This window comes from Bacillus cereus group sp. BfR-BA-01347 (genome assembly GCF_022663835.1).
Lineage (GTDB): Bacteria > Bacillota > Bacilli > Bacillales > Bacillaceae_G > Bacillus_A > Bacillus_A thuringiensis_K.
Genome location: NZ_JAKUGG010000027.1, coordinates 1 through 57,671, shown reverse-complemented (window position 1 = coordinate 57,671; position 57,671 = coordinate 1). Strand labels below are relative to the sequence as shown.

Genomic DNA, 57,671 nt, shown 5'->3' with positions numbered 1-57,671 from the left:
AGGAACTAGACATCGTGCTGCAATGGGAGTTAGTGAAGTTACTGATAGTATTACAGTAGTTGTGTCTGAAGAAACTGGTCAAATTTCTTTAACGAAAAATGGTAAGTTGCATCGTGATTTGAAGACAGAACAGCTGAAGGATATGTTATTAGCTGAATTTAGTGGAAACGAAAAAACGACTTCTTCGTCTTTATGGAATTGGAGGAGAAAGCGTCATGGATAAGTTAATGGAGAATCATTGGTTTTTAAAAGGGATCTCATTACTATTGGCGTGTATGCTTTTTATGTCAGCGACGTTAACTGAAAAAAATACGACATCAGGTATATTACCTTTTGCAAATGATACGAAAGAAACATTAACTAATTATGCTATTAATCTTAAGTATGATGAGGAGAAATATATTGTAAGTGGTATTCCAGCAGAGGGCGTTAAGGTGAAATTAGAAGGCCCAAAAGCATCAGTTGCTACAGCAAAAGCAAAAAAACAATTTGATATACCGATTGATTTGCGAGATAGTCCAAAAGGAACTTATGAGATTTCTTTAAAAACGAACGGGCTTCCAGATGATGTGAAAGGAACAGTTCAGCCATCAACAATTAAAGTTACTCTGCATGAAAAGGCGAGAAAATATGTTCATGTAGATCTGAAATTATCAAATGAGGATCAGATGCCAGCGGGGGCTACACTAGAAAAATCAAGCCTTAAACCGGATACTGTTGAGGTAGTTGGGACGAAAGAAGAAATTGAAAGTATTTCATCTGCCAAAGCGTATGTTGATTTAAAAGGTGTTAATAAAACTGTTACAAAAACGCCCGAAGTTACATTATACAATAAAGAAGGAAAACGTTTAAATGTAAGAACAAGTCCATCTAAGATTAGTGTAACGTTGAATGTGGCAATGCAAACTACAGCCAATAATACTGAAAAAACTGTTCCTGTAACGTATACGAAGAAGGGGAGTTTAGCAGAAGGATTGGCAGTTACAAATATCAGTGTTGAGCCGAGAGAAGTAACGATAGCAGGTCCAAAAGATATTTTGGATAATATACAATCGCTAGAGGGGGTCGAAGTAGATCTTAGTCAATTGACAGAGTCTACAACATTCGATGCCTCTGTTTTATTACCCAAGGGTGTAACAAGTGCAAAACCGAATCAAGTGAAGGTTTCGGTGGGAGTGCAAAAAACAAAACAAACGAAAACAAAAACGATTGATGGTATCCCAATCCAGAAAAATGGACTTTCTAAAGATGTTACTGCTCAGCTACTTTCGCCGCAAGATGGAAAGATAAGTGTTGATATTTCAGGAGAAGCAAGTATAGTAGATAAAATAACAGCTGCTCAAATAACAGCGGTAATTAATCTGCAAAATGTATCTCCAGGAACGAAAGATATTTCCATTCAAGTGAGTGGTCCTGGTAATATTTCAATAGAACCAAAACAAAAAAGTGCTAAAGTTACTATTGTGAAGAAAGAAAAACCAGATAAAGAAGTACAGGGTAACGGTCAACAACCGGATTCAAACACCGATCAAGAAAATCAAAATGAGAAACCAAAAAATCCTGAACCTGATTCAGAAAAAGAACAGGAAAAGAATCAAAACCAAAATCAAAATCAAGATAAAGAAACGAGTCAAGAACCAACAGTAGATAATCACAATCAAAAAGAGCAAGAAAAAGGAGCGAATCATAATGGGTAAATATTTTGGTACAGATGGAGTACGCGGAGTTGCAAATAAGGAGTTAACACCTGAATTAGCTTTCAAAATTGGACGTTTTGGTGGTTATGTATTAACAAAAGATACAGATCGTCCAAAAGTAATCATCGGTCGTGATACACGTGTATCTGGCCATATGTTAGAAGGAGCTTTAGTAGCAGGGCTATTATCAACTGGAGCAGAAGTAATGCGCCTTGGCGTTATTTCTACACCGGGCGTTGCTTATTTAACAAAAGCACTAGACGCACAAGCGGGTGTTATGATTTCTGCATCTCATAATCCAGTACAAGATAACGGTATTAAATTCTTTGGTTCAGACGGCTTTAAATTAACAGATGAGCAAGAAGCTGAGATTGAAGCTTTATTAGACAAAGAAGTTGATGAACTACCACGTCCGACAGGTACTAATCTTGGACAAGTGAGCGATTACTTTGAAGGTGGACAAAAATATTTACAGTACATTAAACAAACTGTTGAAGAAGATTTCTCCGGCCTACATATCGCTTTAGATTGTGCACATGGTGCAACTTCTTCTCTAGCTCCATACTTATTTGCAGACCTAGAAGCTGATATTTCAACAATGGGAACTTCTCCAAATGGTATGAATATTAATGAAGGTGTAGGATCTACACATCCAGAAGGCTTAGCTGAATTGGTAAAAGAAAAAGGAGCGGATATCGGACTTGCTTTTGATGGCGATGGCGACCGTTTAATTGCTGTAGACGAAAAAGGAAACATCGTTGACGGTGATCAAATTATGTTCATTTGTGCGAAGTATATGAAAGAAACTGGTCAATTAAAACATAATACAGTTGTTTCAACTGTTATGAGTAACTTAGGTTTCTACAAAGCACTTGAAGCAAATAATATTACAAGTGATAAAACAGCAGTTGGTGACCGCTACGTAATGGAAGAAATGAAGCGCGGAGGTTACAACTTAGGTGGAGAACAATCAGGCCATATTATCTTACTTGATTACATTACAACTGGTGATGGAATGTTAAGTGCACTTCAACTTGTAAACATCATGAAAATGACGAAAAAGCCATTATCTGAGCTTGCAGGAGAAATGACGAAATTCCCACAATTGCTAGTAAACGTTCGTGTAACAGATAAAAAATTAGCATTAGAAAACGAAAAAATTAAAGAAATTATTCGTGTTGTAGAGGAAGAAATGAACGGTGATGGCCGTATTCTTGTTCGTCCATCTGGAACAGAGCCACTTATTCGTGTAATGGCAGAAGCACCAACACAAGAAGTTTGTGATGCATATGTACATCGCATTGTAGAAGTTGTGAAAGCTGAAGTTGGCGCTGAATAATTAGCTGAATTTATATGAAAAAGGAGCACAAAAAGTGTTCCTTTTTCATATGTTTTATAGACAATGAAAAAAATTTCATTGACGGTTTATCCATGTTTGTTATAAGATGGTCTTGTTCTTTTTCTCAAAGGAAATATTGTAAATTATAAAAGCGCCAGAACTACAAATAGTGTAGTTGACGAGGTGGGGTTTATCGAGATTTCGGCGGATGACTCCCGGTTGTTCATCACAACCGCAAGCTTTTACTTAAATCATTAAGGTGACTTAGTGGACAAAGGTGAAAGTGTGATGAGAGAAGAGGAACGGATGAAAACTAGCTGTATAAGTATATACGGACTTAAACCCAATCGAGAGGAAGGTGAAAGCCGTTACAAGCTTACAGGGCTAGCAATATGTAATCCGTTTTTTAGTATAAATAAAAATGGTATCGGACTATGTCGTTACATGTTCGCAGAGCAGTGTAAGCATTTGTAACGGCGACTAAACATGTGTGGAATCGTAGGATTTATTGGAGAGCAAGATGCAAAGGAAATTTTATTAAAAGGTTTAGAAAAGCTAGAATATCGTGGATATGATTCAGCAGGTATTGCGGTACAAGCAGAGAACGGTGTTGTTGTATACAAAGAAAAAGGCCGTATCGCAAAACTTCGTGAAATCGTAGATGAGAACGTAGCAGCAAGCGTAGGTATCGGACACACACGCTGGGCTACACACGGTGTTCCAAGTAAAGTAAACGCGCATCCGCATCAAAGTACATCAAAACGCTTTACATTAGTTCATAACGGTGTAATTGAAAACTATGAATTAGTGAAAAAGGAATATTTACAAGATGTAACGTTCGTAAGTGAAACAGATACAGAGGTTATCGTACAGCTTATGGAACAACAAGTGAGCACAGGATTAAGTGTAGAAGAAGCGTTCCGTAATACACTATCTCTTTTACATGGCTCTTATGCAATCGGATTACTTGATGCTGAAAATCCAAACATGATTTATGTTGCTAAAAACAAAAGCCCGCTATTAGTAGGTGTTGGTGACAACTTTAATGTTGTGGCAAGCGACGCTATGGCGATGTTACAAGTTACAGATCAATTTATTGAGTTAATGGATAAAGAAATCGTAATTGTAACGAAAGAAAGTATTACAATTAAAAACTTACAAGGTGAAACGATTGAACGTGCACCGTTTACAGCGGAATTAGACGCAAGTGATATTGAAAAGGGAACATATCCTCATTTCATGCTTAAAGAAATCGATGAGCAACCACTTGTAATCCGTAATATAATTCAAAAGTATCAAGATGAAAATGGCGAAATTGAATTAAATCAAGACATCCGCAATGCGATTTTAGATAGCGATCGTATTTACATCATTGCATGTGGAACGAGTTATCATGCAGGTCTTGTTGGAAAACAATTTATCGAGAAGTTTGCAAAAATGCCAGTTGAAGTACACGTGGCAAGTGAATTCTCTTATAACATGCCATTATTAACAGAAAGACCATTCTTCATTTACATTTCACAAAGTGGTGAAACAGCTGATAGCCGTGCAGTACTTGTGCAAACAAATGAAATGGGCCATAAAGCCTTAACAATTACAAACGTGCCTGGTTCTACACTTTCTCGTGAAGCTGATTATACACTTCCGTTATACGCTGGACCAGAAATTGCAGTTGCATCAACGAAAGCTTACACAGCACAGCTTGCAGTACTTTCAATTTTAGCAGCTGATATTGCTAAAGCAAAAGGTGAAGTTCTTGATTTCGATTTAACACACGAACTAGGACTTGTAGCAAATGCAATGATAGAACTTTGTGATCAAAAAGAAGAAATGGACGCATTAGCAAAACAATTTTTAGCAACAACGCGTAACTGTTTCTTCATCGGACGTAGCGTAGACTTCTACGTAGGATTAGAAGGCGCGTTAAAACTAAAAGAAATCTCTTACATCCAAGCAGAAGGATTCGCTGGAGGAGAGTTAAAACACGGTACAATCGCTTTAATTGAAAATGGTACACCAGTTATTGCACTTGCTACACAAGAGCACGTAAACCTTGGAATTCGTGGTAACGTGAAAGAAGTAGTAGCACGCGGAGCTAACCCATGTATCATCTCAATGAAAGGCTTAGAAATGGAAGGTGACAGCTTCGTATTACCAGCTGTACACGAAGCACTAGCACCGCTAGTAGCAGTTATTCCATTACAACTTATCTCATACTACGCAGCACTTCACCGCGAGTGTGACGTTGATAAGCCACGTAACTTAGCTAAGTCTGTTACTGTTGAGTAGGACGTTGGTAGGTTAATAAATATAGTATGCGTTTGAAATAAATTTTGATAGTTTATAAAAAAGTCTGATCGTTTATAATAAATTAAAACTAAGAAAAAAACTCTGTAAAAATCATTTTACAGAGTTTTTTTTAGTTATTTATTGTTTTACATAACAAATTGTTACTTGTTCGTCTATGTGGAAAATCTGTAATGCTTTACCATCTAAATTTTTAACCTCATATGATGAATAAATAGGTCTTTCCAATTTCACTTCTTGACCATTTTGAGTTCCTTTTTCCACCATTAGCGTTAACTGATGGGAAGAAACGTCTGCTTGGTATGTTCCTGTTAAGTAATTATCTTTATTTGGATAAGAACCATTTGCATATGTTTCAAATGTCTTATCTGCTTTTAGGACTAACGTAGTTTTGACTCCGTCTCCGTAATCAATACCCCAATTACCTACAAGCTCTGTACCGTCTTTATAGTTGTTCTGTACATTCTTAAACTTAGCGGAATCCTCGTCTGGTGTATCAATTTTTCCTTTGAATATACCAGTTTTATCTTGGGTACTGTATGTTTTAACTGTATTACCACTAGATAAACTCGGTGAGTTAGAAGAACTAGTACCACTTGTTGTAGAAGTAGTTGTTGAACCACCCGTAGCTTCCGCTTTTAACTTATCAAATACAGGTTTCCAAATGCGTTTTGCTTCATCTAATTTATTGTTTGCTTTATCTATGATTGCATCATCCGTATCTTTAAGTGTTTTAGAGTAATCAAATAACTTCGATACTTCTTTGAAAGACTCTTTTAACTTTTGAACAGCTTTTACAATTTCCTTATGGTCTTCCTTGTATTTTCCTGGTGCATCTATACGCTCTATTTTATTAAATACTTTATCTAAGTCTTTAATACTATCTCGTACCTCTTCATTTGACTTACTTCCCTTTTTATTATCCCTTACAGAAGCATCATAGTAATCTAGACGTCTTAATAAGTCTTCTTCAATGTCTACCATAAGTTGTGGGTAATCCTCAGGTAAAACCATAATCATCTTAACATCTTTACTTTCTTCTTTCGAGTTAGTTGATTTTTCCTTTGTTTCAGATGATTTACTTTCTGACTTAGTTGAACTTGTTCCTTCTGTCGTAGTTTCTTTACTTTCTTGTTTACCAGATTCAGCATTTGTTTTTTCTTTTTCTCCAAATAAACTAGTTACACTACAAGCTGACATAGAAACTACTAATCCGGATGCTAGTAAAATTTTACCTGTACTCTTTTTGAAATTCTTCATATGATTTTTCAATTCTCCCTCTAAAAACATAAAATAGATGTGCTTTAGCCCCTTTAAAACTAAAAAACATACCCCTTCTATATTTATTTTATAATACCTTTCTATGTGTAATATTTTACAATTAATTACAGATGCAGTCAAAGTTTATCTTAGTTTAACGATGTTCATAAAAAAGATGCGAAGCTTTATTCCTTCAAGTAAAGATTCTAAGTGAGTTTTGATTAAAATTTTTTTATAAAAATCTCATACTTAGTTAAAAAGAGTAATTCTATTTTGATCAATCGTTTTTTCAAAATGGATTTTTTTGTTGTTAAATAAAGATTTGTGACTTCATTTTTATCAAATTTTATTCCAAACCAACATATAGTTATAGCTTTAAAATAAACTTACAAATTTGTATCTAAAAGGGGTGTTTTTGTGTCGAAAAAGAACATCTAGAATTGGTAAGCGGATAGAACCCTATAGATTAAAGTTTTACTTTATCGAATTCACTTTTATTTATCTGAATTTTCCATTATCATTTTAAGTATTCGTGAACAATTTCCTTTATTACGACAAAAAGAGACGAGAGATTTATGGACATTTCAAGGGGGTATATTGATTAAAGTGAATGAAAAAACATATTTAAGTATAGAAGAGATTATTTCATTACCAACCTTATCAAGTACAAACATAAGTGATGATGGTAAAAACGTAGCATTTGTTAAGAAGACGGCTGATTGGAAAGAAAATACATATAGGAATCATGTATGGATATATGAAAAAGATAAGAAGCAGAGTTACCCATTATCAAATGGGGATATAGATAGTACACACCCATTATGGTCTCCAGATGCTAGGTGTATCGCATATCTTAGTCCAGTTGGTGATGGGAAAAATCAGATATTTGTTAAGTCACTAGATGGTTATAGAGAGGTTCAAATTACTGATGAGAAAGAAGGAGTCAGTACATTCAAATGGGGTCCTACTGGCAAGGGTCTTTATTATGTTACGCAGTCAAAAGAATGTGAGGAGATAAAGAAACGTAAGGACCTATATGGAGATTTTCAACATATAGGTAAGGAACACCAGAATAATTGTTTATATTACATTGAAATAGAAAAGGTGATACAAAGTGATACAGATGAACACGAGAACAGAGTTGTTTATCAATTAACGGATGGTAAGGATTTTCATATCCATGAATTTGATATTTCAAATGATGGTAAAAAGGTTGTATTTATGGCGACACCAAGCTCAAATATGGAAGATTATATAAATGGAGATCTATACATACTCCATATTAAAGCTGGAGAGCTACAAAAGCTGAATGTGAATAAGTTGTTGGGAGGGAGTGTTTGCTTTTCTCCTGACGGCAGTAAAATATGTTACACAGCAAGCATAAGAGAGAAGGATTACTATAGAAACCATATACAAGATAGTACGTTAGAGATATATGATATAAATACCGGAGAGCTAATTCAACTTTTAACAGATTTTGATAGTACGGTTATGCCATTACAGTGGACAGCTAAAGGGGTTTTAATTAGGTGGCAGAATAAAACGAATTATCTTATTGGATTGCTAGCCGAAGATGGCACTGTGGAAATATTAAGCGAAAAAGTAGATGGCTTTATAATGGATGCTTCTATAACAAAGGATGGCAAACATATATCCTACAATAAGGCAATAACAAATGAAACCTTTGAAATCTATTTAGACGATAAAAAAATAACGAATGAAAATAGCTTTTTCAAAGGGAAACTTAGAAGTAACAGGGAAATCATCTCATGGAAAAGTAGCGATGATCTTGAAATAGAAGGTGTTTTATCAACGCCAGTAGAGTTTGACACTAATAAAAAATATCCTTTATTAGTAGTAATTCACGGCGGTCCGGCTTGGGCATCTTTTCCGATATTTTCAGACTGCTTCAATGAGAAATATCCGATTGAACAGTTTATTGAAAAAGGCTTTATCGTTTTAGAACCAAATTACAGAGGAAGTTCAGGTTATGGTAATGAATTTTTAAAAGCTAACTATAGAAAACAGGGGATTGCTGACTACGATGATGTTATATCTGGAGTGGATGAACTAGTAGAAAAAGGGATGGTAGACAAGGATAGGGTAGGAGTTATGGGATGGAGCAACGGTGGATATGTATCAGCTTTCTGTTCTACATTTAGTAGTCGATTTAAAGCTATTTCAGTTGGCGGTGGAATCACTAACTGGAGTACCCATTATGTAAATACAGATATACCTTACTTTATTAGAATGTATTTAGGAAATACTCCATGGAATGATCCAGAGATATATACGAAGACATCACCTATGACGTATATTAAATCAGCTTGTACGCCTACCTTAATTCAACATGGGGAAAAGGATGCAAGAATTCCAATTACAAATGCATATGATCTATATCAAGGATTAATGGATATGGAAGTTGATACAGAATTAATTATATTTAAAGGAATGGCATATAGTTCTGACCAACCAGGAGTTCATGTAGCTATTATGAAGCAGAACTTGATGTGGTTTTCACACTATATTCTTGGAGAGAGTATGGAGGGTTTTAGGACTTTGTAATGGGTGTTTGTACAAGACATAAGGTTGAAACGGTCTTCATATTGAGATGATTTATTATAAAATATATACTTAAACTACTATCAGTACATACATTAGGGAGGACTAATATGACAGGGAATAAAAATGACTTACTAGTAGAAAAACGTGAAGAGTTATTGAAAGTATTGCAAGTTCGTTTTGAGAAAAACATGAACCGCCATGAAGGTCTTGAATGGGCTAAAGTTGAAGCGAAGATAGAAGGTAATGCTGAAAAATTATGGTCACTTAACGAAATGGAAGTAACTGGCGGTGAGCCGGATGTTGTCGGTTATGATGAAGAAAAGGACGAATATACTTTCTATGATTGTTCAAAGGAGAGTCCTAAAGGTCGCAGAAGTCTTTGTTATGATCTTGAAGCGTTAGAATCAAGAAAAAAACATAAACCAGAAAATAACGTTATTGATGTTGCCAATGCTATGGGCATTGAACTATTAACGGAAGAACAATATCGGGAATTGCAACAACTTGGCGATTTTGACATGAAATCATCAAGTTGGGTACAAACACCTTCAGATATTAGAGAACTCGGTGGTGCTCTATTTTGCGATTATCGTTTTGGACATGTTTTCGTGTACCACAATGGAGCAGACTCTTACTATGCTGCCAGAGGTTTTCGTGGCTCGTTAAAAGTTTAAATTAGGATAAATAAGAAAAAGAGCCTATATTCAGGCTCTTTTTCTTATTTATATTTTAAAAGTAAACTGTTACTACGCAGTTTTACTTAATTTATATGTTCCGTGGTTGTTTTTACGGAAAAGTTTAGGGAAAACAGAGCCATCTAATCCAATACGTCCAGCGTTCTGCCCTGCAACTAAAATGAACATAGTCAAAATAAGCAGGTTTGGGTTTACACTAACAGTTCCACTTAATAAAAATGAAAGATTCATTATGATTCCGAAAAATGCAGCTGTTTTTGTTAGTCCGCCTAAAATTAAACCTAGACCTACTAAAATTTCTCCCCATTGAACTAAAAAGCTAAATAGGTCTGCGTTTGGAAGGACAAAATGTTGAAGAAAATCTGCCCACCAACTTTGTACTGCAGGGTGGTCACCAGATGCTTGAGCAATAGCACCCTTTAGAAAGCCACTTGCGTCAAAAGATTGTCCGAAGACTTTGCCTATCCCAGCAGCGAGCCATGTATATCCTATGTAAAGCCGTAAAAGTAATAATATGAAAGTAGCACGTTTATCAGTTCTTAAAAAATTGATAACCATTGAAATCCCTCCAATATTGTATTTACAAGTTTATTATATATCCATTGTGAAAAAATTCACAATGGATATAATGTGAACAAGGATAGGCTGTGAGTAATTGTTTTATTTTTTGTAACATTTTATCTGTTTTGGTAAACTAAGAATAGAGATATATGGAGAGGAGACAACGACTCAATATGTGGATGAACTTGTAATGATTAGAAACTACTAGATAGATGAATTTTTCTCTCATAAGCGAGGGTTTATTTAGTTATCTGTAAATCATTCAAGGAATGCATATTTGGCTTGTATATCCTTTTTGTAAGGATAGATACCTATTTTATGTATCTGTCTTTTTTGTGGGAAAGTTTATATCTCTTATATAAAATATGCGTCCTTTAAATTTGGAGGAGTATATGATAAACCAATTAAAAAATAAGGTAGCAGTTATTACAGGGGTAAGTCGTCTAGATGGTATAGGCGCAGCGATTTGTAAAGAATTAGCTGAATCAGGATACGATATATTTTTTACGTATTGGACAGCTTACGATAAAGAGATGCCTTGGGGCATTGATGAAAATGAACAAATACAATTAGAAGAAGAGCTATTACAAAAAGGTGTTAGAGTATCGAGTATGGAGTTAGATTTAACTCAGAATGATGCACCGAGAGAGCTTATAAATAGAGTTACTGAACAAATTGGATACCCTCATATATTAATTAATAATGCAGCGTATTCTACGAATAATGATTTCTTTAATTTGACTGCTGAAGAATTGGATAGGCATTATATGGTGAATATTCGTGCGACTACATTGCTCAGTAGTCAATTTTCCCGGGGATTTGATAAGAAATCTGGTGGTAGAATTGTGAATATGACTTCGGGGCAATTTCAAGGTCCTATGGCAGGAGAACTAGCTTATGCGACAACGAAGGGAGCTATTGATGCTCTTACTAGTACGTTGTCAGCAGAGGTAGCTCATTTAGGAATAACAGTGAATGCAATTAATCCAGGACCAACCGATACAGGATGGATGACTGAAGAGATAAAACAAGGGTTAAAGCCGATGTTTCCTTTTGGCAGAATTGGTGAGCCAAGGGATGCAGCTAGACTCATTAAATTTTTAGTAAGTGAAGAAGCTGAGTGGATTACTGGGCAAGTTATTCATTCAGAAGGTGGATTTAAAAGATAAAAAGAAGGTATCTCACCTTGGTGAGATACCTTCTTTTTTAATCTTTCTTCAGTCTTCGTGCAACACCATTCCCTAAAGATTGTAATCCTTGAACGAGGATAATTAAAATAAAGACCGTTGCATACATTACTTCAGGCTCGTAGCGTAAATGTCCGAAGCGGTATGCTAAATCCCCTAATCCGCCAGCCCCTACAAGGCCAGCCATTGCTGTTGCGCCAATTAAGCCAATTGTTGCAATTGTTAATCCAAGTACAAGGGAGGGACGAGCTTCTTTCACCATGACGTGCCAAATGATTTTTATAGTAGAGACTCCCATCGCTTGGTAGGCTTCAATGACACCGCGATCGACTTCTAGTAAAGCTGTCTCCATTAAACGTGCGATATAAGGGGCTGTGAAGACGACAAGCGGTACGATAACACCTTGCACGCCAATGGATGTTCCCATTAGAAACTTTGTAAAAGGCAAGATAAAGAATAATAGAATGATAAATGGAAGAGAGCGAATAACATTAATAACCGTATTAAGAATAGGATAGATGATTTTATTTTCACGCTGCCCACCAGGTCTCGTTAAAACAAGTGTGACGCCAAGTGGCAGTGCAATAAGGATCGAGATGAGTAATGAAATAGATGTCATTTGAAAGGTTTGGATTGTGGCTTCCCATATGACTTTACCCCATTCATCCAAAAAGGACTTGTTTCCCATAATCTGTTCTACCTCCTTCTACGATGATTCCTTGCTCTTGTAAAAATGATAAAGCACGGTGGATTTCATTTTGTTCCCCTTGCATATGAACGACTAGTTTCCCATATGCTTCATGTTTTAACTGCGTAATATTACCGGATAAAATATTCGGATACACTTGGAAACGTTTTGTGGCAACGGCTAAGGCAGGTTCCCCTGAAGTAGTGCCAATAAATGAAAGTGTTACAATTTCTCCAGTACGTTGTAGTTCTTTCTGTACCTCTTCTGGAATTTTCGCTGCAAATGCGCTATTTACAAATTTCTTCGTTGTTACATGTTGTGGGTTTGTGAAAATATCTTTTACAGTTCCACTTTCGACTACAGATCCATGTTCCATAACAGCAACGCGGTCACATATACGCTGGATGACATTCATTTCATGTGTAATGAGTAAAATCGTAATTCCGATTTCTTCGTTAATCTTTAATAGCAAATCAAGGATAGAATCGGTTGTTTCTGGATCTAATGCGCTCGTTGCTTCATCACTTAATAACACTTCAGGTTCATGTGATAGCGCACGAGCAATTGCAACACGCTGTTTTTGACCACCAGAAAGTTCGCTTGGATACGCATCTTTTCGATTAAAAAGATCGACAATGCGTAAATACTTTTCTACTCTTTTTTCAATTTCTGCTTTTGGAATGCCAGCAAGCCGTAACGGTAATGCGATATTTTCATAAACGGTAACAGTTTTAAGTAAATTGAATCCTTGAAAGATCATTCCGATTTTTTGTCTCGCTTTTGCTAGTTCTTTTGTCGATAACGTTGTTAAGTCTTGTTCGTTTACAATGATATTTCCTGTCGTTGGTTTTTCTAATAAATTTACACATCGAATCAATGTACTTTTACCAGCGCCACTATACCCAATGATTCCAAATACCTCGCCTTTTTCTACTTTAAGGGAAGTAGACTTAAGAGCCTCAACATTCCCTTTTTTTGTTGTAAATACTTTGGATATGTTTTGTAATTCAATCATTATCGTCAGCTCCTACCAAGATGGTAAAACTGAACCATCAAATTTTTTCTCGATAAACTCTTTTACTTCTTTAGATTGATAAGCTTTCTTTAATTTATTTACAACGGCATCATCTTTATTTTCAGTACGAACAACAACCCAGTTCACATATGGTGAATCTTTTCCTTCGCGGAAAATAGAATCTTTCGCTGGACTTAATTTTGCACCTAATGCAAAGTTTGTGTTAATTGCAGCTGCTTTCACTTCACTTAGTTGCGTTGGTAATTGAGATGCCTCTAATTCGACAATCTTTAATTTTTTTGGATTTTCAATTACATCTTTTGCAGTCGCTTTTTCTGTAGCCTTTGGATCAACTTTTAAAACCCCTGCTTTTTCAAATAATTTTAAAGCTCGAAGTTCATTTGTTGGGTCATTTGGTACAGCAATTGCGTCGCCCTCTTTTAAATCTTTTACATCTTTTACATCTTTAGAATATACGCCCATAGGGAATGTTACTGTTGAAAATACTTCAGTTAATTTCATATTGCGTTCAGCTTTAAATACATCTAAATAAGATTTCGTTTGGTAGCTATTTACATCAAGGCTTTTTTCATCTAATGATACGTTTGGCGCTACATAATCATTAAATACTTTTATATCAATTTCGAGACCATCTTTTGCTGCAACTTCTTTTACCTTTTCAAAAATTTGTTCATGTGGTCCACCTGTTACACCGACAGTAATCTTTTTCTCGTCTAATGCTTTTACCTCTTTATTTGAACTCACGCTACATGCGCCTAATAACAATACTGCTCCGCTTACAATGCTTAATAATACCTTTTTCATCTATAAATCCCCCTTCATATACGTTCCAAAATAAAAAGCACCTCCCAAAAATAAGAGAGGTGCCGAATAGACGAAATAGATTCCTCTCTTATCTTCCAAAACGAAAAATCGTTTTGCAGGAATTAGCACCTTAGCTTATACGTCATAAGCTCGGTTGCCGGGCATCATCGGGCCAGTCCCTCCGCCACTCTTGATAAGAGTATGTGTATGTAGTTTTGAATATGGTACTAATAGTAAATCGTACAAAAAGAATTGTCAATAATATTTTCAGAATATATTTTATTTTAAGGTAATCGAAACGTTTCCCTTTTTATGTCCTTTTTCTACATATATATGAGCTTCAGCAATTTCTTCTAATCGGTAAGTTTATGAGCTTCAGCAATTTCTTCTAATCGGTAAGTTCTATCAATAACAGGTTTTAGCTTTTCTGTTTCAGCTAGTTGTTTTAGCAGGTTCATATCTTCTTTACTGACCTTTGCCATCATTCCGTTCACAGATACATATTTTCCATTAGGCATTAATGCATCTGTACAAAGAGACTTTTTATATTTTCCAACTGCATCAAATATAATATCGTAGTGCTCGCCCTGCTTAGTAAAATCTTCTTTCATATAATCAATTACGTTGTCTGCCCCTAATGTTGTTACTAAATCGAAATTCGAACTACTACAAATGGCTGTGACAGTCGCCCCGAAGTATTTAGCAAGTTGTATGGCAGCTGTCCCTACTGACCCAGAGGCGCCGTATATAAGTACTCGTTGCCCTTTTTTTATCTGTCCTTTTCTAAGGAAGTGTAATGCTGAAGTTCCGCCAAAAGGAATAACGGCAGCTTCTTCATATGTCACATTGGTAGGTTTTAATGCTATTAATCCACTTTCATGCACGCATGTGTATTCCGCATAACCACCAAGGTTTAGTTCTGTTAATGCAAAAACTTGATCTCCCTTTTTAAATTGTGTTACATCTGTTCCAATGTCTTCGATTTCACCGGATAACTCTACGCCAAGTATAGGTTTTCTCGGTTTTCTGAAACCTAATATGATCCACATAGGAATCCAAAATAAGGGGGGGCTATTAAAGCCACGTATTCTACAATCTCCAGTCGATACACTTGTTGCGTGAATTTTAACTAATACTTCATTTTTTTTAGGTTTAGGCTTTTCTACATTTTGAAGCTGGAGAACATTAGGTGGTCCATACTTTGTGCAAATAATAGCTTTCATAATGACCTCCTGAAATGAGTTGTTATTATTTACAACATATTTAAAGTTTTTCTCAAACATGTTGCTATATAGAAAATAAATTTAAAGAGGAATATTAAGAATTATATGGATTTCATAGGAAAAGAGATGATATTATTTTTGGGGAGGAGGGGATGTTATGAAAAAATTTATTTTAATTTCAAGTTTAGTACTTGCAGTCGGTCTAGGAGTAGGGTGTAGTAATGAGAAAACAAAAAAGACTGATGAACCGAAAAAAGAAGTTGTGCAGAAAGAAAAGGAATTAACAGCGAAGGATGTTTTTAATAAAGCGAATGAAGCTTTTAAAAACGAAGAAAATGTAACGATGACATATGATGTGGGAATAAAGGCTGAAGGAACAGAGATGAATGTAATAAAGGCTAAAATGCAACTAGAGCCGAAGAAAAAAAATTCTCGTTCTGAAATGAATGTTTCTGGTACAGAGGTTGTTGTTTATGATGTGGGTGGCAAAATTGCTGGTCAGTTAAAAAATCCTAATACGGGTGAAATTATGTCTGTACCAGAGGAACAATTAAATGCTAACGGAATGAACGCGACTCAAGGAATGGTAGATAATTTAGAGATTCCATCGGAAATTTTAAATAAAGTGAAGATGGAGAAAAGTGGAGATAATTATAAGCTGAAGTTTGCATTAAAAGGGCAAGAGACAGAGAGTATGCTAGCTAGTATGGATGAAAAGCAGAAACAAATGCTACAAGGCCAAAATGCAAAGATAGAAGAAATAGATGGGGAATATATTATTACAAAAGAATTTAAATATGAATCAGCAAAGATAGATATGGTTATGAGTAGCAATGGTGAGGATAAAGCGCACATTATTACGGATGCAAAGTTTACATCGTATGATAAATTTGATCCAATACAATTGCCAGCAGCAAAGTAATCACTGTCAAGAGAGGTACCTGAAAGAACGGGTATCTCTTTTTGTTGCTAATAAGGAGAGTGTCCTTTGAAAAAAAGAAAGATAGCAGTGGTCATTGTCGCATATACGGTTTTGCTTGCAACGTCTGTACATACGTATAAAAAACAAATTGATCATCCTATTATGAGTGATGTAGGTAAATTGCTTCCGATAAAAATAAAACGTGTTGAAAGTGCTACGGAAGAGCACTCGTTAATAAAATTAGTGCGAGATGCAAAAGTTTCAGGAGAGAAAATTTCCATTGCAGGCATGCAACATAGCCAAGGAGGACAGACATATTATCCGAATGGCACGATGCTCGATATGAAAGGATATAATAAAATATTAGAATTTGATCCAGAGAAGAAGCGGATTACAGTGCAAAGTGGTGTCACCTGGAATGATATTCAGAAGAAAATAAATCCTTATGGCCTTGCGGTACAGGTCATGCAGTCTCAAAATATTTTTACTGTTGGCGGTTCATTAAGTGTAAATGTACACGGGCGTGATATTCGTCATGAGGCACTGATTGATACAGTAGATTCATTTAGATTGTTAATGGCAGATGGCACGGTACGTAATGTAAGTAGAGAAGAAAATGCAGAGTTATTTCCATATGTCATTGGGGGTTACGGTTTATTTGGAGTTATTTTAGATGTGACGCTGAAGTTAACAGATGATGAATTATATGAAATGCACACGAGAATGATAGATTATAAAGAATACGTATCTTATTTCAAAGAGAAAGTGAAAAGAGATGAGAATGTTCGTATGCACTTAGCGCGTATTTCTGTTGCTCCAAATTCATTTTTAAAAGAGATGTATGTGACAGATTATACTTTGGCACAAAATCAAAATATGAGAGAAGAGTACAGTGAATTAAAGGAAGAAAATATTATAGCTGTACCGAAATTTTTACTTGGGTTATCACGTTATAGTGATTGGGGAAAGAATACATTTTGGGATATACAAAGAGGTTATTTTGAACGTACAGATGGAAAGTATGAGACGCGTAATAATGTTATGAGATCAGATAGTGCTTTTATGGAATATGAAAATCCAAATAGGACCGAAGTGTTACAAGAATACTTTGTGCCTATAGATGCTTTCACAGAGTATATAGATGATCTACGTAACGTATTAAATGAAGAAGAGTTTAATTTACTCAACATTACGATTCGTTACGTGGAAAAGAATGAAAATGCAGTTTTGTCCTATGCGAAAGATGATATGTTTGCGCTGGTTCTTTTGATTAACCAGGGACGCTCAGAGAGTGAGATAAAGAAAACAGAGGATGTCATTCGCAAGATGATTGATGTTACTTTAAAGCATAACGGTAGTTACTATTTGCCGTATTATTCTTATCCAACGAAAGAGCAGTTAAAGAGGGCATATCCTCGTATTGAAGAATTTCTCAAGAAAAAGAAGGAAGTAGATTCAGAAGAGAGATTTGTGAATTTATTTTATAGGGAGTATACGAAATGACATATAGAAGATTTGTGGCCTCGCAAAGTATCATCATGATGGCAGGAAGTATGGTATTTCCTTTTTATATATTATTGCTTCGAAACGTTGGAAATAGCTTCTCGCAATTTGGCTGGGCGTATGGCTTATTTGCTTTAACATCAGCACTTGTATATCCACTAGTGGGGAAGGTATCTGATCAAGTAGGTGATAAAAAATTATTAATCATATACGCTTGGTCCATGGCAATCTTAATGCTTTGCTTTCCAATTGCCACGGAAGTTTGGCATGTGTATATTCTTCAAATTGTAATGGGCGTTTTAGGTGCTGTGCAGCGTAATACTGAGAAGACTTCGTTAGCACGAAAGGTTGCGCAGGAAAAGGCTGGTTATGAGATTGGAAAATACCATGTGTGGACATCCATTGGCGGAGCAGTAGCGGTTATTGCCACGGGATATTTAGTAGATTTCTTTACGATTGGTACAATTTTTTATATTGCATCTATTCTATATGTAGTGAGCGGGATTGTATTAAGTAGTAAAAAAATATAAATATTCCTATTTTCACCTTAATACCCTTTATTTGTTATACTAAAAGGGAATACAAAAGAAAAGGGGACAGTGCCTTTGATGAAATTTGTAGTTTTAGCTATTCTTACTTTGTTTTTGATTCCATGGACAAGAAGTAGTAGTAAGCTTCGAGCAGTGGATAAGAAGGGAGATAAGAAGATTGTAAAGGGTAAGAAATCATCTATTTTAGTTATTCCTGTTTTATTTTGGATAGGTATTGCAATCTATGAATACTTTTGGCTAATTGATGATCGAGTAGATTCGATTCTTACTCATTATTCTGTTGCAGTAGCAATTTTAATTGGGCTTGTTTTATTTTCACAAGATCAAATAGGGAAATTAGAAGGTACATTAAAAGGACTTCTAATGTTTATTTTACTCGCAGGTTACGGCTACTTTGGTTATTTGCACGATATAGTAATCTCGCAAAAGAAATATGATTCTGTTGTTAAGGTAGAGAAAGATATTTCAGAGCCATTTACTGAAAATGACCAGCCGTTTACAGTGCCGCCAAAGACAGCGGAGAATAAGATGAAAAAAGTATTTGGTGATATTCCAAAAGTAGCTTATTTTGAGCTAGGAGAATTAACGCCACAAATGGTAAACGGCGAGGCTTTATATGTAGCGCCGATTGAAGTTTCAGGATTTTTTAAAGCGCGTAAAGCTGAGACAATTCCAGGGTACGTAACGATGTCAGGTACGAATCCTGATGCGGAAGCGAAACTGCACCTCGGTTATAAAATGAAATATGTGCCAAGCATGTTTTTTGGTAATAATTTAGAGCGTGTGGTAAGGCAAGCAGAACCAAATTTAATCTTTAAAGGAAAACCTAAATTTGAGGTTGATGATAAAGGAAAACCATATTATACAATGACGTATGGTGAATTTATTTCAGGAAGATCTGGATTTGAGGTAGAAGGTGTTGTCGTAGTAGATGCACAAACAGGTGAAGTGAAAAGATATGATAAAGGAAAGGCACCTAAATTTGTTGATGGTGTATTAAATCATGAGACTGCATCTACGTTAAATACGTACTTTGGTAAATATATTCACGGATTTTGGAATACGAAATTCTCACAAACAGATATGAAAATTCCGACTGAGTGGGGAACGAAAGAAGGCGTGACCCCGATTTTTGGTAAAGATGGAACACTGTATTATTTTACAGACTTTACTTCTCCAAAAGAAGGAGTAGATTCAGCTCTAGGCTATTCATTAGTAGATGCACGCACAGGCAAGCTATATTACTATAATGGAAAAGAAGTAAAGGGGATTATGGATGGTTCAGCAGCTACAGAAGTAGTAGATAATTCCTTTAAGAGAGAGAAATGGCATGGGACAATGCCTGTCATTTATAACGTATACGGTAAACCAGCTTGGATTATTCCGGTTGTTGATGACGGAGGCCTAGTACGTGCGCATACAGTTGTATATGCTGCTAATGCAAAAATATTTGCAACAGGTTCTTCGCAGAAAGAAGCGCTTGAGAATTATAAAAACGTAATGAGCGGTAATGGTGATACATTTAGACCAACCTCAACAGGAAAAGAAGCGCAAAAAGAAGGTATTGTACAACGTGTATATAAAGAAAAATCAGGTGAAAATACAATCGTGTACGTACTTTTAGAGAATGAACAAAAGGTATTTATGATACCAGTGAAGAAATTCCCATATGCTATGTTTACAGAAGTAGGAGACCCAATTCAAATTACATATTTAGATACGGGAGAGACGATGGCCTCAGTATCTAAATTTACGAATAGCAATGTGAAAAAGTAAAGCGATAGAATTTCTATCGCTTTTTTTACATTATGAAAGAGGAAAATGCAATGTACTTGACGTATGTTTATGATGTAACTATAATTGTTACGATTCGGTGTGTATAGGAAAGGGTGAATTGAAAAAGTGAATGAAGTTAATCACGAAATATATAAACCTGTAAAGGCAAACAGGTTATGGATGATTCTTGTATTAGGAACACTTACGGCGATTGGGCCATTATCTATTGATATGTATTTGCCTTCATTACCGAAGTTAACGGATGACTTGCAAACAGGTGCATCCCTTGCGCAACTTACATTGACAGCTTGTTTACTTGGGCTTTCAGTAGGACAATTATTTGTCGGTTCGATTAGTGATATTTACGGAAGGCGCAAACCTCTTATTATTGCACTTATTATTTATGTAGCTTCTTCTTTACTTTGTGCTGTTGCGCCATCTATTTGGACATTAGTGTTATTGCGCTTCCTACAAGGAGCTTCAGGATCAGCCGGAATTGTTATATCACGTGCAATGGTAAGAGATATGTACTCAGGTTCTGAAATGACGAAGTTTTTCTCACTGCTTATGTTAGTAAACGGAGCAGCACCTATTTTGGCACCAATTATTGGAGGGCAATTGTTACAGTTTACAACGTGGCGCGGTGTCTTCATCGTCCTTGGGGCAATTAGCGTATTCATGTTAATCTCAGCTACTTTCGTATTGCGCGAAACATTACCTCCTGAAGAAAGAGAAACGGGTGGTTTGTCAGGGACTTTGGCGACGTACGGGAAATTGTTAAAGGACCGTCTGTTTATGGGATATGCATTGTCACAAGGATTAGTAACAGCGGCAATGTTTGCATACATTTCGGGCTCACCATTTGTGTTGCAGAACATATACGGAGCATCACCACAGCAATTTAGTTTATTTTTTGCGATTAACGGCATCGGTATTATTATTGCTAGTCAGGTAACGGGTCGTTTAGCGGGGAAAGTAAATGAGAAGACATTATTTGTTACGGGTATTATTATCGCAGCTGTTGGTGGTCTATCTTTACTACTGACAATTGTATTAGGAATAGGTTTAATTGGTGTTTTATGTTCGTTATTCCTTGTCGTATCAAGTGTCGGGGTTGTATCAACAACTGGGTTCTCATTAGCGATGAGAAATCAGAAGCAAGCTGCAGGAACAGCATCAGCTTTATTAGGTTTATTACAGTTTATTTCAGGGGCTCTTGTTGCTCCGCTAGTAGGTATCGGTGGAAGTAATACAGCATTACCGATGGGTGTTGTTATTGCGCTTTGTGAAGTAGGAGCAGTGTTATGTTATCTATTTATGGCTAGAAGAAGTGAGAAGCAGTTTGAACTGCAGCAAAAACAAAATCTAGAGGCTTAACAAAAAAGAACTGATTCAAAGGGAATGTTTGGATCAGTTCTTTTTTTCATTTCTTTGAAATACCTCATACAGTTTTGTAAGGTGATGTAGTAAAGCATTGCAAAAGTTATTTGTATAAAGTGACGATACTGTGACAAACATGTTGGTATATATATTACGATGTCGTCTTAAGTGTAAAAAGTAGGATGTTCTCGGTATAATAACAAGTGGAGATAAAAGAAACTATAATGAGTAATAGTTGTAGATAAAAGGAGAAGAAGAGATGAAGAAGGTTTTGGGTATTGCCGTAATGGGAGGAATGCTCCTTCTAGCAGGATGTAATGGAAATAAAGATACGAAAGAACTGAAAGAAAAGGTAGAGCAATCTACAGAACAAACAGAAGAGATGAAAGAATACCGTGCAGTACATGAAAAATACGATTTGAAAATGAATAAAGAAATTAATAAAGCACTGCAGTTATTTGAAGTAGCAAAAGAAAAGGGCGGTAAGGAAATAACGACTGCTACATATAAAGAAGATGTGCAAAAGGTAACAACGAGCATGTTAGAAGATATTGATCATATACGTAAAGAAATTCGTGTGCCGAAGTCGAAAGAGCAAGAACATGAAGTATATATTGGTTTCTTGAATGAATCGGAGCAAGCGATGAAAAAATTACAGAAGTTAGCTAAAGAAGAAGATTCATCGTTGATTCGTGATATAGAAATTAATTTTGCAACAGCATCGACATACTATAAACGTTTTCAAGCAGAAACGAAAAAATAACCTTGCCTGTGCAAGGTTATTTTATTTCTCTTTTGTATTCTTTTTTCGTTCCATCAGAGAAGACAACTTCTAAATCGAATTTTTGATAGTCTTTATCAAGTTTGAACACGTTCACTACTTGATCGATTACTTCTTGGTCAGGAGTGTCTTTATCAAATTTTAATTCTTGTAGAAGTGGGCTTAATTTTGTAATAGCCTCGTCACCTGTAAACTTTGCATTTGTTTTATGATCTTCAAGCTTTGCTTCCATTTTCTTATCAGCCGCTACATTTTTATAATCAGCTTCGTAGTCTTTCTTCGTATCTTCATAGTCTGCATCTAAACTAAATTCATTAAAGTTTAATTTTAAATCTGCAGGAGCCTCATTTTTTGCTTCTTCAGTCGTCTTTTTATTAGAAGTTGTGTCTTCTTTTGCAGGAGCTTTACATCCTGTTAATGCAGGTACTAGCATAAGAGCTAATAAAACTGATAGTAGAATTCTCATTATAAATTCCTCCTTATGTAAATTCGTTCTATACAAGTTTTTCCCAAAAACATGTAATTATGTATGTGTTGAAAATAAATTATTATTCTGCAGTCACAAGGGCTAATCCGCAATTTAAATCAAAAACGATTTGTATGTATATGGTAAATTGAAGTTGTGAGGGAGGGACTAAAATGCATGAAGAATATAAAGAGATAATAAAAAAATCAATTGAATATATAGAGAATCACTTACATGAGGAGCTTACAACAGAAAGAGTGGCATCTCACAGTGCAGTATCGATGTACCATTTTCATCGCATCTTTCAAAGATATGTTGGGATGAGTGTAACGGATTATATTCGAAAGAGAAGGTTAACTCATGCTGCACAAGTTTTAGTGTCAACGGAGAGAGCTGTTATTGATATTGCAGTGCAATACGGTTTTTCCTCACAAGAGGCATTTACGAGAGCTTTTAAAAGAATGTTTCACTTGCCACCAAAGAAATATCGAAAGTACTTCCAGTCATTTTATATAGAAAGAGAGGGTGTTTCAATGCAAAAAGGTATACCAAAAGGATGGATCTTAAGTGGAAGTCATCCTGCTGAATATGAGATGGGTTTAGATTATGAAGTTGTCCATCAAGGAAAAGTATCTGCATACATAAAAGCAAAAGAGAATGTTACGCACGGAGGATTTTCGACATTAATGCAAATGTTCAGAGCGGATAAATATGTAGGGAAGAGATTACGTTTTACAGCATTTGTTAAGAGTGAAAGCGTAAGAGATTGGGCAGGATTGTGGATGCGAGTAGATGGAAAAGATACAGAACCGCTCGCTATGGATAATATGCAAAATCGCCCCATTAAAAATACGAATAACTGGCAATCGTACTCGGTTGTATTAGATATACAAGAAGGAGCGCTTGGTATTGCATTTGGTGTTTTATTATCAGGGGAAGGTTGTGTGTGGCTAGATAGTATTCGATTTGATGAAGTAGATGAAAAAATTCCTTCAACAGATTTGGCAGAGAACTTTTATGAAACACTTTTAGAAGAACCGGTGAATCTACAATTTGAAGAAGTAGAAAAATAAAAACAAGGAGAAAAGATATGTTCAAATATGTAAAACTAATAAGTATTAGTATAGTAATATCGTCTTGTATTATGGGAATTAATTATTTAGTTAGCTATCTTTGGTCAGGGCATATACCTTCTTTGACGTGGAGAACATATTTAATGTTTGTGTTTATATTTATGATGAGTTTTGGTTCAATGCAAAAAGAAGGAAAAGAGGATTATTGAAAATAGTCTTCTTCGCATTTCTTTCATTAACACAAATGTTTCTAACTGTGTTTGGAAACGCAGGTATGATTTTTAATATTATCTCGCTATCACTACAACTTGTAAGTTCGGGTGTAATTGTACCGCATGAAATGCTTTCTAAAACATATCAAACAATGGGTGAAGTATTTCCCGCAACATATGCAGCAAATGGCTATTATACAATAATATTTGGGGGAGTTAGTCTAGAGAAAAATATTATTTCATTATTAGTCATTATATTAGTTACGCAATTGGTAGCGGTAATTACTGTATCTATAAAAGGAATAGTAAAGAGAAGAAGTCATGTAGTTAAAGAAGTATAAAATAAAAAGGTATCCTGTGATTGGATACCTTTTTATTTTATTATTTTGCAACTTCTGTCCACTTGTAGTTAAATTCACCGCCGAAGTCAGTTGTTACAAGCCCTTTAATGAAAGAGCGTTGTAGGTAAGAACGACCTTGTTGGTATAAAGGAGCGACAGCACCGTCTTGTAATAGAATTTTTTCAGCTTGCTTCATTGCTTCAAAGCGTGCTTTTTCATCGCCAGCTAAATCTGTTTTCACTTTATGAATTAGCTCATCGTACTCTTTGTTAGAGTATTTATCGAAGTTATAAGCACTATCTGTTGTAAATAAATCTAAGAATGTAATTGGATCAGCGAAGTCAGGGCCCCACCCGTCAATACCAATTTCATAGTCACCACTTAATAGTAGTTTCAACTGTTGTTTGCGTGGTTGCGGTTTTAAATTCACTGTTAATCCATCTAAGTTTTTTTCTAATTCACCTTTTAAATATTCACCAGTCTTTTTAGCTAAAGCATTATCACTTGTTAATAGTTCGATTGTTACTTTGTCAGTACCAAGTTCTTGTTTTGCTTTTTTCCAATTTTCTTTCGCTGTTTTCACATCATCCTTGACTAGATTTCCATTTTCTTTACGGAAGTCATTGCCTTCTGGGCTCTTTGCAAATTTCGCAGGAACCATTCCTTCAGCTGGAACAGCGCCGTTATTTAAGATTGTTTCTACGTAAGCTTTTTTATTCATTGCGCCGTTAATAGCAAGGCGTGCATGTTGATTTTTTAATGTTTCATTTTTCTGATTTAGTCGTAAAAATTGAATGCCGACTTCAGCGCGTTCCTTGAAGTTTGGATCGCTTTTATATTTATCAACAAACTCTGCAGTTAAAGCAACACGATCAATTTGTCCTGAATCATATAAGTTCACTTCTGTAGACTTATCTTTAACGACATTGAAGTTGATTTCTTCTAATTTTACAGTTTTAGCATCCCAATAGTTAGGGTTTTTCTTCAGTTGGAAGCTTTGTTCATGTTTCCAGTTCTCTAATGTGAAAGCACCGTTGTAAATTAAATGATTTGTTTCTAAACCATATTTATCGCCTTGAGACTTTAAGTACTCTTCATTAATTGGTAAGAATGTTGAGAATGTCGTTAAGCTTAAGAAGTAGGGAACAGGACGGTCTAGTTGTACTTCTAACGTTTTGTCATCAACAGCTTTGACCCCTAGTTGATCAATTGGCAATTGTTTTTGGTTTATTTGTTTCGCATTCTTTATATCGAAGAATAAGAATGCGTATTCAGCTGCTGTATTAGGATTTACAGCACGTTGCCAAGCGAAGGCAAAGTCCTTTGCTGTAACAGGAGTACCGTTTGACCATTTTGAATCACGCAGATGGAATGTATATTTTGTTTTATCGGGACTAATGTCAACCGACTCAGCGACGCCAGGAACCGGTTTATTATCTTCTCCCATTGCATATAACCCTTCAAAAACATTGCGCATTACGTTCATGGATTCCCCATCCGTTGCTTTTGCAACATCCATTGTTGGAATTTCTGAAGCGAATGATAAGTTAATTGCCTGTTTATCAGGTGCTTTATCGTTTGCTTTCGCTCCGCTTGCATTATCTTTATTTCCCCCGCAAGCAGTTAGTAATAGACTTGCCCCTAAAACAGATGCAACAACAGGTACAACTTTTTTCTTCATTGTTCGTTCCTCCCTAAATGTGTTGTTCGTAACGTCATAATGTCCGTGTCTTGAAGTGGCTATAGAAGGAGATAAAACCTATTATAAATATTTGTTTATAGGTAATCATGTGTTCTATATGTATATACATGTTGAACTATAATCTATCGTTATGTGTTTCAACGTAGTAGACATTATATTTTGATGGTGAAATATTTTGTTTATTTGATTATTTAGAATATTATCACTGGAAAGAACTATATGTCAATAGTAAAAATAGATTGTTAATTTCTTAGAATAATATATTAAAAAAGCAGATTCTCATGTGTGAGAGAACCTATTTTTAATATATTTTGCTAAAAAAACAATTGGTGTGGGCTAATAATAAGTGGGGATGAAGAACCCCCCACTTATTAAAGTTTCACTTTATTTTTCAATTTTTGCCCACTTGAAGTTTAATTGACCTGCAAAGTCTACTTGCACAATTCCTTTCACATAAGAACGTTCTAAATAAGATTCGCCTTTTTGGTAAAGAGGAGCGATAACAGAGTCTTTAAATAATATTTTCTCGGATGCTAGTAATGCTTCCCAGCGAGCTTTTTCATCACCAGCTAAAGTTGTTTTCACTTTTGCTATTGTTTCATCGAATTCCTTATTAGAGTAATGATCTAAGTTATAAGGGTTATTCGTTGTAAATAGCTCAAGGAATGTAATTGGATCCGCAAAGTCAGGGCTCCAGCCATCAATTCCGATTTCGTAGTCACCTTTTAATAAAAGCGAAACTTGTTGCTTACGCGGTTGCGGTTTTATATTTACTGTTAATCCATCTAGATTCTTTTCTAGTTGTCCTTTTAAGAATTCACCAGTTTTCTTATCAAGGTCAGCATCACTCGTTAATAATTCTAATGTTATCTTTTCCGAACCAAGCTCTTGTTTAGCTTTTTTCCATAACTCTTGTGCAGATTTTGTATCAACTTTTGTTAAATCGCCGTTTGCAGTACGGAAGTCTTTTCCTTCAGGTCCTTTTGCAAAGTTTTTTGGAACGAGGCCAAATGTTGGTGTAGATCCATCATTTAATAACGTATTTACAAAGGATTTTCTATCAATTGTTTGATCAATTGCTTGGCGTGCAGAAACGTTTTGAAGCACTTTGTTTTGTTGATTCATACGTAAAAATTGTACGCCTACGTTTGGACGTTCTTTAAAGTTAGCATCCTTTTTATATTTATCGACGAAGTCAGATGTTAGTTTTATACGATCTAATTGTTTTGACTCGAATAAATTTACTTCTGTTGATTTTTCTTTTACGACGTTAAAATTGATTTCTTCTAGTTTGACAGTATCTTTATCCCAATAGGTAGGGTTTTTCTTGAATTTAAAGCTTTGTTCGTGCTTCCAATCGCTTAGTGTAAAAGCTCCGTTGTACAAGATTGTATTATCTTCTAAAGCGTACTTATCACCTTGTGCTTTAAAGAATTCCTCGTTAATTGGTAGAAATGTTGGGAACGCTGTTAAGCTAATAAAATACGGAACAGGACGCTCCAATTCTACCTCAAACGTATGGTCATCAACTGCTTTTACACCAAGTTGGTCGGCTGGAAGTTCTTTGTTGTTAATTTTTGTTGCGTTTTTAATATCAAAGAATAGAAATGCATATTCAGAGGCTGTTGCTGGATCTACGGCTCTTTGCCAAGCGAACACAAAATCTTTAGCTGTAACAGGAGTGCCGTTTGACCATTTTGAATCTCGCAAATGGAATGTGTATTTCGTTTTATCGCCACTTACTTCATGAGATTTTGCAACACCAGGAACAGGTTTGTTACCTTCACCAAGATTATACAAACCTTCAAATACGTTTCTCATTACTTGACCAGAATCAGTATCTGTAGCACGAGCCGTATCCATTGTTCGTATTTCAGTAGGTGAAGATAAGTTTAAAACCTGTTTACTAGGTGCCTCGTCTTTTGCATTTGCTCCGCTTGCTTCGTTTTTATAACTACCGCAACCAGTTAATAAAATACTTACTCCTACAACTGATGCAATACCGGGTACAAACTTCTTTTTCATTTGATTTTCCTCCTAAATAATTAAGTTTGGATGATGATGAGGGAAATGAAAAATAAAAAATCCCTCTTTTCATATTGAGAAAGAGGGATTTTTACGTACAAGTTATGCACCCGTATATAAACGAAGTCCCTCATTCTATCTTTCAAGCATAAAGCTTGCAGGAAGTGGCACAGTATTCAAAATGAACCTGTTGCCGAGGTTTCAAAGGGCCAGTCCCTCCACCTCTCTTGATACAATGAGTAAACGAATAAATTTTATTAATTTTTGTGTTTCTTTGATAATTCAAAATCTTACACCTTGAATAATGAAGTGTCAACTGAATGGAATATAGTTTAAATTTTCAGTTTTCTTAAATAAAAAGACCACTGCATATGGCAGTGGTTTTTCTACTAGAAGTTAAAGTTATCTGGATCTGGACCAACGCGACGATCTTCATTTAAAGCTTGAATTGCTTTCATATCATCAGCACTTAATTCAAAGTCGAAGATGTTTGCATTTTCAATAATGCGATGTTCTTTAATTGATTTAGGAATTGTTACAACTTTGTTTTGTAAATCCCAGCGTAAAATAATTTGCGCAGTTGATTTATTATATTTTGTCGCAATTTCTTGTAACGTTGGATTATCTAGTAGTTGTCCTTGCATTAATGGTGACCAAGCTTCAAGCTGGATATTATGTTCTTTACAGAATGCATGTAACTCTTCTTGTGCTAAACGTGGGTGGTATTCCACTTGGTTGACCATTGGCTTAATTTCAGCAATTTCAAATACGTCTTGTAAGTGGTGAATGTGGAAATTACTCACACCGATAGCGCGAACACGACCATCTTTATAAAGTTTTTCTAATGCTTTCCATGATTCAGTATATTTCCCTTTTACAGGCCAATGTACTAAATATAAATCTAAATATTCTAGACCTAATTTCTCTAATGTAGTTTCAAATGCTTGAAGTGTTGTTTCATATCCTTGATCGCTATTCCATACTTTTGAGGTAATAAATAATTCTTCACGTGAAACACCGGATTCACGAATCGCTTGTCCAACGCCTTCTTCATTTTGATAGATTGCTGCAGTATCGATGCTGCGGTAGCCATTTTTAATTGCTGCTTTTACAGAATCAATTACTTCTGAACCATCTTCTACTTTAAAAACACCTAAACCAAACCAAGGCATTTTTACACCGTTATGTAATGTTGTATAGTCTTTTAAACTTGTTAAAATCATATTATTTCCCCCTAGCTTTTTTGTTTGTTGCTTCTACTGCTTTTTGAATTGCCTCTGAAAAATTATACTCGTATAAAGTTTTGAGACCCTCAGCTGTGGAACCACCTGGCGTTGTTACTTGTTCGCGGAGGTTAGCTGGATTTTGCGTTTGTTCGAGCATAGAAGCAGAGCCAGAAATCATTTGAATGACAAGATGTTTTGCGGTTTCTTCATCGACTCCATAACTTTTTGTTGCTTCAATTAAGCTTTCAGCAAAGTAATAAAGGAAGGCTGGTGCACTTCCAGTAACTGCAGTAAGCTGATGAACTTCTTCCTCAGTACAAAGTTGCGAAGTACCAATACCTTTTAAAAGTAGTTGCAGGGTTTCTTGATGTATCTCGTTTACTGATTGTCCCATTGTATATAAGGAGATAGACTTTCCAATTTCAGCAGCTGTATTAGGCATAATCCAAGCAACAGGCGTGCCTTTTGGGAGTCTAGCTTCTAAATAAGATGGTCCAATGCCAGCTGCTACTGTTACGACTAGTTGATTTGATAGTAACGGAGATAGCTCAGCTAATAACTCTTCATGAGCAGAAGGTGGCATTGCTAAAACAACCGTATCAACAGATGTAACATGCTGCTTCCAATCTGTTGTAGTAGACACATCATATCGCCCTTGTAATTGCTTTAGCTTTTCTACGTTGCTTCGGTTAGAAACGATAATTTCTTCGATGTATTCTTTGCTTGTTTTAAGTAATCCGGAAAATATAGCTTCTGCCATACGACCAGCACCAATAAATAAAATTCGATGTTTAGTTAGCATATCCTTTATTCCTTTCTAGTAGAGATATGTTATAAAAACGATATCATCTTTAAGAGAATTTTGTAAAAAGAAAAGACTTACCGTAGATGGAATGGATAATGAGAAGGCGGAAATTCATGGTAAAGGAAGGAGCTATTCCTTATATTGGTTTATACATCATGCTAATATTAACTGTTATTAATCTCTTTATATGTGTAGCTGGTTTGCTAGAGTGGAAGAGCAATTATAAGGGACAAGAACATAAAAATAACTATATCTAGAAAATAATTAGAATTGAAAAACCCCTGAAGCATATATGCTTCAGGGGTTTACTAATAGAATATAAGATTATGCTTTTGTCATACCAAGTAATACAGCGCCGCCGATAATTAAAACACTACCTAGTGCAATAAAGATCAATTGACGTTTTGTTTTCTTTTCACCTAAGAATACAATCGCACCGAATGTTGAGATAACGATTCCAGTTTGAGATAATGGGAAGCTTGTTGCTACTCCAACACGTGGTAATGAAAGAAGTAAGAATAAGTTTCCAGTTCCCCATAGTAAACCAGACAAAGCATTACGGATTGCATATTTGTTAAATGGTTTATGTTTAGACGTCAGTACAACCGCACCAACAAACATACCAACTGCTTGTGGTAAGATAGCAGACCAACCATCAATATTATACCAACGAATAATTATTACATATACAAGATAGCCGAAAGTAGAAACAATTAAAGTAAGAAGTCCTTTTTTCAATTGTCCAGGTGGCTGAGCATTTTCTTTATCATCTAATGATGTGAATACAACACCAACTACGATTAATAGGATTGCAATCGTTCCCAGAATGATTGTTGTCGTAGTAGTCCACTCACGGAAAGCGATAACCCCAAAGATAGAAGTTGCAACAAGTTGCATACCAGTAGAAATCGTTACAGTAGTTGAAACACCTAGTTTTTCAACTGTTTTTAATTGGTTTACTTGTCCTAAAGCCCAGAATAAACCTGAGATAAAACCAACAATTAAGATTGTCATTGTTAAAGCTGGTTGAGTAAATACATACATAATTGTTGCGAAGAATAGAGCACCGATTGTCATACCTACCGTTTGGCTATATGCACCACCGCCCATTTTTACGCTTACTAATAAGATGTTTCCCCATGCAATTGCAGGAAGAAGCGCTAATAAAATGTCCATTACAAGACTCCCTTCGGTTTGCTATACCAATATAGTTACATATCGTTCTAACGATCGGTAATGCACCACTAATAGAGTAGAAGATTACCGATCGCTAAAACAGGATGAAGAATTCACGATATAAATGCGTTTTCATTTCTTCATTTTTTGAAACACCTCCATATAATAACAGGAAATTGCCTATTTTAGAAAGTGAATTCAAATAAAATGTCTATTTTAATAAGAGGTAAAATTCAGTTATTTCCCATTGGTATATTTTATTTCCTAAGAAATAAAGAAGCAGCTTTGACAAAAGCTGCTTTAAGAGTTAGTGATTCTTTTATTAATAAGTTGAATACATAGTAGAAATACGAGTGACATACCGATAGTAATAACTACAAGTGTCCAGGCGAGTTGCATATTACTTGCATCAATAGCCATGTAAATTGCAGTTGGGATTGTCTGTGTTTTACCAGGAATGTTCCCGGCAAACATAAGTGTAGCACCAAACTCTCCGAGTGCGCGGACAAAGCTCAAAATCATCCCGCTTAGTAATGCGGGAAATGCGAGTGGAAGTGTAACGTGTAGAAAAACTTGATATTCACTTGCGCCAAGGTCACGAGCACTTTCTTCAATTTGTACATTTGCGATAGAAAACCCTGTTTTCGCTGATTGGTACATAAGCGGAAATGCAACAACTGTAGAAGCGATGATCGCAGCAGTAGATGTGAACATAATAGACTGCTGAAATAATGATTCAATCCACTTTCCGATCGGGCTGTTGTTTCCAAAGATGATAATGAGAAAGAAGCCGATAACAGTTGGTGGAAGTACCATTGGTAATAAAAATATGGTTTCTAATAGTACTTTATATCGACATGAGGAGCGAGCTAGTGCTCGCCCGACAATTGTCCCTAAAATTGTAACGAGAATAGTGGCACACGCAGCTACTCTTAAAGATAGAAAGACAGGCGATAAAATAGCATCAATGCTCATAGTAATTACGACAGGACTGTAAATCCATATTTCTTAAAGATAGATTGTGCATCTTTTGACTGCAAATACTCATAAAATGAGGTCGCCTCTTTCTTATGTTTAGATTCCTTTATAACACCTAAAGGATAGTGGATTGGCTCATGAGAAGTAGCTGCTGCTGTCTCACCAATCTTTACTTTATCCGAAATGAGAGCATCTGTTTTGTATACGATACCAGCATCGACATTCCCTGTTTCTACATATGTTAACACTTGGCGAACATCTTTTGTAAATACGACTTTATTTTGAACATCATTCCAAAGGTTTTCGTGTGTTAGAGAAGCCTTTGCATATTTGCCAGCAGGTACAGATTCAGGTGTACCAAGTGCAATTTTTTTGATTTTCTCATCTTTTAAATCTTGAAATTTTGTAAGAGAACTATCTTTAGGGATGACTAGAACTAGTTCATTTCCAAGAAGATTTTTCCCTTCTTTTTCATTAATGAATCCTTTTTTTACAAGGGTTTGGAATTTATCTTCTGCTGCTGAGAAGAATAAATCAGCAGGTGCACCTTGTTCAATTTGTTGTTGAAGTGCTCCAGAAGCACCGAAGTTAAAAGAAAGTTTGATATTTGGCTCTTTTTCTTTATATTGTTTTTCGATTTCTTTTAATGCATCTTGTAAGCTTGCAGCAGCTGAGATAGTCAGTTCAACTGTTTTATCCTCTTTAGCAGCTGAATTTGTATGCTTTTCCCCACTTGTACAAGCAGCGCTAAATATAAGAAGGAAAGAAAGTATAAGTGCCCCGATGGAACGTAATATAAATTTATTCATAAAAAAATACCCTTTCATTTTGATACATCTAATTATAACTAAATATAACTAAATATAACTAGTTATAATTGAATATAATTTGAACATATATCTATTTTTTAAAAATAGGAGAAATATTCTTTTCTTTGTTACAATGAAAGGAGAAAGTGAGGAATCGTCTATGGATCATCATTCCTACACAACGGAAGAAGTAGCAAAGCGATTAAAAGTATCGAAATTAACTGTATACGACTTAATTAAAAAAGGAGAACTTCCTTCTTATAGAGTTGGTAGACAGATGCGCATTGATGCAGCAGATTTAGATCAATATATAAAGCAAATGAAAACAGGAAAGGTACAAGTTAATCCTGTAAAAAACGATGGTAGTAGTAACTTGAACACGTGTATTATTAGTGGTCAAGAACTAACGTTAGATATGTTAGCTAAACGTATAGAAAATCGTTTGCCAAGTTCTAATGTTTTAAGAGCGTATCAAGGTAGCTTAACAAGTTTGGTGAAAATGTATCAAGGAGAAGGAAGTATCGTTAGTTTGCATTTGTTTGATGGTGAAACGGGTACATATAATATTCCTTACGTAAAACGCATTTTAATAGGACAGCCATGTATTATGATTAATTTATTGTCCAGAAATGTGGGATTTTATGTCCGAAAAGGAAATCCGAAGAGAATAAAGACATGGGCTGACATATCCGGGTCCACTATAAAGTTTGTGAATCGAGAAAAGGGTTCTGGTATTAGAGTGTTAGTGGATGAACAATTACGAATCCAAAAATTAAATAAAGCTGATATTAGTGGATATGAATGGGAAGAATCGAATCATCTTGGTGTTGCCACGCAAGTTGCAAATGGAAAAGCTGATGTAGGAGTAGGTTCAGAAAAGTTTTCGCAAATTGTAAATGTGGACTTTATTCCGATCATGAAAGAACAGTATGATTTAGTAATTTTGAAGAATAAAGAAAATGAAGAGCTGATTGAAGTTGTGAAAGACATTCTGCAATCGGAAGAATTTCATAATGAATTAAATGCGATTGGAGGATATGATATTACGAAAACGGGTCAAATTATATATGAAATAAAGTGAAACTTTAATCAGTGGGGGGGTTCTTCATCACCCACTGATTATTAGCCCTCACCAATCGGACTTTAATGGGCAGCCTGATCCCCACCTAACTTCTTTGCTTTCGCTGAATTTCGAGGTGGGGGTCTTACTGCCCATTAAAGCGGGACAAACTAAAAAGCTGCTTGTCTATAAGACGAGCAGCTTTTTCTATATATAAAGGGGTTTGGGGAAACAAAGTGTTAAACAAGACCTTGAGCAAGTGTATAAATGAAAGCCGTAAGAAGAGTAGCTCCACTTGCAAGTCCGATAAAGTCTGATTTGTTGAAAGTAATGTTGTTCATTATAATCTCTCCTTATTTGTTTAATGTAGTTGCAACAGCTTTTGCATCGACAAGTGCGGATAGCACCATGCCCATTGTATTTAAAAATTTATTTGATTTCATATTGTTCATCATGCGTATCCGCTCCTTTTCGAATTGTTGTTGCCCTGCTTATGTCTTAATTATAGGGAATATGGCTACTTGCAACTATCGAATTAGCTTACGAAAGACTTACACTTTTGTAAGAAAAAAAGACATTCATGTAAGAATGTCTTTCACAGCATATTGATATGATGATGGTCTTCAATTGTTTTTAAAAAACTACGCATTGAATTTGTCATATAGCTATCTTTACGGCGTATGAAAACCGTTGAAATACTGCCGTATTTTTCAGGGATTGCATGACAATGTACCTTACCTGCTTTAGAAAGATGATGGACAGCAGACTGTGGTACGAGTGTAATTCCGAGACCGAGTGCAACACTGTTTAATATTGTCTCTAATATATTGAATTCCATAATTCTTTTTGGTAGCAAACCTTCATCTTTAAGCCAACGTTCTAGTTTGGAGCGGTATCCACATCCTTGGTTAAAAACGAGTAGAGGCGTTGTTGTAAATTCTTCTATATGAAAGGCTTTATTTTGTGTTATAAGCATTAATTTCTCTGTACTAACATCGTATTGTTCGATTAGTGGATGTTTAATAGGACCTGATATAAAGGCGCCATCTAATTGATGATCAAGTACTTCTCTAATTAATTCTTCTGTTAGACCCGCTTGTAATGATAAATCGACATTCGGATAGCTTTTATAGTAAGAAGATAAAATGGTAGGCAGTGTACTTACTGTTTCGACTGTACCGATTTTTAATATACCAGAAGGTGTTTCGCTATCTAAAAATACTTGTTTTAGTTCGTCGACATCTTGCAAAATTTTACTAACATAAACGAGCATTTTTCTTCCTTCAGCTGTTAAAGTCATTCCTCGTTTATGGCGGTAAAAGAGTGGGGTTTTTAATTCGTTTTCTAGTTGTTTAATACGTGCAGTTACATTTGATTGTACATAATTTAATTCCTTTGCTGCGCTACTTACACTCCCCTGATCGGCAACGCTTTTAAAGATTTGTAAGTCTCGTAATTCCATTTTGTAATCCCCCTTGATGTTAACTATCATTATAAATGATAGTTAACATCATTTTGAATCATTTTACGTGATATATTTTTTCTTTTACAATTCTCTTTGTGCAAATAGAAAGAAACGGGGGATTGCGGTGAGGAGAGGTCAAATGATAATAGGGGCTTTAGCGTGTTTAATTGCGAGTATGTCATGGGGAGCGATGTTTCCAGTTGCTGATCATGCGCTAGAATACATAGATCCATTTTATTTTTCGCTTATTCGCTATGGAGCAGTGGCGATAATGCTGATTGTATTGTTGTTAATGAAAGAAGGAAAACAGGCATTTCGTTTAGAGGGAAGAGGAAAGTTACTCGTCTTTTTTGGAACGATGGCATTTACAGTATATAATGTCCTCATATTTTTAGGGCAAATGTTGATGGGTAAGTCGGGTGTAATGGTAGCTTCCATTATGGAAGCACTTATGCCGATGATTTCTATTTGTATTTTATGGGGATATAAGCATATAAAACCGAAGAAGTATATGATAACGAGTATGGTTATTGCTTTTGTAGGAGCTGTGTTTGTTATTACAAAAGGTGACATGAGTTTCTTTGTAACATTGAAAGATAATATGTTCCCATTAGCATTTATATTTATTGGTGTTGTAGGCTGGGTTATTTATACGATGGGTGGTCAAACTTGTAGTGATTGGTCAACATTACGTTATTCTACGTTGACGTGTGTATTCGGTACGACTGTTACAGCGATTATAACGGTAATTATTACGTCGCTTGGATATATTTCAGTTCCGAGTATGGGAACGATTTCTATTGTGAAATATGATTTGTTATTTATGATGACATTGCCAGGTATTGTAGCGCTACTTGCTTGGAACTATGGTGTGAAAATTTTATCATCCATTAATGGGATTTTATTTATTAATTTTGTACCAATTACGACTTTAGCTATTATGATGATGCAAGGGTATCAAATCACAATGTTTGATATTATAGGGACTGTACTTGTTATTGCAGCGCTTATTCGCAATAACGTTTGTCAGAGAAAAGAAGAAAATATAAATAAGAGAGTTTTACAAGAAGAACAATTACGTCAAGCTGTTTAATAGGCAAATGGAGGATTTTACATGTTAGAAAGTTTATTGTTTTTCTTCGCCGTGGGAGTTGCCTGTGAGCTTGCAGCAATTAATCGAAATGGTCGTAAAAAGATAAAACAACAAGCTGAGCTGATACAGCTTTTAAAAGAATTGAAAGAAAGAAAAAATTAAAAAGACGACCGGGCATAGACGGTCGTCTTTTTCTATATAAAGGGGAAAGGGGACACAAAGTTATACAAGCGTAGCAGCGTAAATAAAAGCAGTAAGAAGAAGAGAGCCGCTAGCTAATCCTAAAAAGTCTAATTTGTTAAAAGTGATGTTATTCATAATGAGTTCTCCTTACTTGTTTAATGTATAAGCAACAGCTTTTGCGTCGAAAAGAGCTGATAATACCATGCCCATTGTATTTAAGAAATTGTTCGTTTTCATATTGTTCATCATATCAATCGACTCCTTTTCGAATAGTTGTTGCCCTGTTTCTGACTTAATTGTATGAAATATAGTGAGAAGTAACTATCGAATTAGCTTACAAGAAAATTACACTTTTGTAAGAATTGAAATTTAACAATTCATACTTATTTTTATTACCAACTCCTAAAACTTAGTGTTATAATTGTTGTAAGAATATGATTATACTTCGGATGTTTAGAAAGGAACGAAATAAATGTATAAACCAATTACATTTTTGTTGAAATATATATTTAAAACAGCTGGGAAAGTAGAAGTGCAAGGAAGAGAAAAGCTACCAGAAGGTGGTCCGTATGTTGTTGCGTGTACACATACAAGTTTTATGGATGTATTAATGTTAGCTACAGGGATGTACCCAACAGAGATTCATTACATGGCAAAAAAAGAATTATTTGAAGGGAAATTCAAAAATTGGTTCTTTAAAAATGTAAATGCATTCCCTGTAGATCGCGCGAATCCGGGACCGAGTACACTTAAAATTCCATCACGTTTATTAAAAGAAGGAAAGGTAGTAGGGATTTTTCCGAGTGGAACGAGATCAGCGGAAGATGTTTCATTAAAAGCGGGTGCTGTGACAATTGCGATGCGTTCTAATGTACCTTTAGTGCCGGCAGCTTATGTTGGTCCATCAAGTGTAAAAGAATTAATAAAGGGGAAAAAGGCACAATTGATTTTTGGAGATCCGATTCAAATTGAGGCTGGAGAACAAATAGATCGAAAAACCGCTATGAAAATGATGACAGATCAATTAAATGAGAAGTTTGAGGAGTTAAAAGAAGCTTTGCAATCAAATCAAAAATAAGAAAAGACGACCGGGCATAGACGGTCGTCTTTTCTATTACTATTTATAATAAAGGGGAAAGGGGACACAAAGTTATACAAGCGTAGCGGCGTAAATAAAAGCAGTAAGAAGAAGAGAGCCACTAGCTAGTCCTAAAAAATCTAATTTGTTAAAAGTGATGTTATTTATAATATATTCTCCTTACTTGTTTAATGTAGAAGCAACAGCTTTTGCGTCGATAAGAGCGGAAAATACCATGCCCATTGTATGTAAGAAATTGTTCGTTTTCATTTTGTTCATCATATTAATCCGCTCCTTTTCGAATGGTTGTTACCTTGTTTCTGACTTAATTGTATGAAATGTTGCGGAAAGTCACTATCGAATTAGCTTACAGAAAAATTACACTTTTGTAAGAGAAACGAATGAAGGTGTAATGATAAGAAGATTTGACATATGTTCATGAGATTCATTAAGTTAAAGATAGAGGTGAGTGTATGGCTAATATTAAAGATATAGCAAAGATAGCGGGAGTTTCAGTTACGACTGTTTCGAGAGTGTTGAATGATCACCCATATGTAAGTGAAGAAAAAAGGAAAGCGGTTATAGAGATAGTTGAGAAATTGAATTACTCGCAAAACGCAAATGCTGTTCATTTATCAAAAGGAAAGACGAATATTGTTGGTGTGATTTTACCGTATATTAATCATCCGTGTTTTGATGCGATGGTGAGCGGAATGATGGAGATTGCGTTAACTCATAATTACAGAGTGTTACTTTGCCAAACGAATTATAATAAAAAAGAAGAAATGAAAAGTTTACATATGTTAAAAACAAAACAATTGGATGGTCTTATTATTTGTTCACGTGCAAATGATTGGGAAACGATAGAACCGTATGCTTCTTACGGCACAATAATTGCTTGTGAAGATAATGATATTTCAAACATCTCAAGTGTATATACGAATCATTCAGCGGCCTTTCAATTAGGAATGGATTATTTGATTGAGAAAGGTTATAAAAAAATTGGTTATTGTACGGGAAGAAAATTAGGGCCGAGTAGTCAAAAGCGTTTTGATGTTTATAAACAGCGATTGCAATCTATAGACGAAGAGGTTAATGAAGAATGGATTTTTACAGAATGTTTTACACTAGAAGATGGTGTAAAAGTGGCTCATAAGTTAAAAGAGATACAGGATCTTCCTGAAGCATTAATAGTAGCAGGTGATGAAGTTGCGATTGGGGTTATGACAGAGGTTGAAAAACTAGGGATTCAAGTTCCTGAGGATTTAGCGATTATTGGCTTTGATAATCAACCTATCTCGCAAGTGTTACAATTGACAACTATTGATCAAAATTTAAAGGAGATAGGGAAAACTGCTTTTGAAATGTTGCATAGAAAAGTGAATGACGAGAGTTCTAAACAAGAAAAGCTGGAAATTCCATACGAACTTGTGGAACGCTCTACAGTTTAATCTTAATCCGTTATGTGTATAATCGCATAACGGATTATTTTTTTGAAATATCTTTGACAGGAAACGCGTTTCATACTTTATAAAGGAGTTAAACCGGTTTGTAATAATCCATGGATTCTTTTCAAGTGTTAATGCAATGAATAGAATTTGGAGGAATATGCATGAATGAACTTTTATCGAGTATGAAAAAGTATGTAGATGATGATGAAAAGATTCTGGCTTTTGTGGTAGGGATCTTTGAGAAGGATAATTTCATGTTATGTTATCAACATGGAATTTTTGTTGCCACTACTAGACGTCTCCTTTTTTACGGGAAATTTCCGTACTATCCTTCAACATTTAAAGAGTACTCATATTTGCATATAGATAGCATAGATTTTCATTCGTACTTTGAGTTTACTTATAATCATGAAACCATTCGCGCTAAGCATATTCAGAAAGGGAATGTGGAGCAATTTATCCATGCAGTTAGAGCAAATATGAATAATTAATCAACCCTCTGTTTAAACATAATATTTCAATTTTTAAGAGGGAAAATGCGGAATAAAAACCACTTCTAAACCTCTAGGAGATAGTGATACAATGTCAAATGGGGGGAGGGTATGAACTATGGTTAATCAACGTATAAAGGAAATAACACTAATTACAATTGGTTCATTATTATTCGCAATTGGTATTAATTACTTTGCAATTCCAAACCGTTTATCGGAAGGTGGAATTATTGGTTTAACGGTTGTTACGTACTACTTATTTGATTGGTCACCAGGGATTGTGAATTTTGCTATAAATGCAATTTTACTAGCTATTGGTTATAAATTTTTTGATAAGAAAACAATGATTTATACAATTTTAGGGATTGTAGAAACATCTTTGTTTTTATACGTTACAGAACATATTGAGTATCATGTAAATAGTGATACATTATTAGCAGCTTTATTTGCTGGTTTATTTGTGGGTATTGGATTAGGCTGTATGTTCAAAGCTGGAGGTACATCGGGAGGATCGGCAATCTTAGCTCAGTTAGCAAATCAATATTTAGGTTGGAGTGTAGGTAAAGGCGTACTAATTATTGATATTGTTGTAATTGCTGGTTCAGTATTTATAATAGGGCAAGAAAAGGCAATGTATACACTTGTAGCTGTGTTCATTGGAGCGAAGGTGATTGATTTCATTGTAGAAGGAATGGACACAAAAACGGCTGTTACGATTATTTCGAATCAACCAGACTTAATTCGTGAAACTATTACGAAAAATATGACACGCGGTGTTACTGTATTAGAAGGGCGCGGCGGATATACTGGTAAAAATAAAGAAGTTTTATATGTTGTTATTAATAAACAAGAGCTTGTTAAGTTAAAACAAGTTATTAGCCGGGTAGATGAAGATGCTTTCGTTGTTATACATGATGTACGTGATGTACTTGGCGGTGGCTTTAAAGCAAGCTAAAAGGTGAACGAGTAAATTCGTTCACCTTTTTTAATTCTTACAAAAATGTAAGTGTAATGTAATGAGATTCAATAGTAGATTTTATTCCCCCTTTTTAAAATGGATGTATATATATCCTGCAGAGGAGGAATGTTTATTATGAGGAAAAAAATGATCACTACTATAATAGCGATGATAGTGATAGTAGTAATGTTACTGCCTACGAAACTTGGACCGGTTATCGATAAATATAATCCATTTTATAAGACGAAAGAATACTATACGGTTGTGAATACAATTGGTCAGCATATTGGTGATGAGTGGTATGAATATGAATTTATTGCATTCGATGAACGTGGTAGAGAGCAGAAAATAAAGAAAACAGTTAAGCATATGTTAAAGAGAGATGAAGCATTAAAGGTTTTTGCAAAAGGACGTTACGGTGAATCGATTGAAGAGATTGAGGTTGCAAATATTCCTATAAATGCGAAGAGCAAACTTTTAACGATGAGATAGTGAAATATACCCCCGGCTATTTTTTGTCGAAAATAAAAATACTGGGTAAGGGTATTTTTGAGGTTAATAAAAAAACCTTAGTCTATATGGACTAAGGCTTTTTTTATTATATAAAAGGGAAGGGGGTACATTGTAGTAGCATAGGTGAAAGGTATAAGAAGAGTAGCTACTAGCAATGTAATTTGGTTATGTGATTGTTCTTCTTATTTGGCTTACTTTCTAACTTTATTGTACGAAATATAAGTAAGGAGAACTATCGAATTACATTACACATAACTTACAAACATGTAAGCCTTCTGTAATGTAATTCGATAGTTAAAAGATAGTAATTTTCATATAGTGTAACTAGAAAGTCTCAATGTATTACTTTCTGTTTGTAATGAAGAATGAAAAACCAACTAATTTTTAATAATCCTCATCTGAGTAAAGATGAGGATCCTTTTTTAAACCTTACAACATTGTAAGGTTTACGTAAGTTAATTCGATAGTAAATTTGTCATATTTTTTGCATAATAGATACAGATAGAAAAATAATTAGGGATCTAGTAAGAAGGGAGAAAAATGGGATGCGTAAAGAAGAAGTAGTGAAGTTACCAATTAAAGATTTCTGTAGCTACTTTACTGTTGCCGTAGTGTGTATTGGATTATTTGATATCATAACAAACTTAATTGTTAAATAATATAGATGATAAAACAAGAAAGGAAGTCCTTTCTTGTTTTTTTTATGGGGGCATAAAGATGAAATGGATTGATAGTCATATACATGTTGATCAATATAAGGATGAAGAGAAGAACAGATTACTGAAAGAGGTGGAAAATAGTAATGAAATAAAGGGGCTTATTGCAGTATCTATGAATTATCAATCTTGTAAGGAAACGTTATCTTTAGCGAAGAACTATCCTTTTATATATCCAGCGATAGGGTTTCATCCAGAGCAACAGATTCATAAAGAAGAGTGTGAACAGATTTATAAACTTATTGAACAGAACGCAGAGGAAATTGTTGCGATTGGTGAAGTAGGTTTGCCCTATTATTTGAGGAAAGAAGATGAAAGAATTGCTGTAAATCCATACATAGTTGTATTGAAAAAATTTATAGAACTAGCTAGTAAGTATAATTTGCCGATTATATTACATGCAGTTTATGAAGATGCTGACATTGTATGTGATTTGCTAGAGAAATATAAAGTTTCACGTGCACATTTCCATTGGTTTAAAGGAAGTGATGAAACAATGAAACGGATGATGAAGAATGGTTATTATATTTCGATTACACCGGATGTTTTACATAAGGAGAAGATTAGAAAAATCGTTTCGTATTATCCACTTGAATATATGATGGTAGAAACAGATGGACCGTGGGAATTTCAAGAGGATGTTATAACGCATCCAAGAATGATTCGAGAGGTATTAAAGGAAATTAGTGTTATAAAAAACATATCTATTGATAAGGTCGCAGAAACAATATATGAAAACACAAGTCGATTTTATTTGAAAGGATAGAAGAATTATAATTTTAATAATGTAACGGAAAAAGTAAAAGTTGAATTTATTTAATAAAATGCCACGGTTTGATATATGACAAAACCACCAAGCGTTCCGCTCGGTGGTTTTGTATTAGGATTCTAATTTTTTTACACGTCTTAATAATAAGAGAAAGACAATGACGAAGAAACCAAGTATAAGGAAGAATCCATATTGTTTTATATAATCCATTACGTCGCTTGCGCTTGTTGGTTTTTCAATGTGAATGCCGTCTTTATTAGTAGTGATATGAATATCTTTCATTTTCACTTCATTTGTTTCTTTTTGTAAATCAATCCATTCTATATTTGGAATGCTTTCTAGGTCCTTTAACACTTCTTTTAATGGTTTCACACCTAAGTAAGGATGATAGAATGCTCCAATAACTCCATCGGATAATTTAGAAACAGATAGAGCACGTTCTTTCATTTTAGCAATAGTTTGTGGTTTATTTTCTTCAATAAATCCGACTGTTTCAGGCAATATTTTCATTCCATGTAAAAATGACGGAGTACTTGTATAATATGGTGAGTGCATGGATTTCCAAGTTGTATCATTTAACTGTAGTTGTCCTACATAAGTTGAAAAGTATCTTGATAATATTTCATATCCTTTTTGAGACATCGTGTAATGAGGTGCTTCAAAGGCAACAGGATATAGTTTAGCAGCTACAAGTTCTTGAATTCCTTTTTCGATATGATCTTTCGTATATTTTTCCTCAAACTCTTCCCCTTTTTTTACATATTGGTTATATGCCTCTATATTTGGAAAGTCATCTTTTGTCTTCGGTTTTTCATGTTTCGGTTGGCGAATTGGTTGATCTGTCTTTACGTCCCAAAATTCAAACCCTTCACCGGTTTCACTGTCATAAAATTGGTGAGTATAACCATGCAAAATAATTGCTGCCCCATCATTTTGCATAGAGCGTAAAAGATCGACTAGTTCGGGTTTATCTTTTAGATGTATTGTCTTTCCCGTATTTGGATCTTTATATACAGGGATGACCGTAATCATATAAGGAATTTTTTTCCCTTTTAGTAATTCAGCAATTTCTTTTAATTGATTTATATCTGCGGCCGGATGAACGTCCTCAAGACGTAAATAAGCTTCTACTTTATTTGTCGTTGGCTCTTTTCCGAAGTAAGAAAATAACATTTCACCGACGTAATGAGACATCCAGTCAAAGAGATTTGGCGTTGCAGCGTAATAAGATGTTTCATGCTGAACGATTAGTGGGTTAGTGTTATTTGAGCTTAAGGCGCTAGCAAGCACAGTTCCATTCGTATCAAATGATTGAATTAATCGTTCCGCTTCTAAAGTATTTTTTAGCTTCTTGTCTGGATATTCAATTTTATTAACTCGTATATCATCACTCTTCAATGTAATGAAAGAAAAACGCTTAGATAATTGTTCAACATTTTGTCCTAATACTAATACAGGGCCGGAGAAGTTTTCTAGAAATTGTTTCGTTTCATCGGAAAACACTTCTTTTGTTTCACCGATATAAACAATATGTGTATAGGAGGATACGTTATTAATTGAAGTTGCTTCTTTTAAGCTTTTTACGGTTATATCATTTGTAAAATGTCCTAATTGAGTATTAAGTATTTGGACGTTATTTGAAACTTTATCGTCTTGTGTACTATACAAAACAAGTACTTTTGGTTTTGATGATGTTTGTGCAGAGGTGTAGGTAGGGATGAGTAGTAAAATGCTGAACAAGAGTGTTAGGCATTTTTTCATTTTGTATGCTCCTATTCTATATGTAGAGTTCAGTTTACAATTATATACAATAAATGCGTTATAGTCTATGAAAGTTACATTTTTGCACGTATTTACCAGCTGTTTTTTCACAAAATCGGTCTAAAGCATGATGATAATATGTATAGTTATTTGCTATGATAAAAGAGTAATAGAATGTAGGTAATTGTAAAGGGAAGGCTGAAAGGGGACAAATTTCAGCGGAGAAAGAGGTAGAGGTAGTGAAGAAATTCTTTGTAGGATTTTTAGTTGTTCTTGGAGTATATTTATATTTCCAAGGAAAGTCTGAAGGAATGGATAAGCTAGTGAATGGAACAAGCTATGTTGATTCAGAAGAAGCAAAACAGATGAAACAAATCATTATAGAGGAAGCGAAGAAAGTACATCTTCCAGAATGGATACCTCTTGCAATTGCCGAGCATGAAAGTCGATTAAATCCAAGAAGTGTTGGAGATAATGGAACTTCATTCGGATTGTTTCAACTACACCGCGGCGGCGGGCTTGCACCAGAACATTTAACTGATGATGAGCTGAAAGATCCACGTACAAATGCGCAAATTGCAATGCCGCATTTAATGAAAGGATATAAGCGTGGGGTACAAAAAGGTTTGACTGATTTTGCATTACTGAAATATATAGCGAATACATCTGGATGGCCAGGGAATTTAGGGCCAGAGTGGACGGATAATAACATGAAGTATAACATCGGATTAGAAGATGTATACTATCGAAATAAAGGTGTAATTAAAGAGTAGGTTTTCTATACCTACTCTGTTTTTTTATGAATAATTTCATCCTTTTCTTTCGTGAAATACTGCGTGAGTTGTATTTTCACCTCTTCTAGTTTTGTAGAAACTTGCGGTATTTTATATCCTACATACAATGGTGAAACGACAAATCTAGGTACAACTTTACAAATGATTTTTCCATTTAAGTAATAGAAGAATAAGTTATAACTACTGCATCCTTTATGGAAATCTGTCAGTATGTAACGTACAGTTTGTTGAATATAAGTTGCTAGTTCATCCGTGGATTCAGTATCTTCAGTGATAATATTAAATTCAGTAAAACCGATAATAGGACGATCTGAAATATTGAGTTCAATGTGTTCGTTCTTTTGTACAATTACTCCTTGGAAGTTGTCCGGTTCTACGTTATCGAGGTAGTTTACATATTTCATTCCAATAATCTGCATGTGTGCATGATGCAAACTTCCACCTGAGAAGGGACCATGATTTTTGTATAAAATCACAGATGTGAATTCTTCATTCTTCTGTAAGTCTAACCAATGTTTAATGGAGAAACGGATTAGCGATCTCATATGTTCTTCTGTATATGTCGCAATATGATCTTCACAATTATCTGTTTCGATTAGCACTGTTTGAAATGTATCTTGTAATGTAGGAAATTTATTTTTTAACCAAATAATAGAACCATCAGTTGCTAAAATATCCGTTAAATGTTCTTTATCGCAAAATGGACATGCAGCGCTTCTATTCCGAATGCTTTCTGGTTTTTGTTTACCGATATCGTTTAAAAAATATAGTTGTTGTGTATCCATTTGTATATATACCCCTTTAAAATATGTGTAAAAATCCCGCTTAATACATTCGGGAACAGGAGAGGGAAATCCTCTAAAGGAAATGTGGAAAAAATAAAAGACAAGATATCCTCATTACGATAGGGTACCTTGTCTTTTATTTTTTCTCTAATAGCGTGTATGGATAATATAGAACATTTTCATTATTTTTCTTTTTTCTATTTTTTATTGTGTATAAAGTAATTGCTGTACTTGCAATTATAATAATGGCTTTCTTCATATTCATATACCCCTTTTTATTGTTGGTTTAATTCTTGGCTAACTGCTTTTGCATCGACTAAAGCGTGTAAAATCATTTTCACCATGTTCATCATATTTCTTCACTCCTTTTTATAGTTCATTTAGTTCTTTTACAACTGCTTGTCCGTTCACTAATACCTCAAAGATTGCTTTTACGATTTCTTTCATCATGTTTGTTTCCACCTTTTGTTTATCTCTCTTGTTTACATCTTTATTGTATAGGGAGGCATCTTTTCGTACTATCGCTTTCCATTACGTGAACATAACAGTTTTGTAAGATTTGATGTCACTTATTGAAATGTTTAGTCTATCTTCATTATTTTCAGAAAAATGACTATTCAAACATGAAATTGGAAAGTATAATAAAGAAGTAAGTATTAAATTCCGTACGAAAGGGGTGAATGAGATGAAACGTTCTTTAGCTGCGCGTGCCAAATTTTTAGATTTTATCTATTTTTGTCGTGCGATTTTTCATGATGTAGTTGTTAACGGGATACGTATGCCCTTTTTTAACAATTGCATAGTGACTATTGAACGATAGAAATCTCTTCACCCATTTTTAATAAACGTGTGAAAAGGGAGCTATTTGGCTTCCTTTTTCTATGCCGAAAACCATGGGGAATGTTTCTTTCTCATGGTTTTTTATATTGAAAGGAGTACGGAAAATGACTATTTGTAGTGTAAAGAATGTAACGAAATCTTTTGGTGGAAACATCATATTTGAAAATATATCGCTTGAAATAAAGAATGGTGAACGTGTTGGGTTAGTTGGTCGTAACGGTAGTGGGAAGACAACAATCTTTGGGCTTCTAACGGGAATGGAGAGTTTGGATGCAGGAGCCATCCATATGAAGAAAGGTACACGTATTGGTCATGTCGCACAAATTCCGAAGTTTGATGAGGTCATGACTGTATATGATGTATTGAGTTCCGCTTTTAAAGTAGAAAAAGAATTAGAAAAAGAAATGCATGCTCTAGAAAAAAATATGGCGGAGGAGCAGGAACAATCTTCTTTGCAAAAGCTAATGGAGAGGTACGGAATAATTCAAGAAAAATTTGCATTTCTCGGTGGTTATGAAATAGAGGCAAATATAATGAAGGTAGCAAATGGCTTACAAGTAACAGACTTATTTCCAAGAGTATTTACAGAATTAAGTGGAGGAGAACAGACGAAAGTAAGCCTTGCATATATGCTATTGCAGAAACCAGATTTACTTCTATTAGATGAACCAACAAATCATTTAGATTTGTTTGCAGTTGAATGGTTAGAGAAATTTTTAAAAGAATATACTGGAACAGTTATGGTTATTTCACACGATCGCTATTTCCTTGATGAAGTTGTAACAAAAATTTTGGATTTGGAAGATGGAGAGATTCACGTGTACCATACGAATTATTCTCAGTTCGTTGAGGAGAAGGAAGAAAGGTTACTTCAAGAGTTTCAAGCTTATCAAGAGCAGCAAAAGAAAATAAAGAAAATGAAAGAAGCAATTAAGCGCCTACGTGAATGGGCAAATCAAGCGAATCCTCCGAATGAAGGATTGCATAAAAGAGCGAGGAATATGGAACGTGCGTTAGATCGTATAGAGAAATTAAAGAGGCCGATTTTAGAAAGAAAACAGATGGGTCTTCAGTTTGAAGGGCAAGAGAGAAGCGGAAAAGATGTTGTTGTAATGAAAGAAGTGAGTAAAGGTTTTGCTGGCCGACCTTTATTTGAACAAGCGAATTTACATGTTCGTTTTCAAGAGCGTGCTGCTATCGTTGGTCGTAATGGTACAGGAAAGACTACATTATTAAAACTACTATTAGAAGAAATAAATCCAGACGTTGGTGAAATTCGCATTGGTAGTAGTGTCAAAATGGGTTATTTATCACAGCATGCGTACGGAAATATGAAGAGTAATGTATTAGAGGCTTTCAGGGAATATGTAGCTGTAACAGAAGGAGAAGCGAGACATATATTAGCTAAGTTTTTATTTTATGGTCCAGCGGTGTTTAAGAAAGTAACGCAACTGAGCGGTGGAGAAAAAATGAGATTAAGACTTGCGCAACTTATGTATCAAGATATCAATTTTTTAATTTTAGATGAGCCGACAAACCATCTCGACATTGAATCAAGGGAAGTTTTAGAGGAAGCTCTTGAGCAATATAATGGGACGATTTTAGCTGTTTCACATGATCGTTATTTTTTAAATAAGTTATTTGAAAAGACGTATTGGATTGATGAGCATAAATTATTTGAGTTTACAGGGAACTACGCATGGGCTCGTCAAAAGTGGGAAGAAAAGCTCGAGAAACAAGTAATAAAGCAGCAACGCCAAGGAAGAAAAAGTGTTGAAACGGTTCCTGTAAAAGAGAAAGAAGCTAGGAATCTTGAAGAGATTGAAAATGAGTTAATGCATGTAGAAGAAGATATATATGCAATAGAATGTGGAATGGAACATGTAGCTGATGTTGAAAAACTTGAAAAATTATATGAGGAAAAAACGAAGAAAGAGTTGTTACGAGCAGATTTATATAATGAATTAGAGAATATTGTGGAGTAATGAGTAGAAAGCCACTTCCTTTCAGTTTTGCTGGAGGAAGTGGCTTTCTTCATAATGATATTTTGCTTTAAAGGTTAAATGAAGCGATGTGTTTCACGTGAAACAGTAACTTAGATAAATCCGTGTTCCTCAATTTGCATAGTTTGTGAAACATATGAAAATAATAAGGTGAAAAATAAATGTCATTAGTGGTTTTTGGATAGGAGTAATTACAAAAACAAAGGCTAATTATTTCCCGAGAGATAAAGTGAGGGCTTTTACAGGCACCCCGACCCTGACCTAACTTCTTTTGCTTTCACTGAATTTTGAGGTGGGGGTCTTACTGCCCGGCAAATAGCGGGATAAATATTTGTAACAGAGACTAGTGAATGAAAACGAAAAGAGAGCAAAGTTACAGCTTTACGCGCTGAACTCTGCTCTCTTTTTGCGTGGCATCTTCTCTCGTTGAAATTATAATAGCGATCCCGAGCATGATAAAAAAAGCTAAAAAGAGGACGAACTTTGGGAAGAACGGGAATAGTAATAGCGCTCCGACTATCATAATTGTTAATAATACGTAGTGCAGGACGTATTGGAATAGGTTGTCCATGTTTTCGCCCCCTTTTTGGTAATTGGTTATTAGTATTCTATGTTTCATGCTGAACGAATAGAAGTGAATTTTTAATTTTTTTATAAGAAATAAAAGAGAGCGATTGAAGAGTTTATTTCAACAAGTAAACGAAATTATGATGGATATTATAATCAGAAAGTAGATGAATTAGCTAAGCAAGCATTAGAAACGTTGGATATTGAAAAGCGAAAGGAAATTTATAAAAAATTATATCAAGAGTTAAGCGAAGCACCGCCTGTAATCTTCTTGAATAATAGCAAAATGGTGTCTACACATCATGCACGAATTCAAGGATTATAAGAAGGTGACTATAACGGAGTTTTATTAAGTTTACCTAAATTAAAGATAGAATAATAATTTTAAAAAAATTCTTGAAATATTTATTTAGAAAGAATTGACAAAATATAACTGAAGATATAAGCTAATAACCATAAAGTCTACCGGAAAGGTCGGAATAGGATTGTTACCCCTCAAAAACATCTATTTTTTTACGATTAAAACCGACTTTTCCGATTGGCTATAAAATGTTGCTGTGGGAGGCATACATAAGTCAAGCAGTTCATAAGGTTTAATTATTAAAAAAAGAAAAGTTAGGGTGGGGACAATGAAGAAAAAGACAAAAAAATGGGCTGGTGTATTTTCGGTATTACTGAGTAGTTCGCTTGTGTTGTCTGCTTGTGGGGGACAGGAGGACGCGGCTTCTACAGAGCCGGTTAAACAGCAGGATTTAAAAAATGTGAAAATTGAAAAGATCGCTGCGACAGATAAAACGAAAGTGCCAGACAAAGCGAAGAATAGAAAAGATACGTTAGTAGTTGGTATTAGTAAGCCAGGCGGCGTATTTTTGCCATACTTCCAACAAAATGGTTGGGATGGAAACGTAACTTCAGTTATTTTTGCATCTCTCGTATCAACCGATAAACAAGGGAAACCAATTCCAGAATTAGCTGAGAAGTGGGACGTTTCTTCTGATCAGTTAACATATACATTCCATTTACGTAAAGATTTGAAATTTAGTGATGGATCGCCATTAACGGCGGATGATGTAGCTTTCACATTGACGCTTTTACATGATAAGGCATATGAAGGTGAAGTAGATATCTCTCAATATGCGGTTAAAGGTGGTAAAGAATATAAGGAAGGAAAAGCAACTTCAATTGAAGGTATTCAAGTTGTTGATCCACAAACAATTAAAATTACAACTGAAAAAGTGAATTCACAAGCTATATTTGTTTTAGGAGGTACAGTACTATCAAAAGCTTATTATGGAAAAGATTATAAGCAAAATACAAGCTTAGATTACTTAAAAGATTTATATGGAAAGCCATTAGCTGCGGGTCCATATAAATTTGAAAAGTATATTCCAGGTCAAGAAGTTCGTTTTGTAGCAAACGAAAATTATTATGCGGGTAAACCAAAAATTCAAAACTTCATTTATAAAATTACTTCTGGTGATACGAAGCTTCAGTTATTCCAAACAGGAGAAGTTGACCATACTGGCTTAGGTACTGGTGATGAGGTTCTTGAACAGGCTAAGGCTTTAGAATTCGCCAATATCCAAATCGAAACAGCACCGTCATTTAGTTATATTTATATGAATAATAATAAGCCTTACTTAAAGGATAAAAAGGTTCGCCAAGCACTTATTTACGGATTAGACCGCAAAAAATATGTTGATACAGCGTTAAAAGGATACGGTACAGTAGCCAATGTACCAATTCATCCAACTTCTTGGGCTTATACGGAAGAAGGAGTTAATAAATACGAATACGATAAAGAAAAAGCGAAAAAATTATTAGATGAAGCAGGGTGGAAAGTTGGTTCGGATGGAATTCGTGAAAAAGATGGTCAAAAATTAAAACTTTCTTATTTCGGTCCAAGTTCGGCTAAAGATAGTGATTTATTAATTCCGATTGCGAAAGAGAATTATAAAGAAATAGGTGTAGAGTTTAATCCTGAATTTATGGACTTTAATACGATGCTTTCTAAGGTAAACAAAGGGGATTATGATTTAGCTTCTGTTTCGACACCGATTACAAGTGATCCGAGTGAAACAGCTGGTGAATATTTGTCTACTGCAAATGAAACTAGTCTTGGTTATAAGAATGCAAAAGTAGATGAGCTAATTCAAAAAGGTATTGAAACTGTAGATATCGAAAAGCGTAAACCTATTTATAAAGAATTGTATAAAGAATTAAGTGATGATCCACCAGTAATTCTATTAAACTACCGTAGAACAATTACTGGTTATAACGGGAATATAAAAGGAATTGATCCTGAAAAGTACAACAGTATTAGTGCAAACTTACCAGTATTATCATTTGAAAAATAACGATAAGAATGTATAAGTAGAAGACATTTTTTCATTCGGTTAGTAATGTGCCGCTTTGAAAAAATGTTCTTCTATTTTAAGCATAAGATTGGAGAGAAAAAGGGTGAAAACATATATTGTTCGTAGGTTGTTACAAATGATTCCTACACTGCTTGGTACATCAATTATTATCTTCGTCCTGTTCGCACTTCTTCCTGGGGATTATATTGATTCAAACCCGAAAATTACACCGGAAAGAGCAGCTGAACTGAGGGAGTTATATGGGTTGAACAAACCAATTGTTGAGCGTTATTTTCATTGGTTAGGTAATGCATTGCAAGGGGACTTTGGCTTCTCGCTTCAATATCAAGAGCCTGTAACGTCATTATTAAATAAATTTATTTGGAATTCTTTTAGTGTAGCAATTATTGCATTGTTTTTTATTTGGCTAATTGCACTTATTATCGGTGTATTCTCGGCGACGAAGCAACATTCTTTATTCGATAAACTTGTAACAATCGGTGTTTTTGCAGCAATGTCATTTCCTTCATTCTTTATCGGTTTGTTTTTAATTAAGGTGTTTGCGGTTGACTTTAAGTTATTACCGATAGGTGGAATGATTGATGTTGGCAGTAATTCAACAGGATTTGCTTACGTGATAGAAGTTGCAAAACATATGATTTTACCAGTATTTATTTTGACACTTCTTGGGGTCGGCTCGCTAACTCGTTATTTTAGAACAAGTATGTTAGAGGTTGTAAGACAAGATTACATACGAACAGCAAGAGCGAAAGGTTTGAAGGAGAAGACGGTTATTTATAAGCATGCATTAAAAAATGCAATTTTACCGGCAATTACGTTATTAGCATTTGAATTACCTGGATTGTTTTCTGGGGCAATTATTATTGAACAAATTTTTAACTGGCCAGGGATTGGTAATATTCAATTAGAAGCATTAAATTTTCGTGACTATACAGTATTGATGGCATTTACGATGTTTCTTTCTTGTTTAACAATCGTTTCAAACTTTTTAGCAGATATCGTATATGCAGTTGTTGATCCAAGAATTCGGTTGAAGTAAGGGGGGAAAGAAATGGAGACTGTTACAGTAATTACAGAAAAAAAAGAAAAAAAGAGAAGAAATGAATCATCACCATGGCGACAAGCTTTTAAAAAGATAAAGAAAAATAAGATGGCACTTGTAGGGTTTTATGCATTAATTTTTATGTTTTTATTTTGTTTTATCGGTCCGTTCTTTTCTCCATATGCATCAGGAAAAATACAAGTTGCGCTCATTAACAAACCACCTAGTTTTTCTCATTGGCTTGGTACAGATCAATTAGGAAGAGATATTTTAACAAGGCTTATGCAAGCGGGACGTATTTCATTAACCATTGGTTTAGCTTCAATGGTTTTATCGGTTATACTTGGAGCTTTATTAGGAGCGATTGCAGGTTTTTATCGTGGTATTGTGGACAATATTATTATGCGACTTGCAGATATTTTAATGTCGATGCCAGGATTACCGTTACTTATTATAATGGGTGCGATTTTATCAGAGTGGAAAGTACCGTCTGATTATCGTTTGTATGTCATTATGATTATTTTAAGTTTAGTAGGTTGGCCAGGGCTTGCACGCCTTGTAAGAGGGCAAATTTTATCACTTAGGGAGCAAGCATTTATGCAAGCTGCGGATGTGTTAGGAATAAAAGATTACCGGAAAATTATATATCACTTAATACCTAATGTTTTACCCATTTTAATTGTCGTATCTACATTAGGTGTTGCAGGTTCTATTTTGGGAGAATCCGCACTAAGTTACTTAGGTCTCGGAGTCGTTCCACCTACACCATCATGGGGGAACATGATTAGCGCAGCTAACTCATTAATCGATTTCCAAAAGCGTCCATGGTTATGGATTCCGCCTGGTTTTGCAATCTTTATAACAGTTGTATCAATTAATTTACTTGGTGATGCACTTCGTGATGCATTAGATCCAAAGATGAGACGGTAGGTGAGGAGATATGAGTAAAGCGGTAGTAGAGCTGAAAGATTTACAAACACACTTTCAGACAGAAGAAGGGACAGTAAAAGCTGTGAATCATGTTAGTTTTTCTGTTCGAGAAGGTGAAACTGTTTGTGTTGTAGGTGAATCTGGTTGCGGAAAAAGTGTAACGGCGTTATCTATTATGGGACTTATTGCTGAATCAGGCAGTGTAGTAGGTGGAGATATTTTATATGAAGGAAAAAGTCTTTTAGGAATGAAAGAGAAAGAGCTTCGTAGTTTACGAGGGAATGATATTGCGATGATTTTCCAAGAACCGATGACATCGCTAAACCCCGTCTTCACTGTAGGAGAGCAAATTGTAGAAACGTTAAGGGAGCATGAATTACTTAGTAAAAATGAAGCATATAAGAAGGCAATTGAGTTAATTCGTAAAGTTGGCATAGCCCGCGCTGATGAAATCGTCCATTCTTATCCGCATGAACTGAGCGGTGGGATGTTACAACGTATTATGATTGCTGTTGCACTTAGTTGTAATCCTAAGTTATTAATTGCGGATGAACCAACAACAGCTCTTGATGTTACTATTCAGGCTCAAATATTGGATCTACTAAGACAAGTGAAAGAAGAATTTAAAACGTCGATTTTATTAATTACACATGACTTAGGTGTCGTAGCGGAAATGGCTGATTATGTTGTCGTTATGTATGGCGGGAAAGTTATTGAAGAAGCCCCAGTACTAGAGATATTCCAAAATCCAAAACATCCTTATACGAAAGGATTATTGAAATCAAAACCAGTAATGGGAAAACGAATAGATAAACTATATTCTATTCCAGGGCAAGTTCCGAATTTAGTTGGTTTAGGTGAGTTTTGCTACTTTAGTGGGCGTTGTGAGCATTGTATGGAAATATGTGAAAAAGAAGCCCCAAATCTAAATGTAAATGATGAAAATCATAAAGTAGCTTGCTGGCTATATGAGGAGCGTGCGGAACAATGAGTGAACCATTATTAGAGGTGAAAAATCTAAAGACATATTTTCCAATCAAGGGTGGCGTATTTAGTAGAACAATTGGGCATGTAAAAGCGGTTGATGGAGTAAGTTTTACTATTAATAAAGGTGAAGTGTTTGGTCTCGTTGGCGAATCAGGGAGCGGAAAAACAACAATAGGAAAAACAATTTTACGCCTCGTTCAAAAAACGGAGGGAGAAGTGAAGTTTAAAGGGAAAGATGTTCATTCTTTATCCAAGGATGAATTAAGAAAACATCGCCCTAATATGCAGCTCGTTTTCCAAGATCCATTTAGCTCATTAAATCCGAGAATGAGAATTGGAGAAGCGCTTGGAGAGCCAATGTTGGCCCACGGATTAGCGACGAAAGAAAATGTTCGTGAAAAGGTAATTGAAGTATTGGAGTTATGTGGGTTAGCTCCTTATCATATTGACCGGTATCCCCATGAGTTTTCTGGTGGACAACGTCAGCGTATCGTAATCGCAAGAGTTATGGTATTAAATCCGGAATTTATTGTAGCTGATGAACCTGTGGCGGCACTAGATGTATCTATCCAAGCACAAATTATTAATTTATTTAGTGAGTTACAAGAGAAAAAGGGATTATCTTATTTATTCATTTCGCATGATTTAAGTGTAGTAGAACATTTATGTACGAAAATCGGAATTATGTATTTAGGTACGATTGTGGAGACAGCACCGCGTGATGAGTTATTTACCAATCCGCTACATCCTTATACGAAAGCATTGTTATCAGCTGTTCCAATACCAGATCCAACAGTGAAGCGAGAGCGAATTATACTAGAAGGGGATATTCCAAGTCCAGCAAATCCACCTTCGGGCTGTCGTTTTCATACACGTTGCCCATTTGCAACGGATGTTTGTAAAAAAACAGTACCAGAATTCCGTAATGTTGGTACAGAGCATTTTGTTGCTTGTCATCACGTATAAAAGAAAAGGACCCTTTCAAATGGAAAGAGTCCTTTTCTTTTATTTACTAGATGAAGTTTGTTTCAATACAAATTGCTCAATTGCGTGAGCAACACCATGTTCATTGTTTGTTAATGTTACAACATCACATAGTTTTTTTACATCTTCTTCAGCATTTCCCATCGCAACTGATAAGCCAGCTACTTGTAACATTGGCACATCATTAAAGTTGTCCCCGATTGCAATAGTATCTTCAATTGGTATATTGAAATAAGCAGCCATTTCTTGTAGACCGTTTCCTTTATGACCAAGCTTATCCATAATTTCTACATTAGTAGGAGCTGATGCTGTAACCGAAATATCAGTGTCTTCTTGTAACATACTTAATAGCTGTGCACGATGCGTTGCATTAAATGTCAAAATGAAGAATTTAGATATTTCTAATTCTGGATTATTTACAACATCTTCAATTTTTTGGAAATCAGTAATTAAGTTTGATTTCTTTTGTTTTTCTGTAATTCTCTCAAGCTCCTCAAGTGTAACATCTAATGCATGCTTGTTCTCTTCGAAAGCTTGCATGACTTGATCTTGCCATGTATATGGAGAATAAACTCCTTTATTCGTATATAGCTTATAAGGAAAACCTTCAGATTCTAGTAATTTTGCAAGCTTGTATACTTTATCGTTTTGTAAACAACGCGAGTTAATTACTTTTCCATCCACATAAACAATTGCCCCATTGCTTGCTCCGACTGGAAGAGATAATTTATATTCTTCCAATAGTTTTAAAGCATCCTCTTTCGCACGACCAGAACAGATCATTACAATATGACCGGCTTCTTGTGCAGTTTGGATTGCTTGTAGGTTTTCTTTGGAGATTTCAAGATTAGATGATAGTAGTGTACCATCCATATCTAATGCGATTAATTTCAAAATGACCACCTCTTTGTTTTTATTATACATAGTTATATAGAGGAAACATATAAACTTATCTTGGAAAGACGGTATTTTATCTCATATTAAAAGTAAGTAAAGATTAGATAGGTTTAGTGGCACTAAATAAACAATTTGTAACAAAAATAGAGAGGAATATGGATACATTTCACTTTATGACTGTAATGTTACGCGAATGTTACAAACATGGACTTAGTGAAAAATGCATTAAATAAAGGTTTTTGAGGGTTGTTATAAAAAAACGTAAAAAAAGTGTAATAAATTTTACGTAATTATATTGCAACGTAATAATAGTTATGTTACATTAATGTTACAAACATTACGTTATCAAATTTAATGTAACGTTAACATAAAAACTATGAAATAAACATTTCTTAGAAATTACATATAGATAACTTATAAAAAAAGGAGAATGAAAGATATGAAAGAGCAAGTATTACAAGTAACAAAAGGTGACTTCGTAGGATCAGCAAGTGGAGCAGTAGTATTAACAGCGTTAATCGTATTTCTATCAAGCGTATTAGTATAATAGAAGCTTTGTAACAAAAGAAAAAGAAGGGAGAATGAAAGATATGAAAGAGCAAGTATTACAAGTAACAAAAGGTGACTTCGTAGGATCAGCAAGTGGAGCGGTAGTATTAACAGCATTAATCGTATTTTTATCAAGCGTATTAGTATAATAGAAGTTTTGTAATAAAAGAAAAAGAGAGGAGAATGAAAGATATGAAAGAGCAAGTATTACAAGTAACAAAAGGTGACTTCGTAGGATCAGCAAGTGGAGCGGTAGTATTAACAGCATTAATCGTATTTTTATCAAGCG

At 35.0% G+C, this 57,671-nt stretch carries 60 protein-coding genes, 2 pseudogenes and 2 riboswitches (1 of these 64 running past the window's edge); of the genes and pseudogenes, 39 read left to right on the top strand and 23 right to left on the bottom strand.

All coding sequences use genetic code 11. The features are described 5' to 3' along the window. The 5 genes from cdaA to glmS form a co-directional block, all read left to right on the top strand. On the top strand, positions 1-223 hold the 3' end of the coding sequence (cdaA, locus tag MR143_RS27730; RefSeq protein WP_001115697.1) for a diadenylate cyclase CdaA. 599 nt of this gene lie to the left of the window's left edge; only the last 223 of its 822 coding nucleotides appear in the window; its start codon lies off the left edge, out of view; it ends in the stop codon at positions 221-223. After that, complete coding sequence (locus MR143_RS27725) at positions 216-1,697, top strand: CdaR family protein (RefSeq protein ID WP_000359591.1); 1,482 nt, start codon at positions 216-218, stop codon at positions 1,695-1,697. Before cdaA ends, MR143_RS27725 begins: the two co-directional genes overlap by 8 nt. Then, positions 1,690-3,036, top strand: a complete 1,347-nt coding sequence (glmM, locus tag MR143_RS27720; RefSeq protein ID WP_000521476.1) for a phosphoglucosamine mutase — start codon at positions 1,690-1,692, stop codon at positions 3,034-3,036. The genes MR143_RS27725 and glmM overlap by 8 nt, the downstream gene beginning before the upstream one ends. Before the next feature lie 288 nt (positions 3,037-3,324). Then, the gene (locus tag MR143_RS27715; RefSeq protein WP_001206405.1) at positions 3,325-3,510 is read left to right on the top strand and encodes a hypothetical protein; all 186 of its coding nucleotides are present in this window, start codon (positions 3,325-3,327) and stop codon (positions 3,508-3,510) included. A 12-nt stretch (positions 3,511-3,522) separates the two neighbouring features. Beyond that, on the top strand, positions 3,523-5,325 hold the full coding sequence (glmS, locus tag MR143_RS27710; RefSeq protein ID WP_000334163.1) for a glutamine--fructose-6-phosphate transaminase (isomerizing): 1,803 nt from the start codon (positions 3,523-3,525) through the stop codon (positions 5,323-5,325). A 138-nt stretch (positions 5,326-5,463) separates the two neighbouring features. Here glmS and MR143_RS27705 read toward each other — a convergent pair whose 3' ends face one another. Beyond that, positions 5,464-6,615: a DUF3994 domain-containing protein gene (locus tag MR143_RS27705; RefSeq protein ID WP_472926437.1), complete on the bottom strand. Its 1,152-nt coding sequence runs from the start codon at positions 6,613-6,615 to the stop codon at positions 5,464-5,466. 588 nt (positions 6,616-7,203) lie between these two features. Between MR143_RS27705 and MR143_RS27700 the strand changes: the two genes are divergently transcribed. Together MR143_RS27700 and MR143_RS27695 are read left to right on the top strand one after the other, a co-directional pair. Further along, positions 7,204-9,168 carry a S9 family peptidase gene (locus tag MR143_RS27700; RefSeq protein ID WP_033672941.1) on the top strand — a complete coding sequence of 655 codons (1,965 nt, stop codon included), beginning with the start codon at positions 7,204-7,206 and terminating at the stop codon, positions 9,166-9,168. A gap of 107 nt (positions 9,169-9,275) precedes the next feature. Continuing rightward, complete coding sequence (locus MR143_RS27695) at positions 9,276-9,842, top strand: DUF4256 domain-containing protein (RefSeq protein WP_000147399.1); 567 nt, start codon at positions 9,276-9,278, stop codon at positions 9,840-9,842. A 72-nt stretch (positions 9,843-9,914) separates the two neighbouring features. Here MR143_RS27695 and MR143_RS27690 read toward each other — a convergent pair whose 3' ends face one another. After that, positions 9,915-10,421 carry a DoxX family membrane protein gene (locus MR143_RS27690; RefSeq protein ID WP_000236365.1) on the bottom strand — a complete coding sequence of 169 codons (507 nt, stop codon included), beginning with the start codon at positions 10,419-10,421 and terminating at the stop codon, positions 9,915-9,917. A gap of 395 nt (positions 10,422-10,816) precedes the next feature. Between MR143_RS27690 and MR143_RS27685 the strand changes: the two genes are divergently transcribed. Then, positions 10,817-11,593, top strand: a complete 777-nt coding sequence (locus tag MR143_RS27685; RefSeq protein ID WP_000609968.1) for an SDR family oxidoreductase — start codon at positions 10,817-10,819, stop codon at positions 11,591-11,593. Between the two features lie 37 nt (positions 11,594-11,630). On the opposite strand, the gene MR143_RS27680 is transcribed toward MR143_RS27685, so the two are convergent. From MR143_RS27680 to MR143_RS27665, 4 genes and pseudogenes are all read right to left on the bottom strand, one after another. Further along, positions 11,631-12,299, bottom strand: coding sequence for a methionine ABC transporter permease (locus tag MR143_RS27680; protein WP_000527154.1), 669 nt, complete (start codon positions 12,297-12,299; stop codon positions 11,631-11,633). Further along, positions 12,274-13,314 (bottom strand): methionine ABC transporter ATP-binding protein, encoded by a 1,041-nt coding sequence (locus tag MR143_RS27675; protein ID WP_000571620.1) that lies wholly within the window; start codon positions 13,312-13,314, stop codon positions 12,274-12,276. The genes MR143_RS27680 and MR143_RS27675 overlap by 26 nt, the downstream gene beginning before the upstream one ends. A 12-nt stretch (positions 13,315-13,326) precedes the next feature. Further along, positions 13,327-14,139 (bottom strand): MetQ/NlpA family ABC transporter substrate-binding protein, encoded by an 813-nt coding sequence (locus MR143_RS27670; protein WP_000756998.1) that lies wholly within the window; start codon positions 14,137-14,139, stop codon positions 13,327-13,329. A gap of 85 nt (positions 14,140-14,224) precedes the next feature. Further along, positions 14,225-14,339, bottom strand: a riboswitch (SAM riboswitch). 79 nt (positions 14,340-14,418) lie between these two features. Then, positions 14,419-15,362: pseudogene (locus MR143_RS27665) on the bottom strand (NAD(P)-dependent alcohol dehydrogenase). 157 nt (positions 15,363-15,519) lie between these two features. Between MR143_RS27665 and MR143_RS27660 the strand changes: the two are divergent. The 6 genes from MR143_RS27660 to MR143_RS27635 all read left to right on the top strand — a co-directional run bounded on the left by MR143_RS27660 (position 15,520) and on the right by MR143_RS27635 (position 22,257). Then, entirely contained in the window at positions 15,520-16,284 is a 765-nt protein-coding gene (locus tag MR143_RS27660) for a DUF6612 family protein (RefSeq protein ID WP_000713525.1), read from the top strand. A 66-nt stretch (positions 16,285-16,350) separates the two neighbouring features. Next, positions 16,351-17,787, top strand: a complete 1,437-nt coding sequence (locus MR143_RS27655) for an FAD-binding protein (RefSeq protein WP_199718112.1) — start codon at positions 16,351-16,353, stop codon at positions 17,785-17,787. Then, complete coding sequence (locus MR143_RS27650) at positions 17,784-18,317, top strand: MFS transporter (RefSeq protein ID WP_000222367.1); 534 nt, start codon at positions 17,784-17,786, stop codon at positions 18,315-18,317. The genes MR143_RS27655 and MR143_RS27650 overlap by 4 nt, the downstream gene beginning before the upstream one ends. Before the next feature lie 78 nt (positions 18,318-18,395). Further along, positions 18,396-20,114 (top strand): DUF3981 domain-containing protein, encoded by a 1,719-nt coding sequence (locus tag MR143_RS27645; RefSeq protein WP_000674037.1) that lies wholly within the window; start codon positions 18,396-18,398, stop codon positions 20,112-20,114. Positions 20,115-20,231: 117 nt separating this feature from the next. Further along, positions 20,232-21,491 carry a multidrug effflux MFS transporter gene (locus MR143_RS27640; RefSeq protein WP_225989153.1) on the top strand — a complete coding sequence of 420 codons (1,260 nt, stop codon included), beginning with the start codon at positions 20,232-20,234 and terminating at the stop codon, positions 21,489-21,491. A 262-nt stretch (positions 21,492-21,753) separates the two neighbouring features. Then, on the top strand, positions 21,754-22,257 hold the full coding sequence (locus MR143_RS27635) for a hypothetical protein (RefSeq protein WP_000756511.1): 504 nt from the start codon (positions 21,754-21,756) through the stop codon (positions 22,255-22,257). A gap of 16 nt (positions 22,258-22,273) precedes the next feature. Here MR143_RS27635 and MR143_RS27630 read toward each other — a convergent pair whose 3' ends face one another. After that, positions 22,274-22,741, bottom strand: coding sequence for a YusW family protein (locus MR143_RS27630; protein ID WP_001221554.1), 468 nt, complete (start codon positions 22,739-22,741; stop codon positions 22,274-22,276). 173 nt (positions 22,742-22,914) lie between these two features. Here MR143_RS27630 and MR143_RS27625 point away from each other — a divergent pair, with 173 nt between their 5' ends. The 3 genes from MR143_RS27625 to MR143_RS27615 are packed head-to-tail and all read left to right on the top strand — an operon-like array spanning position 22,915 to position 24,367. After that, complete coding sequence (locus MR143_RS27625; RefSeq protein ID WP_000544201.1) at positions 22,915-23,814, top strand: helix-turn-helix transcriptional regulator; 900 nt, start codon at positions 22,915-22,917, stop codon at positions 23,812-23,814. Between the two features lie 17 nt (positions 23,815-23,831). Next, positions 23,832-24,023: a hypothetical protein gene (locus tag MR143_RS27620; RefSeq protein WP_000477648.1), complete on the top strand. Its 192-nt coding sequence runs from the start codon at positions 23,832-23,834 to the stop codon at positions 24,021-24,023. Next, positions 24,020-24,367: an ABC-2 transporter permease gene (locus MR143_RS27615; protein WP_000706214.1), complete on the top strand. Its 348-nt coding sequence runs from the start codon at positions 24,020-24,022 to the stop codon at positions 24,365-24,367. The genes MR143_RS27620 and MR143_RS27615 overlap by 4 nt, the downstream gene beginning before the upstream one ends. 40 nt (positions 24,368-24,407) lie before the next feature. Here the strand turns inward: MR143_RS27615 and MR143_RS27610 are convergent, their stop codons facing one another. The 4 genes from MR143_RS27610 to proC all read right to left on the bottom strand — a co-directional run bounded on the left by MR143_RS27610 (position 24,408) and on the right by proC (position 30,122). Further along, positions 24,408-26,048 (bottom strand): peptide ABC transporter substrate-binding protein, encoded by a 1,641-nt coding sequence (locus MR143_RS27610; RefSeq protein ID WP_000731089.1) that lies wholly within the window; start codon positions 26,046-26,048, stop codon positions 24,408-24,410. Positions 26,049-26,453: 405 nt separating this feature from the next. Then, a complete protein-coding gene (locus MR143_RS27605) occupies positions 26,454-28,094 on the bottom strand; it encodes a peptide ABC transporter substrate-binding protein (protein ID WP_000726474.1) in 1,641 nt (546 codons plus the stop codon). A 132-nt stretch (positions 28,095-28,226) separates the two neighbouring features. Then, positions 28,227-28,331: riboswitch (SAM riboswitch) on the bottom strand. 152 nt (positions 28,332-28,483) lie between these two features. Further along, complete coding sequence (locus tag MR143_RS27600) at positions 28,484-29,317, bottom strand: aldo/keto reductase (RefSeq protein ID WP_000604198.1); 834 nt, start codon at positions 29,315-29,317, stop codon at positions 28,484-28,486. 1 nt (position 29,318) lies between these two features. Then, a complete protein-coding gene (proC, locus tag MR143_RS27595) occupies positions 29,319-30,122 on the bottom strand; it encodes a pyrroline-5-carboxylate reductase (RefSeq protein ID WP_000956275.1) in 804 nt (267 codons plus the stop codon). A 116-nt stretch (positions 30,123-30,238) separates the two neighbouring features. On the opposite strand from proC, the gene MR143_RS27590 reads away from it, so the two are divergent. Next, entirely contained in the window at positions 30,239-30,382 is a 144-nt protein-coding gene (locus MR143_RS27590) for a hypothetical protein (RefSeq protein ID WP_000237841.1), read from the top strand. Positions 30,383-30,449: 67 nt separating this feature from the next. Here the strand turns inward: MR143_RS27590 and MR143_RS27585 are convergent, their stop codons facing one another. The 3 genes from MR143_RS27585 to modA all read right to left on the bottom strand — a co-directional run bounded on the left by MR143_RS27585 (position 30,450) and on the right by modA (position 33,088). Further along, positions 30,450-31,301 (bottom strand): GRP family sugar transporter, encoded by an 852-nt coding sequence (locus tag MR143_RS27585; RefSeq protein ID WP_000353544.1) that lies wholly within the window; start codon positions 31,299-31,301, stop codon positions 30,450-30,452. Positions 31,302-31,601: 300 nt separating this feature from the next. Further along, positions 31,602-32,276, bottom strand: a complete 675-nt coding sequence (gene modB, locus MR143_RS27580) for a molybdate ABC transporter permease subunit (RefSeq protein ID WP_000020521.1) — start codon at positions 32,274-32,276, stop codon at positions 31,602-31,604. Positions 32,277-32,281: 5 nt separating this feature from the next. After that, positions 32,282-33,088 carry a molybdate ABC transporter substrate-binding protein gene (gene modA, locus MR143_RS27575; RefSeq protein ID WP_001031844.1) on the bottom strand — a complete coding sequence of 269 codons (807 nt, stop codon included), beginning with the start codon at positions 33,086-33,088 and terminating at the stop codon, positions 32,282-32,284. A gap of 160 nt (positions 33,089-33,248) precedes the next feature. Here modA and MR143_RS27570 point away from each other — a divergent pair, with 160 nt between their 5' ends. Beyond that, entirely contained in the window at positions 33,249-34,169 is a 921-nt protein-coding gene (locus MR143_RS27570) for a substrate-binding domain-containing protein (protein ID WP_002163819.1), read from the top strand. Positions 34,170-34,387: 218 nt separating this feature from the next. Here MR143_RS27570 and MR143_RS27565 read toward each other — a convergent pair whose 3' ends face one another. Next, positions 34,388-34,489: a DUF3948 family protein gene (locus MR143_RS27565; protein ID WP_001060018.1), complete on the bottom strand. Its 102-nt coding sequence runs from the start codon at positions 34,487-34,489 to the stop codon at positions 34,388-34,390. Positions 34,490-34,743: 254 nt separating this feature from the next. Next, a complete protein-coding gene (locus MR143_RS27560) occupies positions 34,744-35,610 on the bottom strand; it encodes a LysR family transcriptional regulator (protein WP_000423031.1) in 867 nt (288 codons plus the stop codon). 127 nt (positions 35,611-35,737) lie between these two features. Between MR143_RS27560 and MR143_RS27555 the strand changes: the two genes are divergently transcribed. Next, on the top strand, positions 35,738-36,706 hold the full coding sequence (locus MR143_RS27555; RefSeq protein ID WP_016119004.1) for a DMT family transporter: 969 nt from the start codon (positions 35,738-35,740) through the stop codon (positions 36,704-36,706). A gap of 21 nt (positions 36,707-36,727) precedes the next feature. Beyond that, positions 36,728-36,868: a YrzO family protein gene (locus tag MR143_RS27550; protein ID WP_000894065.1), complete on the top strand. Its 141-nt coding sequence runs from the start codon at positions 36,728-36,730 to the stop codon at positions 36,866-36,868. 60 nt (positions 36,869-36,928) lie between these two features. Here MR143_RS27550 and MR143_RS27545 read toward each other — a convergent pair whose 3' ends face one another. Beyond that, positions 36,929-37,024, bottom strand: coding sequence for a DUF3948 family protein (locus tag MR143_RS27545; RefSeq protein WP_001060007.1), 96 nt, complete (start codon positions 37,022-37,024; stop codon positions 36,929-36,931). 337 nt (positions 37,025-37,361) lie between these two features. Between MR143_RS27545 and MR143_RS27540 the strand changes: the two genes are divergently transcribed. Beyond that, entirely contained in the window at positions 37,362-37,967 is a 606-nt protein-coding gene (locus tag MR143_RS27540) for a lysophospholipid acyltransferase family protein (RefSeq protein ID WP_000277769.1), read from the top strand. Between the two features lie 72 nt (positions 37,968-38,039). On the opposite strand, the gene MR143_RS27535 is transcribed toward MR143_RS27540, so the two are convergent. After that, on the bottom strand, positions 38,040-38,135 hold the full coding sequence (locus MR143_RS27535; protein ID WP_001060007.1) for a DUF3948 family protein: 96 nt from the start codon (positions 38,133-38,135) through the stop codon (positions 38,040-38,042). Between the two features lie 305 nt (positions 38,136-38,440). Here MR143_RS27535 and MR143_RS27530 point away from each other — a divergent pair, with 305 nt between their 5' ends. The 5 genes from MR143_RS27530 (at position 38,441) to MR143_RS27510 (ending at position 42,862) form a co-directional block, all read left to right on the top strand. Further along, positions 38,441-39,418, top strand: a complete 978-nt coding sequence (locus MR143_RS27530; protein WP_001273890.1) for a LacI family DNA-binding transcriptional regulator — start codon at positions 38,441-38,443, stop codon at positions 39,416-39,418. A gap of 161 nt (positions 39,419-39,579) precedes the next feature. Beyond that, positions 39,580-39,909 (top strand): PH domain-containing protein, encoded by a 330-nt coding sequence (locus MR143_RS27525; protein ID WP_001004247.1) that lies wholly within the window; start codon positions 39,580-39,582, stop codon positions 39,907-39,909. Positions 39,910-40,027: 118 nt separating this feature from the next. Continuing rightward, positions 40,028-40,864 (top strand): YitT family protein, encoded by an 837-nt coding sequence (locus tag MR143_RS27520; protein ID WP_000248039.1) that lies wholly within the window; start codon positions 40,028-40,030, stop codon positions 40,862-40,864. A 138-nt stretch (positions 40,865-41,002) separates the two neighbouring features. Then, a complete protein-coding gene (locus tag MR143_RS27515) occupies positions 41,003-41,359 on the top strand; it encodes a YxeA family protein (protein ID WP_001227798.1) in 357 nt (118 codons plus the stop codon). A gap of 738 nt (positions 41,360-42,097) precedes the next feature. Continuing rightward, positions 42,098-42,862 (top strand): TatD family hydrolase, encoded by a 765-nt coding sequence (locus tag MR143_RS27510; RefSeq protein ID WP_000871068.1) that lies wholly within the window; start codon positions 42,098-42,100, stop codon positions 42,860-42,862. 114 nt (positions 42,863-42,976) lie between these two features. On the opposite strand, the gene MR143_RS27505 is transcribed toward MR143_RS27510, so the two are convergent. Further along, on the bottom strand, positions 42,977-44,626 hold the full coding sequence (locus MR143_RS27505) for a DUF2334 domain-containing protein (protein ID WP_000710616.1): 1,650 nt from the start codon (positions 44,624-44,626) through the stop codon (positions 42,977-42,979). 239 nt (positions 44,627-44,865) lie between these two features. Between MR143_RS27505 and MR143_RS27500 the strand changes: the two genes are divergently transcribed. After that, entirely contained in the window at positions 44,866-45,399 is a 534-nt protein-coding gene (locus MR143_RS27500; protein WP_000713246.1) for a transglycosylase SLT domain-containing protein, read from the top strand. Positions 45,400-45,410: 11 nt separating this feature from the next. Here MR143_RS27500 and MR143_RS27495 read toward each other — a convergent pair whose 3' ends face one another. Together MR143_RS27495 and MR143_RS27490 are read right to left on the bottom strand one after the other, a co-directional pair. Next, on the bottom strand, positions 45,411-46,205 hold the full coding sequence (locus tag MR143_RS27495) for a DUF4931 domain-containing protein (RefSeq protein ID WP_000381021.1): 795 nt from the start codon (positions 46,203-46,205) through the stop codon (positions 45,411-45,413). 136 nt (positions 46,206-46,341) lie between these two features. Beyond that, positions 46,342-46,470 (bottom strand): hypothetical protein, encoded by a 129-nt coding sequence (locus tag MR143_RS27490; protein WP_001998915.1) that lies wholly within the window; start codon positions 46,468-46,470, stop codon positions 46,342-46,344. Between the two features lie 420 nt (positions 46,471-46,890). Here MR143_RS27490 and MR143_RS33300 point away from each other — a divergent pair, with 420 nt between their 5' ends. Together MR143_RS33300 and abc-f are read left to right on the top strand one after the other, a co-directional pair. Next, positions 46,891-47,025, top strand: coding sequence for an RAxF-45 family protein (locus MR143_RS33300; RefSeq protein WP_000830643.1), 135 nt, complete (start codon positions 46,891-46,893; stop codon positions 47,023-47,025). A gap of 73 nt (positions 47,026-47,098) precedes the next feature. Beyond that, entirely contained in the window at positions 47,099-49,030 is a 1,932-nt protein-coding gene (gene abc-f, locus MR143_RS27480) for a ribosomal protection-like ABC-F family protein (protein ID WP_199718118.1), read from the top strand. 391 nt (positions 49,031-49,421) lie between these two features. Here abc-f and MR143_RS27475 read toward each other — a convergent pair whose 3' ends face one another. Beyond that, positions 49,422-49,619 carry a hypothetical protein gene (locus tag MR143_RS27475; protein ID WP_000369254.1) on the bottom strand — a complete coding sequence of 66 codons (198 nt, stop codon included), beginning with the start codon at positions 49,617-49,619 and terminating at the stop codon, positions 49,422-49,424. A 102-nt stretch (positions 49,620-49,721) separates the two neighbouring features. Here MR143_RS27475 and MR143_RS27470 point away from each other — a divergent pair. From MR143_RS27470 to MR143_RS27445, 6 genes and pseudogenes are all read left to right on the top strand, one after another. Next, positions 49,722-49,940: pseudogene (locus tag MR143_RS27470) on the top strand (ABC transporter substrate-binding protein); the annotation flags it as partial. Between the two features lie 304 nt (positions 49,941-50,244). After that, positions 50,245-51,972 carry an ABC transporter substrate-binding protein gene (locus MR143_RS27465; protein WP_000730663.1) on the top strand — a complete coding sequence of 576 codons (1,728 nt, stop codon included), beginning with the start codon at positions 50,245-50,247 and terminating at the stop codon, positions 51,970-51,972. Between the two features lie 103 nt (positions 51,973-52,075). Next, on the top strand, positions 52,076-53,032 hold the full coding sequence (locus tag MR143_RS27460; protein ID WP_000860748.1) for an ABC transporter permease: 957 nt from the start codon (positions 52,076-52,078) through the stop codon (positions 53,030-53,032). Positions 53,033-53,044: 12 nt separating this feature from the next. Beyond that, positions 53,045-53,965, top strand: coding sequence for an oligopeptide ABC transporter permease (gene opp4C, locus MR143_RS27455; RefSeq protein ID WP_000451077.1), 921 nt, complete (start codon positions 53,045-53,047; stop codon positions 53,963-53,965). A gap of 10 nt (positions 53,966-53,975) precedes the next feature. Then, positions 53,976-54,956, top strand: a complete 981-nt coding sequence (locus tag MR143_RS27450; RefSeq protein WP_000030789.1) for an ABC transporter ATP-binding protein — start codon at positions 53,976-53,978, stop codon at positions 54,954-54,956. Continuing rightward, positions 54,953-55,918, top strand: a complete 966-nt coding sequence (locus tag MR143_RS27445; protein ID WP_199718104.1) for an ABC transporter ATP-binding protein — start codon at positions 54,953-54,955, stop codon at positions 55,916-55,918. Before MR143_RS27450 ends, MR143_RS27445 begins: the two co-directional genes overlap by 4 nt. Positions 55,919-55,957: 39 nt before the next feature. Here the strand turns inward: MR143_RS27445 and MR143_RS27440 are convergent, their stop codons facing one another. Next, positions 55,958-56,830 (bottom strand): Cof-type HAD-IIB family hydrolase, encoded by an 873-nt coding sequence (locus MR143_RS27440; RefSeq protein WP_000766427.1) that lies wholly within the window; start codon positions 56,828-56,830, stop codon positions 55,958-55,960. Positions 56,831-57,263: 433 nt separating this feature from the next. Here MR143_RS27440 and MR143_RS27435 point away from each other — a divergent pair, with 433 nt between their 5' ends. From MR143_RS27435 to MR143_RS27425, 3 genes are all read left to right on the top strand, one after another. Then, positions 57,264-57,380 carry a DUF3948 family protein gene (locus MR143_RS27435; RefSeq protein ID WP_000654250.1) on the top strand — a complete coding sequence of 39 codons (117 nt, stop codon included), beginning with the start codon at positions 57,264-57,266 and terminating at the stop codon, positions 57,378-57,380. A gap of 34 nt (positions 57,381-57,414) precedes the next feature. Continuing rightward, a complete protein-coding gene (locus MR143_RS27430; protein WP_000654250.1) occupies positions 57,415-57,531 on the top strand; it encodes a DUF3948 family protein in 117 nt (38 codons plus the stop codon). Positions 57,532-57,565: 34 nt separating this feature from the next. Then, a partial coding sequence (locus tag MR143_RS27425; protein ID WP_242281113.1) for a DUF3948 family protein occupies positions 57,566-57,671 on the top strand: 106 nt, incomplete at its 3' end.

Bases quoted from the DNA above. Each gene is read 5' to 3' on its own strand.
- glmS (WP_000334163.1), top strand. From the start codon at position 3,523: ATGTGTGGAATCGTAGGATTTATTGGAGAGCAAGATGCAAAGGAAATT.
- MR143_RS27675 (WP_000571620.1), bottom strand. From the start codon at position 13,314: ATGATTGAATTACAAAACATATCCAAAGTATTTACAACAAAAAAAGGG.
- proC (WP_000956275.1), bottom strand. From the start codon at position 30,122: ATGCTAACTAAACATCGAATTTTATTTATTGGTGCTGGTCGTATGGCA.
- modA (WP_001031844.1), bottom strand. From the start codon at position 33,088: ATGAATAAATTTATATTACGTTCCATCGGGGCACTTATACTTTCTTTC.
- MR143_RS27570 (WP_002163819.1), top strand. From the start codon at position 33,249: ATGGATCATCATTCCTACACAACGGAAGAAGTAGCAAAGCGATTAAAA.
- opp4C (WP_000451077.1), top strand. From the start codon at position 53,045: ATGGAGACTGTTACAGTAATTACAGAAAAAAAAGAAAAAAAGAGAAGA.
- MR143_RS27635 (WP_000756511.1), top strand. From the start codon at position 21,754: ATGAAGAAGGTTTTGGGTATTGCCGTAATGGGAGGAATGCTCCTTCTA.
- MR143_RS27445 (WP_199718104.1), top strand. From the start codon at position 54,953: ATGAGTGAACCATTATTAGAGGTGAAAAATCTAAAGACATATTTTCCA.
- MR143_RS27620 (WP_000477648.1), top strand. From the start codon at position 23,832: ATGTTCAAATATGTAAAACTAATAAGTATTAGTATAGTAATATCGTCT.
- MR143_RS27590 (WP_000237841.1), top strand. From the start codon at position 30,239: ATGGTAAAGGAAGGAGCTATTCCTTATATTGGTTTATACATCATGCTA.
- glmM (WP_000521476.1), top strand. From the start codon at position 1,690: ATGGGTAAATATTTTGGTACAGATGGAGTACGCGGAGTTGCAAATAAG.
- MR143_RS27490 (WP_001998915.1), bottom strand. From the start codon at position 46,470: ATGAATATGAAGAAAGCCATTATTATAATTGCAAGTACAGCAATTACT.
- MR143_RS27645 (WP_000674037.1), top strand. From the start codon at position 18,396: ATGAAATTTGTAGTTTTAGCTATTCTTACTTTGTTTTTGATTCCATGG.
- MR143_RS27540 (WP_000277769.1), top strand. From the start codon at position 37,362: ATGTATAAACCAATTACATTTTTGTTGAAATATATATTTAAAACAGCT.
- MR143_RS27680 (WP_000527154.1), bottom strand. From the start codon at position 12,299: ATGGGAAACAAGTCCTTTTTGGATGAATGGGGTAAAGTCATATGGGAA.
- MR143_RS27650 (WP_000222367.1), top strand. From the start codon at position 17,784: ATGACATATAGAAGATTTGTGGCCTCGCAAAGTATCATCATGATGGCA.
- abc-f (WP_199718118.1), top strand. From the start codon at position 47,099: ATGGGGAATGTTTCTTTCTCATGGTTTTTTATATTGAAAGGAGTACGG.
- MR143_RS27515 (WP_001227798.1), top strand. From the start codon at position 41,003: ATGAGGAAAAAAATGATCACTACTATAATAGCGATGATAGTGATAGTA.
- MR143_RS27450 (WP_000030789.1), top strand. From the start codon at position 53,976: ATGAGTAAAGCGGTAGTAGAGCTGAAAGATTTACAAACACACTTTCAG.
- MR143_RS27435 (WP_000654250.1), top strand. From the start codon at position 57,264: ATGAAAGATATGAAAGAGCAAGTATTACAAGTAACAAAAGGTGACTTC.
- MR143_RS27605 (WP_000726474.1), bottom strand. From the start codon at position 28,094: ATGAAAAAGAAGTTTGTACCCGGTATTGCATCAGTTGTAGGAGTAAGT.
- MR143_RS27625 (WP_000544201.1), top strand. From the start codon at position 22,915: ATGCATGAAGAATATAAAGAGATAATAAAAAAATCAATTGAATATATA.
- MR143_RS33300 (WP_000830643.1), top strand. From the start codon at position 46,891: ATGAAACGTTCTTTAGCTGCGCGTGCCAAATTTTTAGATTTTATCTAT.
- MR143_RS27725 (WP_000359591.1), top strand. From the start codon at position 216: ATGGATAAGTTAATGGAGAATCATTGGTTTTTAAAAGGGATCTCATTA.
- MR143_RS27465 (WP_000730663.1), top strand. From the start codon at position 50,245: ATGAAGAAAAAGACAAAAAAATGGGCTGGTGTATTTTCGGTATTACTG.
- MR143_RS27585 (WP_000353544.1), bottom strand. From the start codon at position 31,301: ATGGACATTTTATTAGCGCTTCTTCCTGCAATTGCATGGGGAAACATC.
- MR143_RS27610 (WP_000731089.1), bottom strand. From the start codon at position 26,048: ATGAAGAAAAAAGTTGTACCTGTTGTTGCATCTGTTTTAGGGGCAAGT.
- MR143_RS27690 (WP_000236365.1), bottom strand. From the start codon at position 10,421: ATGGTTATCAATTTTTTAAGAACTGATAAACGTGCTACTTTCATATTA.
- MR143_RS27550 (WP_000894065.1), top strand. From the start codon at position 36,728: ATGTTAGAAAGTTTATTGTTTTTCTTCGCCGTGGGAGTTGCCTGTGAG.
- MR143_RS27685 (WP_000609968.1), top strand. From the start codon at position 10,817: ATGATAAACCAATTAAAAAATAAGGTAGCAGTTATTACAGGGGTAAGT.
- MR143_RS27525 (WP_001004247.1), top strand. From the start codon at position 39,580: ATGAATGAACTTTTATCGAGTATGAAAAAGTATGTAGATGATGATGAA.
- MR143_RS27475 (WP_000369254.1), bottom strand. From the start codon at position 49,619: ATGGACAACCTATTCCAATACGTCCTGCACTACGTATTATTAACAATT.
- MR143_RS27715 (WP_001206405.1), top strand. From the start codon at position 3,325: ATGAGAGAAGAGGAACGGATGAAAACTAGCTGTATAAGTATATACGGA.
- modB (WP_000020521.1), bottom strand. From the start codon at position 32,276: ATGAGCATTGATGCTATTTTATCGCCTGTCTTTCTATCTTTAAGAGTA.
- MR143_RS27670 (WP_000756998.1), bottom strand. From the start codon at position 14,139: ATGAAAAAGGTATTATTAAGCATTGTAAGCGGAGCAGTATTGTTATTA.
- MR143_RS27630 (WP_001221554.1), bottom strand. From the start codon at position 22,741: ATGAGAATTCTACTATCAGTTTTATTAGCTCTTATGCTAGTACCTGCA.
- MR143_RS27695 (WP_000147399.1), top strand. From the start codon at position 9,276: ATGACAGGGAATAAAAATGACTTACTAGTAGAAAAACGTGAAGAGTTA.
- MR143_RS27430 (WP_000654250.1), top strand. From the start codon at position 57,415: ATGAAAGATATGAAAGAGCAAGTATTACAAGTAACAAAAGGTGACTTC.
- MR143_RS27560 (WP_000423031.1), bottom strand. From the start codon at position 35,610: ATGGAATTACGAGACTTACAAATCTTTAAAAGCGTTGCCGATCAGGGG.
- MR143_RS27505 (WP_000710616.1), bottom strand. From the start codon at position 44,626: ATGAAAAAATGCCTAACACTCTTGTTCAGCATTTTACTACTCATCCCT.
- MR143_RS27660 (WP_000713525.1), top strand. From the start codon at position 15,520: ATGAAAAAATTTATTTTAATTTCAAGTTTAGTACTTGCAGTCGGTCTA.
- MR143_RS27545 (WP_001060007.1), bottom strand. From the start codon at position 37,024: ATGAATAACATCACTTTTAACAAATTAGACTTTTTAGGATTAGCTAGC.
- MR143_RS27530 (WP_001273890.1), top strand. From the start codon at position 38,441: ATGGCTAATATTAAAGATATAGCAAAGATAGCGGGAGTTTCAGTTACG.
- MR143_RS27600 (WP_000604198.1), bottom strand. From the start codon at position 29,317: ATGATTTTAACAAGTTTAAAAGACTATACAACATTACATAACGGTGTA.
- MR143_RS27565 (WP_001060018.1), bottom strand. From the start codon at position 34,489: ATGAACAACATTACTTTCAACAAATCAGACTTTATCGGACTTGCAAGT.
- MR143_RS27520 (WP_000248039.1), top strand. From the start codon at position 40,028: ATGGTTAATCAACGTATAAAGGAAATAACACTAATTACAATTGGTTCA.
- MR143_RS27510 (WP_000871068.1), top strand. From the start codon at position 42,098: ATGAAATGGATTGATAGTCATATACATGTTGATCAATATAAGGATGAA.
- MR143_RS27495 (WP_000381021.1), bottom strand. From the start codon at position 46,205: ATGGATACACAACAACTATATTTTTTAAACGATATCGGTAAACAAAAA.